At 71.1% G+C, this 50,315-nt stretch carries 40 protein-coding genes (1 of these 40 only partly in view); 20 read left to right on the plus strand and 20 right to left on the minus strand.

Annotation, left to right across the window (positions count from 1 at the left end; all coding sequences use genetic code 11):
* The 7 genes in view from C4T78_RS09480 to C4T78_RS09510 are tightly spaced (at most 44 nt apart) and all read right to left on the minus strand, a layout consistent with a single transcriptional unit that may run on beyond the window.
* Positions 1–502 carry the 5' portion of a 4-carboxy-4-hydroxy-2-oxoadipate aldolase/oxaloacetate decarboxylase gene (locus C4T78_RS09480; protein ID WP_093358612.1) on the minus strand. The gene continues 170 nt to the left of window position 1, outside the view, so the window shows 502 of its 672 coding nt (coding positions 1–502); it begins with the start codon at positions 500–502; its stop codon lies off the left edge, out of view.
* A 21-nt stretch (positions 503–523) separates the two neighbouring features.
* Positions 524–1,732 carry an aspartate transaminase gene (locus C4T78_RS09485; RefSeq protein ID WP_093358614.1) on the minus strand — a complete coding sequence of 403 codons (1,209 nt, stop codon included), beginning with the start codon at positions 1,730–1,732 and terminating at the stop codon, positions 524–526.
* A 15-nt stretch (positions 1,733–1,747) separates the two neighbouring features.
* A complete protein-coding gene (locus tag C4T78_RS09490; protein WP_093358616.1) occupies positions 1,748–2,491 on the minus strand; it encodes an SDR family oxidoreductase in 744 nt (247 codons plus the stop codon).
* 44 nt (positions 2,492–2,535) lie between these two features.
* Complete coding sequence (locus C4T78_RS09495) at positions 2,536–3,846, minus strand: MFS transporter (protein ID WP_093358618.1); 1,311 nt, start codon at positions 3,844–3,846, stop codon at positions 2,536–2,538.
* Positions 3,843–4,850, minus strand: coding sequence for a 5-oxoprolinase subunit C family protein (locus C4T78_RS09500; protein ID WP_093358680.1), 1,008 nt, complete (start codon positions 4,848–4,850; stop codon positions 3,843–3,845). The genes C4T78_RS09495 and C4T78_RS09500 overlap by 4 nt, the downstream gene beginning before the upstream one ends.
* Entirely contained in the window at positions 4,843–5,553 is a 711-nt protein-coding gene (locus C4T78_RS09505; RefSeq protein ID WP_093358621.1) for a 5-oxoprolinase subunit B family protein, read from the minus strand. Before C4T78_RS09505 ends, C4T78_RS09500 begins: the two co-directional genes overlap by 8 nt.
* A gap of 1 nt (position 5,554) precedes the next feature.
* On the minus strand, positions 5,555–6,340 hold the full coding sequence (locus C4T78_RS09510) for a LamB/YcsF family protein (RefSeq protein WP_093358623.1): 786 nt from the start codon (positions 6,338–6,340) through the stop codon (positions 5,555–5,557).
* A gap of 307 nt (positions 6,341–6,647) precedes the next feature.
* Between C4T78_RS09510 and nac the strand changes: the two genes are divergently transcribed.
* The 9 genes from nac (at position 6,648) to C4T78_RS09555 (ending at position 18,731) form a co-directional block, all read left to right on the plus strand.
* The gene (gene nac / locus C4T78_RS09515; protein WP_093358627.1) at positions 6,648–7,550 is read left to right on the plus strand and encodes a nitrogen assimilation transcriptional regulator NAC; all 903 of its coding nucleotides are present in this window, start codon (positions 6,648–6,650) and stop codon (positions 7,548–7,550) included.
* Between the two features lie 179 nt (positions 7,551–7,729).
* Positions 7,730–8,728, plus strand: a complete 999-nt coding sequence (locus C4T78_RS09520; RefSeq protein ID WP_093358683.1) for a 2-hydroxyacid dehydrogenase — start codon at positions 7,730–7,732, stop codon at positions 8,726–8,728.
* Positions 8,725–9,495 (plus strand): SDR family NAD(P)-dependent oxidoreductase, encoded by a 771-nt coding sequence (locus C4T78_RS09525; protein ID WP_093358630.1) that lies wholly within the window; start codon positions 8,725–8,727, stop codon positions 9,493–9,495. The genes C4T78_RS09520 and C4T78_RS09525 overlap by 4 nt, the downstream gene beginning before the upstream one ends.
* A 23-nt stretch (positions 9,496–9,518) precedes the next feature.
* Complete coding sequence (locus C4T78_RS09530; protein ID WP_093358632.1) at positions 9,519–10,568, plus strand: L-idonate 5-dehydrogenase; 1,050 nt, start codon at positions 9,519–9,521, stop codon at positions 10,566–10,568.
* Between the two features lie 117 nt (positions 10,569–10,685).
* On the plus strand, positions 10,686–12,125 hold the full coding sequence (gene gnd, locus C4T78_RS09535) for an NADP-dependent phosphogluconate dehydrogenase (protein ID WP_093358634.1): 1,440 nt from the start codon (positions 10,686–10,688) through the stop codon (positions 12,123–12,125).
* Between the two features lie 354 nt (positions 12,126–12,479).
* Entirely contained in the window at positions 12,480–15,119 is a 2,640-nt protein-coding gene (locus C4T78_RS09540; RefSeq protein ID WP_093358636.1) for a sugar-binding protein, read from the plus strand.
* Between the two features lie 4 nt (positions 15,120–15,123).
* Entirely contained in the window at positions 15,124–15,705 is a 582-nt protein-coding gene (locus C4T78_RS09545) for a hypothetical protein (protein ID WP_143186073.1), read from the plus strand.
* Between the two features lie 164 nt (positions 15,706–15,869).
* Positions 15,870–17,039: a Cmx/CmrA family chloramphenicol efflux MFS transporter gene (locus C4T78_RS09550; RefSeq protein ID WP_235863902.1), complete on the plus strand. Its 1,170-nt coding sequence runs from the start codon at positions 15,870–15,872 to the stop codon at positions 17,037–17,039.
* 123 nt (positions 17,040–17,162) lie between these two features.
* Entirely contained in the window at positions 17,163–18,731 is a 1,569-nt protein-coding gene (locus tag C4T78_RS09555) for a GMC family oxidoreductase (RefSeq protein WP_093358643.1), read from the plus strand.
* Between the two features lie 2 nt (positions 18,732–18,733).
* On the opposite strand, the gene C4T78_RS09560 is transcribed toward C4T78_RS09555, so the two are convergent.
* The 3 genes from C4T78_RS09560 to C4T78_RS09570 are packed head-to-tail and all read right to left on the minus strand — an operon-like array spanning position 18,734 to position 22,844.
* Positions 18,734–20,077, minus strand: coding sequence for an MFS transporter (locus C4T78_RS09560; protein ID WP_093358645.1), 1,344 nt, complete (start codon positions 20,075–20,077; stop codon positions 18,734–18,736).
* Between the two features lie 25 nt (positions 20,078–20,102).
* Positions 20,103–21,275: an acyl-CoA dehydrogenase family protein gene (locus C4T78_RS09565; RefSeq protein WP_093358647.1), complete on the minus strand. Its 1,173-nt coding sequence runs from the start codon at positions 21,273–21,275 to the stop codon at positions 20,103–20,105.
* A 12-nt stretch (positions 21,276–21,287) separates the two neighbouring features.
* Positions 21,288–22,844: an acyl-CoA synthetase gene (locus C4T78_RS09570; protein WP_235863899.1), complete on the minus strand. Its 1,557-nt coding sequence runs from the start codon at positions 22,842–22,844 to the stop codon at positions 21,288–21,290.
* Between the two features lie 96 nt (positions 22,845–22,940).
* Between C4T78_RS09570 and C4T78_RS09575 the strand changes: the two genes are divergently transcribed.
* Positions 22,941–23,573: a TetR/AcrR family transcriptional regulator gene (locus tag C4T78_RS09575; RefSeq protein WP_093358651.1), complete on the plus strand. Its 633-nt coding sequence runs from the start codon at positions 22,941–22,943 to the stop codon at positions 23,571–23,573.
* Between the two features lie 37 nt (positions 23,574–23,610).
* On the opposite strand, the gene C4T78_RS09580 is transcribed toward C4T78_RS09575, so the two are convergent.
* The 4 genes from C4T78_RS09580 to C4T78_RS09595 form a co-directional block, all read right to left on the minus strand.
* Positions 23,611–24,894, minus strand: coding sequence for a sigma-70 family RNA polymerase sigma factor (locus tag C4T78_RS09580; protein WP_093358686.1), 1,284 nt, complete (start codon positions 24,892–24,894; stop codon positions 23,611–23,613).
* A 123-nt stretch (positions 24,895–25,017) separates the two neighbouring features.
* Complete coding sequence (locus C4T78_RS09585; RefSeq protein WP_093358653.1) at positions 25,018–26,403, minus strand: nucleobase:cation symporter-2 family protein; 1,386 nt, start codon at positions 26,401–26,403, stop codon at positions 25,018–25,020.
* 457 nt (positions 26,404–26,860) lie between these two features.
* Positions 26,861–27,628, minus strand: coding sequence for a sulfite exporter TauE/SafE family protein (locus C4T78_RS09590; protein ID WP_093358655.1), 768 nt, complete (start codon positions 27,626–27,628; stop codon positions 26,861–26,863).
* A 43-nt stretch (positions 27,629–27,671) separates the two neighbouring features.
* Positions 27,672–28,469: a GntR family transcriptional regulator gene (locus C4T78_RS09595; RefSeq protein WP_235863900.1), complete on the minus strand. Its 798-nt coding sequence runs from the start codon at positions 28,467–28,469 to the stop codon at positions 27,672–27,674.
* Between the two features lie 216 nt (positions 28,470–28,685).
* On the opposite strand from C4T78_RS09595, the gene C4T78_RS09600 reads away from it, so the two are divergent.
* Positions 28,686–29,846, plus strand: a complete 1,161-nt coding sequence (locus C4T78_RS09600; RefSeq protein ID WP_093358659.1) for a L,D-transpeptidase — start codon at positions 28,686–28,688, stop codon at positions 29,844–29,846.
* A 71-nt stretch (positions 29,847–29,917) separates the two neighbouring features.
* Here C4T78_RS09600 and C4T78_RS09605 read toward each other — a convergent pair whose 3' ends face one another.
* The 3 genes from C4T78_RS09605 to C4T78_RS09615 all read right to left on the minus strand — a co-directional run bounded on the left by C4T78_RS09605 (position 29,918) and on the right by C4T78_RS09615 (position 34,992).
* Positions 29,918–33,448 carry an AAA family ATPase gene (locus C4T78_RS09605; RefSeq protein WP_093358662.1) on the minus strand — a complete coding sequence of 1,177 codons (3,531 nt, stop codon included), beginning with the start codon at positions 33,446–33,448 and terminating at the stop codon, positions 29,918–29,920.
* Positions 33,449–33,498: 50 nt separating this feature from the next.
* The gene (locus C4T78_RS09610) at positions 33,499–34,485 is read right to left on the minus strand and encodes a quinone oxidoreductase family protein (RefSeq protein WP_093358664.1); all 987 of its coding nucleotides are present in this window, start codon (positions 34,483–34,485) and stop codon (positions 33,499–33,501) included.
* A 72-nt stretch (positions 34,486–34,557) separates the two neighbouring features.
* The gene (locus tag C4T78_RS09615; protein ID WP_177247838.1) at positions 34,558–34,992 is read right to left on the minus strand and encodes a Fur family transcriptional regulator; all 435 of its coding nucleotides are present in this window, start codon (positions 34,990–34,992) and stop codon (positions 34,558–34,560) included.
* A gap of 393 nt (positions 34,993–35,385) precedes the next feature.
* On the opposite strand from C4T78_RS09615, the gene C4T78_RS09620 reads away from it, so the two are divergent.
* The 8 genes from C4T78_RS09620 (at position 35,386) to C4T78_RS09655 (ending at position 45,842) form a co-directional block, all read left to right on the plus strand.
* Positions 35,386–35,595, plus strand: a complete 210-nt coding sequence (locus C4T78_RS09620; RefSeq protein ID WP_093147111.1) for a heavy-metal-associated domain-containing protein — start codon at positions 35,386–35,388, stop codon at positions 35,593–35,595.
* A 53-nt stretch (positions 35,596–35,648) separates the two neighbouring features.
* Positions 35,649–36,581 carry a DUF8832 domain-containing protein gene (locus C4T78_RS09625; RefSeq protein ID WP_093358666.1) on the plus strand — a complete coding sequence of 311 codons (933 nt, stop codon included), beginning with the start codon at positions 35,649–35,651 and terminating at the stop codon, positions 36,579–36,581.
* A 237-nt stretch (positions 36,582–36,818) separates the two neighbouring features.
* Entirely contained in the window at positions 36,819–39,086 is a 2,268-nt protein-coding gene (locus C4T78_RS09630; protein WP_103908104.1) for a heavy metal translocating P-type ATPase, read from the plus strand.
* Positions 39,087–39,132: 46 nt separating this feature from the next.
* Positions 39,133–39,369, plus strand: coding sequence for a hypothetical protein (locus C4T78_RS09635; protein WP_235863553.1), 237 nt, complete (start codon positions 39,133–39,135; stop codon positions 39,367–39,369).
* Positions 39,370–39,466: 97 nt separating this feature from the next.
* Positions 39,467–40,600 (plus strand): N-methyl-L-tryptophan oxidase, encoded by a 1,134-nt coding sequence (solA, locus tag C4T78_RS09640; protein ID WP_107916134.1) that lies wholly within the window; start codon positions 39,467–39,469, stop codon positions 40,598–40,600.
* An 81-nt stretch (positions 40,601–40,681) separates the two neighbouring features.
* Positions 40,682–41,101, plus strand: a complete 420-nt coding sequence (locus C4T78_RS09645; protein WP_093352992.1) for a CBS domain-containing protein — start codon at positions 40,682–40,684, stop codon at positions 41,099–41,101.
* Positions 41,102–41,230: 129 nt separating this feature from the next.
* Positions 41,231–41,887, plus strand: a complete 657-nt coding sequence (locus C4T78_RS09650) for a response regulator (RefSeq protein ID WP_093352995.1) — start codon at positions 41,231–41,233, stop codon at positions 41,885–41,887.
* A 22-nt stretch (positions 41,888–41,909) separates the two neighbouring features.
* The gene (locus tag C4T78_RS09655; protein ID WP_093352997.1) at positions 41,910–45,842 is read left to right on the plus strand and encodes a HAMP domain-containing protein; all 3,933 of its coding nucleotides are present in this window, start codon (positions 41,910–41,912) and stop codon (positions 45,840–45,842) included.
* Here the strand turns inward: C4T78_RS09655 and C4T78_RS36960 are convergent, their stop codons facing one another.
* Positions 45,843–45,974: a hypothetical protein gene (locus C4T78_RS36960; protein WP_258958337.1), complete on the minus strand. Its 132-nt coding sequence runs from the start codon at positions 45,972–45,974 to the stop codon at positions 45,843–45,845.
* Between the two features lie 66 nt (positions 45,975–46,040).
* Positions 46,041–47,609: a BCCT family transporter gene (locus C4T78_RS09660; RefSeq protein ID WP_093353000.1), complete on the minus strand. Its 1,569-nt coding sequence runs from the start codon at positions 47,607–47,609 to the stop codon at positions 46,041–46,043.
* A gap of 421 nt (positions 47,610–48,030) precedes the next feature.
* Here C4T78_RS09660 and C4T78_RS09665 point away from each other — a divergent pair, with 421 nt between their 5' ends.
* Complete coding sequence (locus C4T78_RS09665; RefSeq protein WP_143185873.1) at positions 48,031–49,221, plus strand: four-carbon acid sugar kinase family protein; 1,191 nt, start codon at positions 48,031–48,033, stop codon at positions 49,219–49,221.
* Positions 49,222–49,857: 636 nt separating this feature from the next.
* On the opposite strand, the gene C4T78_RS35990 is transcribed toward C4T78_RS09665, so the two are convergent.
* A complete protein-coding gene (locus tag C4T78_RS35990; protein ID WP_258958343.1) occupies positions 49,858–50,277 on the minus strand; it encodes an HNH endonuclease signature motif containing protein in 420 nt (139 codons plus the stop codon).
* Between the last annotated feature and the right edge of the window lie 38 nt (positions 50,278–50,315).

Genomic DNA, 50,315 nt, shown 5'->3' on the forward strand with positions numbered 1-50,315 from the left:
CGTCGGCGTCACCGCGGACCACGTCACCGGGGCGGACGATCTCACCACCGATCAGCACCGGTTCGTTCAGCGGCCCGAGGGTCTCCTTGACGGTGCCCTTGATCGACACGCTGCGGGAGAACACCGGCAGGCCGAGCTTGCGCAGCTCCTGCGTGTCGCGCACGCCGGTGTCGGTGACCAGACCCGCGATCCCCCGCGCCCGGCAGGCGTTGGCCAGGACGTCGCCGAACTGCCCCGCCTCGGCGTACTCCCCCGCCGACACGACGAGGACGTCACCGGGCCGGGCGTGGGCGATGGCGACCTGGAGCATCAGGTTGTCCCGCGGCGCGCAGGACACCGTGAACGCCGGCCCGCACAACGACATGTCGCGGTCGACCGGCTTGATCGTCGAACTCAGCGCCCCGAGCCTGCCCTGCGCTTCGTGGATCGTGGCCGACGAGTACCGGCCCAGCTGCTCGACCAGCGCCGCGTCCGGCCGGTCGATCTTGGTGGTGACGCGCATGCTGGCGCTCCTCTTCTCTGGTCAGGAAAGTTCGGCGCAGGCGCGGGCGATCCGCGCCGCGGCTTCGGCGAGCACGGCGTTCGAGGTGGCGAAGGAGATCCGGAAGTAACCCGGTGACCCGTACGCCGCACCGTGGATCACCGCGACCTGCTGGGTTTCCAGCAGGTACCGGGCCAGTTCCTCGTCCGTGCCCAGCTCCGCGCCCTGCGGGGTGCGCCTGCCGAGCAGCCCGGTGCAGTTCGCGAAGAGGTAGAAGCCGCCCTGCGGGGTGGTGCAGGAGATCCCGGGGACGCCCTCCAGCGCGCGCACGAGCTCGTCCCGGCGGCCCCGGTAGGTCGCGACCATGCCGGCGATGAAGTCCTGCTCTCCGGTGAGCGCGGCGACCGCGGCCGCCTGGCTCACCGAGGACGGGCACGAGGAGATCTGCGACTGCAGCTTGTTGATCGCGGCGATCAGGTCCGCGGCGCCCGCGCCGTAGCCGATGCGCCAGCCGGTCATCGCGTAGGTCTTGGAGACGCCGTTGGTCACCAGCACGCGGTCCCGCAGCCCCGGCTCCACGCCGACCAGGGTCGGCGCCCGGCCCGTCCCGTACCAGATCTCGTCGTAGATCTCGTCGGTCAGCACCCGGACGTGCGGGTGGGCCAGCAGGACGTCGGCCAGCGCGCGGAGTTCCGCCGCGTTGTAGGCGGCCCCGGTCGGATTGCTCGGCGCGTTCAGGACCACCCACCGCGTTCGCGGGGTGATCGCCGCTTCCAGCTGCGGCGCGGTGAGCTTGAAACCGTCGTCCTCACCGCAGTCGACGACCACCGGTGTGCCGTCGTTGGCCAGCACCATGTCCGGGTAGGACACCCAGTACGGCGCCGGGATGATCACCTCGTCACCGGTGTCCACCGTGGCCATCAGCGCGAGGAAGATGACCTGCTTGGCGCCACCGCCGACCGCGATCTGCGCGTGCGAGTAGTGCGCGCCGTGGCGCTGGGCGAGCTTCGCCGAGATCGCCTCGCGCAGTTCGGGCGTGCCGTTGACCGGCGTGTACTTGGTCTCGCCGCGGTGGATCGCCTCGATCGCGGCGCGCTTGATGTGCTCGGGGGTGTCGAAGTCGGGTTCGCCCACGGTCAGGTCCAGGATCTGGTGCCCCTCGGCCTTGAGCTCGCGCACCCGCTGGGCGGCGGTGGTGCTCGGCGAGGGCTTGATCCGGTCGACCCGCCGGGAGATCGGTGTTGCGCTCATCGGTGCTCCCCCGGTTCAGCCGGCGCGGCGCTCGAAGTTGAGCCCGCCGGGCACCTGGAAGGTCGGCAGGATCTCCACGTGCCCGATGTTGACGTGCCGCGGCGAGCCGATGGCGAACTCGATGGCATCGGCGACGTCCTCGGGCTTGAGCGACTCGTAGCCGTCGTAGTAGCGGCGCTGCGCCTCCTCCATGTCGCCCAGCAGGCGGCCGAAGATCTCGGTCTCCACCCGGCCCGGGCAGATCTCGGTGACGCGGACCCGGCGGCCGTATGCGTCGACGCGCAGTTGGCGCGAGAGCGTGTGCACGGCCGCCTTCGTGGCGTGGTACATGGTGTTGCCGCCGAAGTTGTAGATCGCGGCGATCGAGGAGATGTTCACGATGTGCCCGAGGTCGCGCTCGACCATGCCCGGCATGAGCAGCCGCACCAGGTGCAGCACCGCCTGGATGTTCACCGCGATCTGCTCGTCGACGGCGAACTCGTCGGCGTCGAGGATGTTGCCGGAGCGGGAGACCCCCGCGTTGTTCACCAGGACGTCGATCTCCAGCCCGCCGAGCTCGCGGGTCAGCGCGGCGGTGTCGGTGATGTCGAGCGCGTGGGGCGTGCACCCGGTGCGGCCGGCCAGTTCGTCGAGCCGTTCGGCGTTGCGCGCCACCGCGTGGACCTGCAGTCCCCGCTTGGCCAGCCGTTCGACGACCACCGCGCCGATGCCGGTCGAAGCACCGGTCACCAGTGCGGTCTTGTAGTCGGAGAAGGGCATTTCAGTCAGCTCCTAGGGAGTTCGTGGTTCTGGGAGTGCGGGGCTCAGGCGTCCTGCAGCGGGAGGTGGGCCCGGTCGGTGACCCTGGAGACGGCGATGAGCGTGCACAGGGCGGTGATCACCGCGTAGAACGCGGGCATGTAGGTGTTGCCGGTCTGTCCGATGAGGAAGGTCATCAGCAGCGGCGCGGTGCCGCCGAAGACGGCCGAGGAGACGTTGTAGCCCAGGCCGTAGGCGGAGTAGCGGACGCGGGTGGGGAACAGCTCCACCAGCAGGATGTGCACGACACCGGTGTGGCCGGCGAACACCACGGCCATCACGCCGGCGCCCAGCGCGGCCAGTCCGACGTTGCCGGTGCTGATCAGCATGTAGCACGGGATTCCGGCCACCGCCATGGCCACCGCCGCGCCCGCGATGACCTTCTTGCGCCCGATGCGGTCGGAAAGCGCGCCCATGAACGGGATCGCCACGGAGATCGCCACCAGGCTGGCCGCGGTGACCAGCAGCCCGTCGACGGTGCTGAACCGCAGCTCGGTGGACATGAAGGTGGGCATGTAGGCGAAGAGCACGTAGTAACCGGAGCCGTTCATCAGCGGGATGAACAGCGCCAGCCACATCGCCCGCCGGTGCTCGGCGGAGGCGAACGCCTCCTTGAGCGGGTTCTTCGACAGCCCGCCCTCCTCCTTGAGGCGGGTGAAGTTCGGGGTGTCGGTGATCTTGCGGCGGATGTAGATGCCGGTGATGCCCAGCGGGATGGCCAGCAGGAACGGGATTCGCCAGCCGAAGGACTCCATCCGCTCCGGGCCGAGACCGCTGGTCATGGCCGCGGCGATCAGCGTGCCGGTCAGCAGCGAGAGGAACGAGGCGATCTGCGCGTAGCTGGTGTAGAGGCCGCGCTTGCCCTCCGGGGCGTGCTCGGCGAGGAAGGTCATCGCGCCGGCCGCCTCACCGCCGACCGAGAAGCCCTGCAGGATCCGCATCAGGATGAGCAGGCACGGGGCCGCGACGCCGATCGCCGCGTAGGTCGGCAGCATGCCGATGGCGGCGGTGGCGACGCTGATCAGCATGATGACGAAGACGAGCATCCGCTGCCTGCCGATGCGGTCGCCGAGGTGGCCGCAGATGATGCCGCCCAGCGGCCGGAAGAAGAACGAGATCGCGTAGCCCACGAAGACCAGCAGCACCGCGTTCTGCGAGTCCGGGAAGAAGACCACGGCCAGCGTGCCGGCCATGAATCCGAAGATGCCGTTGTCGTAGAGCTCGGCGAAGATCCCGACGCACCCGGCGAGCGTGACGCGCCGCGCGGTCCGGGCGTCGACTCGGTTGGGCACGGCGTTGGCGGCCACGGTTCTCATGGTGTCTCCGATGCTGGGGCGGACGTGGTGGGCATGGGCAGGCGGAGGGCGTCGAACAGCGTCGACGCGCGTTGTCGGAGTGCGCGCAGCACGTCGCGCTGGGCCCGGTGGGCGGTCACCGCCTCGGCGACGCTGCGCTTGCGGAACCGGACGCGCTGGCCGGGCCGGACCTGGCCGAGCGCGCAGAGCCCGGTCGCGGTGACCACGGCGAGCACCGGATAGCCGGCGGTGACCCCGCGGCCGCGGTGCAGCACCAGCAGTTCCTCGCCGGCGGGCACTTCGACGGCGCCGACCGGAACACCGCGCGAGAGCACCTCGCCGCGGGCTTCGCGCTGCGGAACGTCGCCGCGCATCCGCAGCCCGATGTGGTTGCTCTGCGGGCTCACGGTGTACTCGGCGTCGAACAGCCGGGTCGCCGACGCGCCGAACTCGGCGACGTCCGGGCCGTCGGTGACGTCGATGGTCCACGGTTCCCGGAAGCCCGGGACCGGTACGCCCAGCCGGAAGACCGGGTGGCGCAGGACCGGGTGGTCGATCGGCGGGACACCGCTGCCGATCGCGAGTTCGTCGTCGTCGCGCAGCGATCGGCCGAACCCGAGGATCGTGTCGGGGGCACAGCTGCCGAGCAGCGACGGCGCCGCCACCGAACCGCGCAACGCCAGGTAGACGCGCGCGCCGAGCCGGATCCCGCCGATGGTGACGGTTTCGCCGGCGCGGACCGCGGTCGGCTCCCACTGCGGGCGCCGGATGCCACCGACGGTGATCTCGGCGGGAGCCCCGGTCACGGCCAGGAGCACGTCGGTGCTCGGCGTGCAGCTGAAGTCCAGCATGGTGATCTCCACCAGCGGCGCGCTCTCGTCGTTTCCGACCAGCACGTTCGCCACGCGCGCCGAGAACTGGTCGAGCGCGCCGTTGACCGGGAGGCCGAATCGGGACCGGCCGAACCGGCCGAGGTCCTGCACCGCGGAGAGGCCCGCTCGGTGGATCACGAGGTGGTCAGCCATCGGCGGCCACCAGCGGGGCACCGGCGTGCTCGTCCCACTGCTCGGGGCGGATCGGCACGAAGCGGAAGCGGTCTCCCGGGCGGTACGGGGCGAGGCGCTCGGAGTCGAGGTCGAGCACCCGGAGCGGGGTGCGGCCCAGCAGCGGCCAGCCGCCCGGGGAGCGCATCGGGCAGATCACGGCCTGCGCGCCGGCCACCGCGACGGAACCGGGCGGCACGCTGGTGCGCGGCGAGGCCAGCCGCGCCACCGGGGCCGGGAACGGCGGGCCGTCCATCATCGGTGCGCCGACGGGTGCGCCGAGGCACCGGACGGTCAAGGTGGTGCCGGAGTGCAGCTCGATCACTCCCCGCTCGGTCAATCCGAGCTGGTCGGCCACTTCCGGCAGGTCGGGTCCGTGCTCACCACCGTAGACGACCGGGACCACGAAGAGCTTCGACGGCCGCTCGGCCGGGATCTCGCCCAGCTGGTCGAGCGCGTCTTCGAGCGCTCGGCGAACGGTTCGGTGGTCGGTGTCGGCGCAGTCGAACTCCACGAGCAGCGAGTCGTAGGTGGGCACGAGACCGTGCACGCCGCTCAGGCGGGCCTCCTCCAGCGCATCGGCCAGGGCGTGCACGGCTCGCCACCTGTGGTCGGCGTCGTCGTGCACTGCCTTGACGACCACGGCCGAGTCCCCGCAGTCGACGATCGCCACGTGCTGCCGCATGTCAGGCTCCCGCCTTGCGCCGGAGCACCTCGGGCAGCGGTGCGATCGCCACCCCGGCCGAGAGCAGCTCGTCGCGCACCCTGTGCGCCAATGCCACCGCGTCCGGTGTGTCGCCGTGCAGCAGCACGGTGTCGCATTCCACCGGGACGACCTTGCCGCCGACGCTGCGGATGACGCCCTCGGTCACCATGCGGACCGTGCGCTCGGCGATCTCGGCCGCGTCGTGGATCACCGCGCCCGGCTGCGTCCTGGGCACGAGGGTGCCGTCGTCGGCGTAGGCCCGGTCGGCGATCCCGACGATGCCGACCGCCAGGCCGCGGGCCCGGGCGGCCTCCGCGAGCTCGCCGTCCTGGGCCAGCACGATCAACGACGGGTCCACGCAGGCGACCGCATCGGCCACCGCACCCGCGTAGTCCGGCCGCGTGGCGACCAGGTTGCCCAGCTTTCCGTGCGGTGCCACGTGGTTGACGCGGATGCCGTGCGCGACGGCGAAGGCCTGGAGAGCACCGATCTGGTACAGCACATCGGTGCGGACTTCCCGCGGGGTCAGTTCCATCGCGCGCCGGCCGAAACCGGCCAGATCGGGAAAGCTCGGGTGCGCCCCCGCCGAGATGCCGCGCTGCGCGCACGACCGGATCGTGGCGTCCATGGTGCGCGGATCGCCGGCGTGGAAACCGCAGGCGATGTTCGCCGAAGTCACGACGTCCAGCAGCGCCTCGTCGTCGCCCATCGCGTAGGCGCCGAACCCCTCGCCGAGGTCGGCGACGAGATCGACCAGGTGCGTCATTACGACCTCCGGGGAGCGTGAATCGCATTTCTTCCGCCCGAATGGATCGACGAATTGCGGCGAATTGACTTCGCCGCTGAACATTCTTTCGCGGGATCGGGATATCCCGGATTCGCCGAAACCTTCTCGATGCGTTTCAGCGAACGTAATGCAGCCCACCGCGACCGACAAATACGCGTTGGGCGTGACGTGATCGCCGATGCTTATGGATGGTCGCCGATCCGCCGGGCGAGCGGCGTGCGCACAGCTCAGGGCGCCGCTGACCCGGACGTATGATGAGCGGCTCCCGGGGCTGGAAGGGCTGCAGATGGACACCAGGCGTCTCTACTCGTTCGTCAAGATCGTCGATGCCGGGAGCATCACCCGGGCCGCCGGCATCCTGCGCATCGCCCAGCCCGCGCTCAGCCAGCAGGTCTCCTCGCTGGAGGCGCAGTTCAAGCAGCAGCTGCTGATCCGCAGCAAGCGCGGGGTGGCCCCGACCGAAGCCGGCCGCGCGCTCTACCGGCACGCCCAGCTCATCCTGCGCCAGGTCGACCAGGCCCACGCCGCCGTGTCGGTGTCCGGGCACGCCCCCGCGGGCAGCGTCTCGGTCGGCCTCGCCCCCTACAGCGCGGGCGCGGCGCTGGCCCTGCCGCTGCTGCGCGCCGTGCGCGAGCGCTACCCGAACATCCTGCTGCACATCAACGAGAACTTCGGCGGCGTCATCAGCGAAGCGATCATGACCGGGCGGATGGACATGGCGTTCATCTACGACGCGGGGCGCCGGATCCGCGGGGTGCGGTTCGAGCCGATGCGCACCGAGGGCCTGTTCCTCATCGCCGCCCCGTCGATCGCACCGGGCACCGCGGGCGAGGAGGTCGCGGTGGCCGAGCTGCGCGACGTCGAGCTGCTGCTGCCGAGCGGCATCCACACCATCCGCCAGGTCGTCGACACCGCGTTCCAGCAGGCCGCCCTGGAACCGAAGGTCGTCGGCGAGATCGAATCGGCGCCCACGCTGGTCAGCGCGGTGCGCGCCGGTGTCGGCGCGACGGTGCTGCCGTGGTCGGCGGCCAGCGCGATCATCGACGTGCAGAACCTCGTGGTGCGGCGGATCGTCGAACCCGAGATCGAGGTCAAGCTCTCGCTGTGCACATCCGACCACCAGCCGCTGTCCGAACCCGCACTGGCCGTGCAGGATCTGTTCCACGAGCTGATCGCGGAATTCGCCTGAGCGAGGTTTCCCCCATCCGGTTCTGCGCGGTGGCGCGGTGCTGACCGGGAAGCATTCACACCGCCGATAGCGTCACGCGATTCCGGTATTTGTCGCCGCCCCACCGCGCTGCCTAGCGTTCTCGCCGGACGGTCCACCCGATCTGCTGGTGGACCGCGCGTCTCGACGAGGAGCGAATGATGACGCATCGCGTGCTCAGCACCAGAGGGGAGCTACCCGGCGGCGGCCTGGCCCGGCTGGGCTCCGAAGTGGAGCTCGTCTCCTGGGCCGGCACCGGCAGGCCGGAGGCCGAAGAGCTGGCCGAACTCGCCGCCGGGGTCGATGCGATCCTGGCCCTGGGGAACGATTCCGTCGACGCCGGACTGCTGGCCGCGGCCGGCCCGGCGCTGCGCGTGGTGGGCCTCGCGAGCATGGGCTACGACGCGGTCGACCAGCGGGCCGCCGCGGATCGGGGCGTCGTGGTCACCCACACCCCCGGCGTGCTGGCCGAGACCACCGCGGACCTGGCGTTCGCACTGGCGCTCATGGCGCGGCGCCGTCTCGGTTCGGCCCGCGACGCCCTGCACGCCGGGCAGTGGGACGCGTTCCGGATGCACGACCACCTCGGTCTGGACGTGTTCGGCGCGACGCTAGGCCTGGTCGGTTACGGCCAGATCGGCCGTGCGGTGGCGCGGCGCGCCGCCGGGTTCGGCATGCGCGTCCTGCACCACGACCCGTTCGCCCCGGAGGACGACGGCCTGTCCTGGGCGGCCGACTTCCCCACCCTGCTCGCCGAATCCGACATCGTTTCGCTGCACGTGCCGCTCACCGAGTCCACCCGCGGGCTCATCGGTGCGGAGGAGCTGCGCGCGATGAAGCCCACCGCGACGGTGGTCAACACCTCGCGCGGCGGGGTCGTCGACGAGGCGGCGCTGCTGGCCGCGCTGCGCGACGGGGTGATCCACTCCGCCGGGCTGGACGTCTTCGAACGCGAGCCGCGCGGCACCGACGTCGCCGATCTCGTCGAGCAGTCCCGCCTGGTCGCGCTGCCGCACGTCGGCTCGGCCACCGAGGCGACCCGCGCGGCCATGGTCGACCTCGCCGTGGACAACATCCTCGCCGTCCTCTCGGGCCGCCCGGCTCGCACACCGCTGCCGGGCACCGCTGCGGTTCCGGGAATCGCGGAGGGCGTGCGATGAGCCACCCGGTGTTCGACATCAGCGGGCGCGTCGCGCTCGTCACCGGCTCCAGCAAGGGAATCGGCAACGCACTGGCGCGAGGCCTGCTCGAAGCCGGCTGCACGGTCGTCCTCAATGGACGCGAGGAGTCCAGGCTGGCCGAGGCGCGCGAGGAGCTTTCCGGCCTGACCGGTGCGACCGCGCACGCGCTCGCGTTCGACGTGACCGATCCGGTCGCGGTCGCGGACGGCATCGCCCGCGCCGAGGAGCTGGCGGGCCCGATCGACGTCCTGGTCAACAACACCGGGGTGCAGCACCGCGCGCCGTTCACCGAGTTCGCCGACGCGGACTGGTACCGGCTGCTCGACACCAACCTCAGCAGCGCCTTCCTCGTCGGGCGCGAGGTCGCCCGGCGGATGGTGCCGCGCGGCAGCGGGAAGATCATCAACATCTGCTCGGTGCAGAGCGAGCTGGTGCGGCCCGGCATCGCCCCGTACTCCGCCACCAAGGGCGGCCTCAAGCAGCTGACCAAGGGCATGTGCGCCGACCTGGGTCCCTCCGGCATCCAGGTGAACGGGCTGGCTCCCGGCTACTTCGAGACCGAGCTGACCGCCGCCCTGGTCGCCGACGAGGAGTTCAGCGAGTGGGTCCGCGGTCGCACCCCGGCAGGCCGGTGGGGCCGGGTGTCCGATCTCGTCGGCGCCCTGCTGTTCCTGGCCTCCCCGGCCTCCGACTTCGTCAACGGCCAGCTGCTGCACGTCGACGGCGGCATGACTTCCGTTCTCTGACCACCGAACCCGCTGGAGGGGCGATGTCCACACGTGCGTGCGTCGTGCACGGAGCAGGCGATCTGCGCGTCGAAGAGCGGGAAGCGGCACCGCCCGGCGGTGGCGAGGTCGCGGTCTCGGTGGCGCTGGGCGGCATCTGCGGATCCGACCTGCACTACTACCACCGCGGTTCGGTCGGCGACTTCCAGGTGCGCGAACCCATGGTGCTCGGTCACGAGGTCGTCGGGCACGTGGCCGCCACCGGCGACGGGGTGAACGATCTCGCCGTCGGCGCGCCGGTCGCGATCCACCCGGCGACGCCGTGCGGCAGCTGCCCGGAATGCGCGCTCGACCACCGCAACGTCTGCGCCCACAGCCGCTACCTCGGCAGCGCGGCCCGCACTCCGCACGTGCAGGGCGGGTTCGCGCAGCACATCGTCGTGCCCGCCGACCAGGTCCGCCCGCTGCCCGACGGACTGGGCCTGCGCCGGGCCGTGCTCGCCGAACCGCTGTCGGTCGCCCTGCACGCCGTGCGACGCGCAGGCGATGTCGCGGGCCGGCGGGTCCTGGTCACCGGGGCGGGGCCGATCGGGTGCCTGGCGGTGGCGGCGTTGCGCGACGCCGGAGCGGCCGAGGTGATCGTCACCGACCTGCTCGACGCGCCGCTGGCCATCGCCGCGCAGGTCGGGGCGACCTCGACGATCCGGGCCGATCGCGGGATGCCCGACCAGGTCGACCTCGCCATCGAGGCCTCCGGCTCGGCGGCCGGTCTGAGCACCTGCGTGCAGGCCGTGCGGCGGCGCGGGACCGTCGTGCTGCTCGGCCTGCTCCCACCGGGAGAGACCGGTTTCCTCGGCAACGTCGTGGTGACCCGCGAGCTCCAGCTGACCGGCGCGTTCCGCTTCGACCACGAATTCGACGAGGCGCTGTCCCTGCTGGCAGGCGGCCTGCCGGTCGATCCGGTGCTGACCCACACCTTCCCGCTGTCCGAGGCCACCGCTGCCTTCGACATCGCCGGGAACCGCGCGGTGGCCTCCAAGGTCCTGCTGGACCTCACCGCGCCCGTTGGCTGCGCGGGGGCGTCCGCTGGTTGAGAATTGTCGCGGCCACCCACGCCGCGCGGGCATCCGCGACATACTTCGAAACGCCAATCCCGCAACCAGGCGGTGTCGGTGGATTCCGCCGTGCACAACGAGAACGGAAGACTTCCTATGAGCACGTCAGCGCAGATCGGCGTCACGGGGCTCGCGGTCATGGGCCGCAACCTGGCCCGCAACTTCGCGCGCAACGGCTACGCGGTCGCCGTGCACAACCGCACCGCGTCGCGGACCCGGGCGCTGCTGGAGGAGTTCGGCGACGAGGGCGAGTTCATCGGCGCCGAAACGGCCGCCGACTTCGTCGCCGCGCTGGAACGCCCGCGCCGGCTGGTGATCATGGTCAAGGCCGGGGATCCCACCGATGCGGTGATCGAGGAGTTCGCGCCGCTGCTGGAGGACGGCGATGTGATCATCGACGGCGGCAACGCGCACTTCGCCGACACCCGGCGCCGGGAGCGCGACCTGCGCGAGCGCGGCATCCACTTCGTCGGCACCGGCATCTCCGGCGGTGAGGAGGGCGCGCTGCACGGGCCCAGCATCATGCCCGGCGGGTCCGCGGAGTCCTACGCGTCGCTGGGCCCGATGCTGGAGAAGATCTCCGCCAAGGCCGCCGACGGCGCACCCTGCGTGACGCACGTGGGTCCCGACGGGGCGGGCCACTTCGTGAAGATGGTGCACAACGGCATCGAGTACGCCGACATGCAGCTCATCGCCGAGGCCTACCAGCTGCTGCGCGACGTCGCCGGGTACTCCCCCGCCCAGATCGCCGAGGTGTTCCGCACCTGGAACACCGGCAGGCTCGACTCCTACCTGATCGAGATCACCGCGGAGGTGCTCTCGCACGTGGACGCCGCCACCGGCAAGCCGTTCGTGGACGTGGTGGCCGACCAGGCCGAGCAGAAGGGCACCGGCCGCTGGACCGTGCAGCTCGCCCTCGAACTCGGCGTGCCGGTCTCCGGGATCGCCGAAGCGGTCTTCGCCAGGTCGCTGTCGGGCCACACCGCGCTGCGCGAGGCCTCCCGCGGCCTGGCCGGCCCGACCGCGCAACCGCTCAGCGGCGCCGCGGCCGACGCGTTCGCCGACCAGGTGGAACAGGCGCTGTACGCGTCGAAGATCGTGTCCTACACGCAGGGCTTCCACGAGATCGCCGCGGGCAGCGCCGAGTACGACTGGAACATCGACCTGGGTGCGGTGGCGGCGATCTGGCGCGGCGGCTGCATCATCCGCGCCGCGTTCCTGGACCGCATCCGCGCCGCCTACGACGCCCGCCCGGACCTGCCGAGCCTGCTGGCCGACGAGACCTTCGCCACCGAGATCGCCGAAGCCCAGCACGACTGGCGAGCGGTTCTCGGAGCGGCCACCAGCCAGGGCGTGCCGACCCCGGGCTTCGCCGCGGCGCTGGCCTACTACGACTCCCTGCGCGCCGACCGCCTCCCGGCGGCGCTGACCCAGGGCCAGCGGGACTACTTCGGCGCCCACACCTACCGCCGCACCGACCGCGAAGGCTCCTTCCACACCCTCTGGTCCGAAGACCGCTCCGAGGTCCAGGTGTAACCACTCCACTGTGGACGACGCCGGGTCGCAGCCGCCCGGCGTCGTGCACCGAACCTGCTGGTCGACCGTTTTCGTCACAGCAGGAGCGAGAGGATCACGTGAACTGGCCGCTGCGGTGCGCACCGCAGCGGCCGGTTCACGTCGCCGCTCCTTCCGCCACCGCGATTCCGACGCCGCGGCGTGCCCCAGCTCCTGGCCACACCATTTATTTCATTTGACACTGAAGTAATTGAGCGTGGTGAAGAACGTCCGGACGGTGGGACGTCCTGCACTGCGCGGTGTTGGTGCGTGCGTGGTGATCGCGGTCGTGCCAGGCTCGGGTTCGCGTGATCGTCTCTTCCGAGGAGTGGGTCGGTGGCAGCCGTTCGTCTTGCTTCGGTCGTCGCACTCGTGGCGCTGCTGGGCCCTCCCCTGGCACCGGCAGGCGCCGATCCGGGTCCCGATCCGGATCTGGACGTGCTGTTCGTCGGCGCGCATCCCGATGACGAGGCCTCGCTGCTGTCGACGTTCGGCCGGTGGCGGCAGGACCACCAGATCCGCACCGGCGTCGTGACCATCACCCGCGGCGAGGGCGGCGGGAACGCCGTCGGGCCGGAGGAAGGGCCCGCGCTCGGGCTGCTGCGCGAAGGCGAGGAGCGCCGCGCCGTCGGCGGCCCTGGCATCACCGACGTCTACAACCTCGACGAACCCGACCTCTACTACACGGTGAGCGCACCGCTGACCGAGCAGGCCTGGAACCACGACGAGGTGCTGGGCAAGCTCGTGCGGGTCGTGCGGCAGACCCGGCCCGAGGTCGTGATCACCATGGATCCCGCGCCCACGCCCGGGAACCACGGCAACCACCAGTACGCGGCGCGGCTGGCCATCGAGGCCCACCGCCGGGCCGCCGATCCCGCCGCGTTCCCGGAACAGCTCGACGAGGGCCTGACCACGTGGGCGGCGCGGCGGGTGCTGTCCAACGCGGCCGGGGCCGAGGAGGAGGTCAGCGGGCCGGAGTGCGAGCAGCGCAGCACTCCGGCGGATTCGCCCGGCCCGGAGTACTACGTGCACGGCATCAGCGGCGGGACCAACTGGGAGCAGCGGGAGCGCGTCGCCGAACGGGAGTACCGCAGCCAGGGCTGGGCGTCGCGGCCGGACATCCCGGACGATCCCGCGCGGGTCGGTTGCGACCACCTGACCGAGATCGCCAACCGAGCGCCGCACGTGCCCGGCGCGCAGGGCGCCGACGCGCCGCTGCTCGGCGCCCTGCTGCCGGTTCCCGGCGGTCTGCCGGTCGGCACCGGGCTCGTCGCGACGGCGGAGCCGCGCGTCGTCCCCGGGCAGCGAACGGAGGTTCGCGTCCAGGTGACCGCACCTCCGGACGCGGCGCTGCGGGCGGGCCGGATCGTGCTGGGCCTGCCGCCGGAATGGGAAGTTCGAGGCGATGGGTCGTTCGGCCCGCTGGAGCCGGGCGCCACCGCGCACGCCGATCTGTCGATCGCCGTCCCCGAGCGGCACCGGCCGGAGCGAGTCCGGATTCCGGTGCGCGCCGAATCGCACCAGGGCCGTGCGGAGGCCGAGCTGCGCTTGGACGTCGTACCGCCCGTCGTGGCCGAGCAGGTTCCGCTGCCGGGTGTCGCGGAGTTCCAGCGCTGGGCCGGGGGTTCCCTGCTCCGGAACCAGGTCCCGCTCGTGCAGACCGTCCCGGCACTCGGCGCGCAAGAGGTCCGAGCCGCTGTGCACAACTACAGCGGTCGAACCCGTTCTGGCGCAGTGGAGTTCGTGCCACCTCCGGGTTTCGAGGTGCTCGGCGCCGTGCAGCGATTCGGTGAACTCGGTCCCGGCGAGCAGGCCGTGCTCACCTTCACCGTCCGCAGCACCGATCCGGAGATGCCGACCGGGGTGCGGGGCGGCGATCACCCGTACACCCTGATCACGCGCACCGACGACGGCACGACCGCGCAGAGCAGCGCCGCGCTGGAACTGGTCCCGTCCACCACGATCCCGCAGACCGCGACGCCGCCCGTGGTGGACGGCGAAGCCGGTCCGCAGGAGTACCCGGGAGCGCCGCTGGACGCGTCGTCGCTGTGGGAGGGCGAGGAGTGCGCGGCAACCGACTGCGCTGCCAACGCCAGATTCTCCTGGCACGACGGGACATTGCACGCGCTCGTCGACGTCGTGGACGATCAGCCGGGCGCGCTCCTGGCCGCCGATGACTGCAAGCGGCACTGGCGCACCGACTCCGTGGAGATCACCATCGATCCGAAGGCGGATTCGGAGAACACCTCGAACACGTTCAAGGTCGCGGTGCTGCCGAGGACCAGCGGGCCCGGGGCGCCCTGCTACGCCAGGGACGCCGACAACCACCAGGGCCCGGGTGAGCAGACCGCGCCCGGTGTGGAGATCGCTTCGAAACCGCGCGACGGCGGGTACACCGTGGAGCTGGCGATCCCGATGCGGGTGCTGCCGGGCTCGGTCGATCCGCAGCGGCTGGGGCTCAACGTCCTGGTCTACGACTCCGACACCCAGGACCTGACCGGCCAGTCGCGGATCGGCTGGTCCACCTGGGCCGGTGTGCAGGGCGATCCGTACCGCTGGGGCCGCGCGGTCCTCCAGGACGCACCGGCGGACGAGCAGGCTCCGCCGCCCGCCCCGGTTCTCCCGCTGGACGCTTTGTCCTCAGTGGACTCATCGTGGAGCGTCGCGCAATCCTTCCGGCTGAAGACATCGCTCGGCGGCGCTCCCCCGGCTGGTGATTCGGCCACCCGGATCACCAGCGCCCGCGCGCAGCAGCGCGAGGTGCACGCACAACTGGACGTGAACGGGCCGGGCAGGGCCCACCTGTTCGTTCTGGACGCGAACGACGCGGTGCTGGCCGAGCACCGGCTCGACGTCGACGGCCACGGCGAGCGGGCCGTGCAGATCCCGGTCCTGGAAGGCATCCCGGCGAAGGTGCTCGTCGGATTCGCCACCCCGAGCGGAACCACAGCCGCCTCGGCCGCCGACGTCCGCTAGCGCTGTGACCGGAATGCTGGCAGCCCAACGCCGCGAACGAGCCCGCATCCGCGGCGAGAAAGGAATCCGCGCGATCGCACGCTGCCGCGCGATCGGCCTGTGCCTGATCACTTCGACGAGGCTCTGGCACGACCTCGCCGGTTTCCACTTCACCTACATCTCGAGGTTCGACCGGCCGGTGAAACCGTCCATCACCGACATCGTGGACTCGATCGACGACCGCCCCGAGAGCGCGGACGCGATCGAGAAGCCGAACGTGGGTATCGCCCCCGCCGAGCCCGCCGGCGGCCTGGGGAGCGCGGCAGCCGCTGTCCGGCAGAAGCCCGGCTGGCAGGTCGTTCATTACTCGATCTCGCGAAACGAGACGAAGCTGGTCGGCACCGCCGCAGCGTTGCAACAGCAGCAACGAGACGCCTGGCACCAACTGATCCGGCCTCCCACTTCGCCGGGAGCCACCAACCCGGCCGACGTTCGTGGTCACAGCACTAGCGAAAACCCGGTGCGACCGCCGCAGCCGGTGCGGTATGGTCTTCGGCGTGAACTCCCCCGAGGCGTCCAGACGGTAGCCGCTCAGCACTCGCGCTGAGCGGCGGAGCAGCATGCCACGGCGCAACGCCTTCTCGCGTTGATCGCCGGCGTTCGGCTTCGCCTGCGGATCGTCTTTTCGCTTCCACGCACGCCCCCGCGCGGCCGGTTCGCCGTGCCCGGCGGGTGTGCCTCGGTGTTCGGGAGAAGGTTCAGTTGCCTTTCGTGGTTTTCGTGCTCGCTGCCGCGGTGTTCGCGCAGGGCACGTCGGAGTTCATGCTGTCCGGGATGCTGGCGGACATCGCCGCGGACAGCGGTGTTTCGCTCGGCGAGGCCGGGCTGTTGACGTCGGTGTTCGCCGTGGGCATGGTGATCGGCGCACCGACGATGGCGATGGCCGCCAGTGCCGTCCCCCGCCGGGTGGCGCTGATGGGATTCCTCGCGCTGTTCGCCCTGTGCCACGTCGTCGGTGCGATGACGGCGAACTTCGCCGTGCTGCTGGGCACCCGGCTGGTGGCGGCGGTGGCCAACGCGGGATTCCTGGCCGTGGTGCTGGCGAGCCTGCCGGTGCTGGTGCGCCCGTCGCTGGTGGGCCGGGCGACCGCCGTGATCCTGTCCGGTGTGACGATCGCCTGCGTCGCCGGGGTGCCCGCGGGAACGGTCGTGGGCCAGCTGTGGGGCTGGCAGTCGGCGTTCTGGGCGATCGCCGCGCTCAGCGCGGTGGCGCTGGTCGTGCTGTGGCCCACGACGTCGGCGCTGGCCGGGCGCGGCGGAGGTTCCGCTCCGGTGTGGACGGAGTGGCGGGTGCTGGCGCAGCGACGCCTCCTCGTCGTGATCGGCCTCGGCGTCCTGGTCAACGCGGCGACGTTCGCCGGGTTCACCTATCTCGGCACGGTCGCCACGGCGGTGTCGGCTCCGGGGAGCACCTGGGTTGCGGCGGCGCTGGCGCTGTTCGGCATCGGCTCGTTCCTCGGTGTGACCGTCGCGGGCCGCTGCAGCGACCGGTACGCGCGCCGCATCATCACCGGTGGCGCGGTCGTGGTGACCGCTCTGTGGGTGCTCGCCGCGCTCTCCGCGCACACCCTGCCCGGAGTTCTCGTGCTGGCGCTCGTGTCCGGGGCCGGATCGTTCGGGATGGGCTCGACGGTGATCGCCTCGATCGTGTCCTCGGCCTCGGCGACCGCCCCGCGCATCGCCGGTGCGCTGGCCACCACGGCGTTCAACCTGGGCGCCATCGCCGGGCCCGCCGCGGCCGGGCTCGCGGTGGGCGATGCCGCCCAGGCCCACCGGGCTTTCTGGATCAGCGCTGCTTTCGGTGCAGCGGCGACGTTGGTGGCCGTCCTGGCAGCACGTCGCAGCTCGGCGGCGCGCGCCGAGGAAGCGGTTGCGGCGTAGGCCGTCGGCTTCAGCGGCGAACTTCTGCGGGCCGGGTGGTCACTTCTGCGGAGTCACCGCGGTGACCGCTGAACCCGACCACCCGGCCCCACCCCAACTGCTGCAACACGTCAGGAGTCGACGATGCCCAAACGCTGGGACTTGATCGTGGTGGGCGCCGGGTCGGCCGGCGCGGTGCTGGCCGCCCGATCCGCCGCGCGCGGTGAGCGGGTGCTGCTGCTGGAAGCCGGACCCGACTACCGATCCGCCGAACTGCCGGAGGTGTGGCGGTCCCGGAATCCGCTGCGCGCCCTGCTCGATCCGCGGGCGGCTGGGGATCTGCTGCAGCAGGGCCTGCGGACCCGCCGCACCGAACGGCAGGAGTGGGCGCCCTACGTGCAAGGGCGGGGCGTGGGCGGTAGTTCCTCGGTCAACGGGCACATCGCCATCCGGCCTCCCGTCGAGGACTTCGACGACTGGGTGCGCATGGGGTGCGAGGGCTGGTCGCACGCCGAGGTGCTGCCCTGCTTCGTCAAGTCCGAGGACGACGCCGACTTCGGGGACCAGTCCCACCACGGGCGCGGCGGACCGATCCCGGTTCGCCGGAACCCGCCGGAATCATGGGGTCCTGCGGATCGCGCGCTGCACGACGCCGCCTTGGCGGCCGGGTTCGGCTGGTCCCCCGACGTGAACGCGCCAGGCGCCACCGGCGTCTCGCCGTACCCGACCAACGCCCGCGCGGGGCGCAGGGTCTCGACCAACGACGGCTACCTCGAACCGGCGCGGAGCCTTCCCGCCCTGACCGTTCGAGGCCACGCCCTCGTGGATCGCGTGCTGTTCTCCGGAAACCGCGCGGTCGGGGTGCGGGTTCTCGTCGACGGCCGGGTGGTCGACGAGCACGCCGACCGCGTGGTGCTGAGCGCGGGCGCGATCCACTCACCGGCCATCCTCCTGCGGTCGGGAATCGGCCCGGCCCGCGAGCTGACCGAGCTGGGCGTGGAGGTGCGGCAGGACCTGCCGGTCGGCCGGGGCCTGCAGGACCACCCGCTGTTCTTCCTCGGGCTCCCGCTCAGCGCACGAGCATCGGCCGGGCGCTCGATCGACGACCGCTACACCAACATGTGCGTCCGCTACACCAGCGACGCCCCGGACCGCCTGCCCCACGACATGATGCTGGTCGCCTGCAACCAGAACGTGCTGTCGCTGGCGAGCGCCGAGGTGGCATCCGGAGCCGGTGCGCTGCTGGTGTGGGTCAACCGCGTCTTCTCCCGGGGAAGCGTGACGCTGGCTTCGGCCGATCCGACGGCTCAGCCGGTTCTACGCCACCGCATGCTCTCGGATCCGCGCGACCTGGCCCGCATGCGCTCGGGCGCGCGGTTGCTGCTGGAACTCGGCACGAGCGACCACGTCCAGGAGGTGGTCGACGGGTCCTTCGCCCAGGTCAACGAGCAGTTCACGGTGGCTGCCGAGTGCGACGCCGCGCTGGACGATCTCCTGCTCCGGACCGCCGTCGACGGCCAGCACGCGACCAGCACGTGCAGGATGGGAAGTCCGGACTCGGCGACGACGGTCGTCGACTCCCGCTGCCGGGTGCTCGGCGTGGAGGCGCTGCACGTGGTGGACGCGTCCATCTTCCCGACCTGCCCTCGCGCGAACCCGAACCTCGTCACGATCGCCGCGGCGGAGCTGATGGCCGACCGGCTGGTGCGCTGAGGTCACGAACCGGTCGGGCTCGGGTGCGCCTGCCGACCGACGTGGCGCCCGTGCGCGGCGATGCGTCGCGCGTCGCGTTCGGGGCGGACGAAGGCGAAGGCCAGCAGGCCACCGATGAGCATCAGGGTGCCCGGGATGGCGAACGCCATCGCGAAGCCCGTGGCCGGATCCGCTGCCGATTCGACGATCCGGCCCGTCACGTAGGGCGCGGCGAGACCTGCCAGCGTCACCAGCCCGACGGTCATCGACAGCACCGCGCCGCGCTGGGCGGGTGGGGTGATCTCGGCGTTGATCGTCTGGCCGATGGCGAACTTGACGGCGCCGATGCTGAAGGCCACGGTGATGAGCGCGATCTTGAGACCGGGGTGCGTCACGAGCGGAGCGATGAGCATCGCCGCGCCCGCCAGGAACACCGCGCAGCCACCGAGAATGCCGCGCGACACCCGGCTGGACACGCCGCGGTGCATCAGCCACTGCGTCAGGGCGCCCTGCGCGAAGGTCGCGACGGTCTTCAGCACCCAGGGGGCGGTCACGATGGCACCGGCGGCGACCGCGCTGTAGCCCAGCGAGGTCTCCAGGTAGGACGGCACCCACGCGAGCAGCAGTGCGGAGGTCCAGTAGGCGCCGAAGCCGCCGACGAACCCGGCCAACCAGGTTCCGCTGAGCAGGATGCGGTGGTAGGGCACGCGGAAGTCCTCCACCGGCTCCGGTTCCGCACCGGTCGGCGCGGCCGCGCGGTCGGCGGTGCCCTCGCGGCCGACCACCGCCCAGATGGCGCACCAGAGAACGCCGACGACGAACAGCGACAGGAAGGCCCAGCGCCAGCCGAAGTTGATGATGACCAGGGTGAGCAGCGGTGCGGCCAGAACACCGCCGAGCCCGCCGCCACCGGAGATCAGCGAACTCGGGATGCTGCGCTTCTCGTTCGGGAACCACTTGAAGGCGGCGTGCATCGCGATCGGCTGCGCGGGTCCTTCCGCCGCGCCCAGCACGATCCTGCTGACCAGCAGCGCGGCGAAACCGGCCCCGGCGACCACCGGCAGCTGGGTGAGTCCCCACACCAGCGCCATGCCGAACAGCAGCCACTTCGTCGGGAATCGGTTGGCCAGGAATCCGAAGGCCACCGCGGAGATGTTGAACAGGAAGAAGAACGAGCTCGCCAGCAGTCCGTACTCGGAATGGCTCAGCCCGAGCTCGCGCATGATGGGGTTGGCGGCGAGCCCGAGCACGGCCTTGTCCGCGTAGTTGATCAGCATGAAGACCAGCAGCATCGCCATGACGGCCCACGCGCGCAGGCCGGACTTCTGCGAGGGGTCGGCCGGGGTGTCGAGTTTCGAGGACTTCATCGTCGCTCCAGGTGAAGTGGCCCGGTCAGGTGGTGAGCAGCTCCTTGGCGATGCCGTTCTTCTGGATCTCCGAGGAACCGGTGAGGATGCGGAACATGCGCAGCCTGCGGAACAGCCACTCGACCTCGCTGCCGCGCACCAGCCCCGCCTTGCCGTGGATCTGCACCGCCTCGTCGGCGATGCGGAAGGCGTTCTCGGCGACGAAGAGCTTGCACATGAACGCCTCGGTGCGCGGCTTGGCGCCCGCGTCCAGCGCGGCCAGCGCGTCGTAGGTCATGCTCCGCGCGGCGTAGTAGGTGGTGGCCAGGTCCGCGATCTTGTGCTGGACGGACTGCAACGCCGCCAGCGGCGCGCCGAAAGCGTGCCGGTTCTTGGCGAAGTCGACGGTGAGCTGCAGTGCGCGCCGCGCGTTGCCGAGCACCGTGGGACAGTGCAGCAGCCGGTTGGCCGTGACCCGGCCCAGTCCCACGCGCAGGCCGTCGCCGACGCGGCCGAGCAGCTGTTCCGGGCCGACGTAGCAGTCCTCCAGGACGATGTCGCTCTCGATGTGCTGGCCCGACATCGGGGTCTGGCCGTCGAGTACCTCGCAGCCCGGCGAGTCCAGGTCGACCAGGAACGCGGAGTAGGACTCCTCGGCACCGGCCATCCGGGCCACCAGCACGGAGAAATCGGCGAACGGCCCGGCGGAGGAGAACACCTTGTGCCCGGTGATCCGCCAGCCTTCCCCGTCCGGGGTCGCGGTGGTGCGCATCGCGCGCACGTCCGAGCCCGCGTCCGCCTCGGTCAGCGAGAAGCAGCACGCCCGTTCGCCCCGGATCACCGGCAGCAGGTACCTCTCCAGCTGGTGCTCGGTGGCGAACTCGAAGATCGACCCGGCGCGCAGCGGCCCGCCCATGTCGCCGAGCACGGAGTGCGAGAGGACTCGCCCCGAAGCACCGATCTCCTCCTTGAGGGCGGCCAGTTCGGTGAACGAGAGCCCCTGCCCGCCGAACCGCGCCGGCAGGTGGACGCCGTAGAAGCCGAGCTCGCGGCTGCGCTTCCAGACCGGCTCCAGGACCTCGCGGCTCAGCCGCGTTTCCGGGGTGAGCCGGAGATCGGCCTCGTACTCCGCGAGCTCGCCGCCCAGGTAGTCGCGCAGCCGCCCGACGAGATCGGCCAGGCGCGGGTCGTCGTAGGACGGGGTGAGCGTGAACGACATGGTTGTCCCTCCTCAGTGGACCTTGCGGTCGCTGCCGGTCCAGTAGCGGTCGCGCACCGCGCGCCGGTCGATCTTGCCGTTGCGGTTCACCGGGAGAGCGGCGGCGAAGTCCACCGTCTTGGGCAGCTTGTGGCGGGCCAGCTTCGTCGCGCAGAACTCGATGAGGCCGGCTTCCGGCACCGCCTCGCGGGTCACGACGACGGCCTTCACCGCTTCGCCCCAGGTCTCGTCCGGGACGCCGACAACGCAGGCCTCCGAGACCGCCGGGTGTTCGTAGAGCGCGGCTTCGACCTCGCTGCAGTAGACGTTGAACCCGCCGGAGATGATCATGTCCTTCTTGCGGTCCACGATGAACAGGTAGCCGTCGGCGCGCAGGTACCCGATGTCTCCGGTGTGCACCCAGCCGTCGCGGAAGGTCTGGGCGCTGAGCTCGGGCTCGCCCCAGTACTCGCGGACGCAGTCCGGGCCGCGCACCACCACCTCGCCGAGCTCTCCGGCAGGCACCGGGTCGCCGCCGTCGTCCACCACGCGCACCTCGGTGTCGTAGACCGGTCGGCCGCAGGAGGACAGCAGTTCCGGGTCCTCCGCGATGCCGCGGGCGACGTCCTCGGCGGTGAGCACGGTGACCCCGCTGGTGGTCTCGACCTGCCCGTAGCCCTGCATGACGACCGGGCCGAACGCGGCGACGGCCTCGCGCAGCCGCTGCGGCGAAACCGGTGCGCCGCCGACCCGCAGACAGGTCATCGAGGACAGGTCGGCAGTGCTCAGGTCCGGGTGCGAGAGCACCAGGTTCAGCATCGTCGGCACGAGGAACGTGGAGGTGATCCGCTCGGCTTCGACGAGGCGCAGGAACTCCCCGGCGTCCCAGCGCGGTTGCACCACCACGCTGGTGCCGCGGGCGAACGCCGCCAGCAGTCCCATCCCGGTGGCGTGGGTGATCGGCCCGGCGGCCAGGTAGCGCTCCGCCGCCTCCGGTCGGCGCTCCGGGGTCATCAGCCGCTTGCGCATGTTCGCCAGCCGGTTGCCGGTCGTCTGCACCGCGGCCTTCAGCGTCCCGGTGGAGCCGGAGGTGAAGTTGAGGACCGCCGGGTCGTCCTCGGCGACCTCCACCGCGACCGGATCCTCCGCGCCGGCGGCCAGCAGGTCGGCGTAGTCGCCGCCGTAGTCGACCACCTCGCACGCCAGCCCGGCGCCGTCCACGATCTCGCGCGCCGCCCCGGCGTTGGCGGCGTCGGTGAACAGGACCCGGACCGATGCGTCGGCCAGCACGTGCTCGACTTCTCCGGCGGCGAGCCGGGTGTTGATCGGCACTCGCAGGAAACCGCCCTTGCAGAGGGCCATTTCGGTCTCCACCAGCTCGGCGCAGTTCCCGGCGAAGGTGGCCACCGCCTGTCCCGGGCGGATTCCGCGTGCGAGCAGCGCCGAAGCCAGCCGGTTGGTGCGCGCCTCCAGCTCCCGGTAGGTCCACCGCCGGCCGCCGCAGACCAACGCCTCCCGGTCCGGCCAGAAGCTGCTGCTGCGGGTGAGGTAGCTGCCCAGGTTCATGCCGCCTCCCAAGGTCTTCGTCACTCCGACCAATAGGAGACACGATGTCTACTAACTCACGGTATGTCAATGGGCCGGTAAGCTGACCAACCGGAAAGCCGAACCACGAAAGGCCTTGTCATGTCGACCGAGGACCGGCGCAGCCGCCGCAGCCGCCGCCTCCTGCGGGACGCCCTGGTGTCCCTGGCGCTGGAACGCGGCTATTCCAACGTCACGGTGGAGGACATCACCGAGCGCGCCGATCTCGGCCGGGCGACCTTCTACAAGCACTACGCGGACAAGGACGCGCTGCTCAGCCGCGTCACCTCCGACCTGCTGGAGGAGTTGCACGCGAGACTGCTGCCGCTGGTGCCGACCTCGTCGGTGGGCTTCACCGGGAAGCCGGTGCTGGAGCTGTTCCGGCACGCGCTCGACGAACGCGACGTCTACCGGGTCATCCTGCGCGGGGAGGGCGACGGGCGAGCGCTCCGGGAGTTCACCGACGCGCGCACCGCCGCGGCCGCGCACATCTTCCGGGCGCGCGCCGAGCACCACGGCGTGTCGCCGAGGATCGACGTCGAGGTGCTGGCCCGCGCTTGGGTGGGCGAGCAGATCGCGGTGATGCGCTGGTGGCTGGAAACCGATCCGCCGCAGCTCTCGCCCGAGGAGGTCACCGGCATGCTCCTCGACCTGTCGCTGCGCGGCCGCTACTGGGCCAACGGCTTCGACGGCGCGCCGCCCGACCGGGACGAGGGGATCCCGGCGGAGGACTAGGCGGGACCGGTGCGGGCCGCACCGGCCCCGGTGGCGACTAGCGCGGCCGCCCCGCGTTCAGCTCGGCCTCCAGCCGGGCCTGGTCGCGGTCGACGTCGAGCTCAACCACCGCGCCGACCTGCCGGAACAGCGGCAGGGACAGCTCCGCGCGCAGGTCGGCGACGTGCTGCCCGCCGGGCGGGACCAGCGGCAGCGGGAGCAGCGGGGCGTCCTCCTCCACCGGAGGTTCGGGAACCGGGTTCGGTGCCGGTTCCGGCTGAGCCGCGGGTGGCGGGGCGACCGGTGGCACCGCCACCACCGGTGGCGGCGGGCTCTGGACCGGGGCCTGCTGCTGATCCGGGGTCTCCGGTTCGACGGGCGCGGCGGCCAGCGGCGGATCGCTCTGGTTCGCGGCCAGCGCGATGCCCAGCGCGGCGAGCGCGGCCAGCACCGCGCCCCCGGCCGCCACGCTCTTGCGCGGGTTCGACCGCACCGCCCCGATCACGCCCGCGCCGACCAGGCCGCTGCCCGACGCGGCCAGGTAGCCGGTCGCCGTCGCGGTCCCGCCCAGCACGATCGGCGCGACGAAGACCTTCAGCGCGCCGTTGATCTCCATCAGCTCGGCCGCGATCGCCGCGCAGCGGTCGCAGTCGTCCAAGTGCTTGTTGACCTGCGTCGTCTCGCGCTTGGACAGGCCTTCGCGGGTCCACGCGCCGAGCCGGTCGATCGCCGAGCGGCAGGCGTCGGGCTCGGCGGCCATCTTCATCAGGTGCACCTGCAGGTACTGCTGCTTGAGCCCTTCGCGCGCCCGGTAGGCGAGCGCGGACACGCCGTTGGCCGTCATGCCCAGCATCGGCGCGACCCTCGACGGCGACTCGCCCTCGATCTCCACGTGCCAGAGCACCATCTGCCACCGCTCCGGCAGCCGGCGGAAGGCCTCGGCGATCAGCGACCGCTCCTCGTTCTCCACCGCCACGTCGCGGAACGGCTGGCTGATGTCGATGTTGGGCACCGTCTCGACGTCGTCGACGGTCTGCGTCCGCTTCGCCTTGTTCGCCCGGTCGTAGGCCCCGTGGCGCACCGCGGTCAGCAGGTAGGCGCGGAAGGCGTCGGTCGGCCCCCGGCCGTCCCGCAGCAGGCCCAGCACCTTCGCGAACGCCTCGGAGACCACGTCGTCGGCCTCGGCCTGCGATTTGGTGACCTGCCGGGCCATCGCGTGCGCCGCGCCCACGTGCCGCTCGTAGAGGATCCCGTACGCCGCGCTGTCGCCGCCGCGCACGGCCTCGATCAGCTCGGCATCGCCGACTCCCCGGACCTGCTCTTCCTGCGGTACCGCCGCCACCACTCATCACCCCAACGCCACGTCTCCCAGCGGGAGGAAGCGTATCCCGGCGGCTATCGACCGAACAGGCGTTCTGGATCACGACAACGGCTCAGAACCGATTCCTCCCGCAGGACCAGCGCTCTAGCCGCCGTTGGCGGGGGCGGCCGGTTGCGGCACCGGTTTCGCGGCCGGAGCCCGCAGCGGGCTGTTGAAGATCATGTTGAGCAGCACGGCCACCACCGCTCCGGCGACGATGCCGGTGCCGAACACCGTCTGGAACCACTGCGGGAACTGCTGGTAGATCGTCGGCGCGGCCAGCGGGATCAGGCCGACCGCCAGCGAGACCGACACGACGAACATGTTGTGGCCCTGCTCCAGGTGAGCGCGCGAGAGGGTGCGGATGCCGCTGGCGGCGATGCTGCCGAAGAGCATCAGCCCGGCCCCGCCCAGCACCGGGTACGGCACCAGCGAGACGACGCCGCCCAGCATCGGGAACAGGCCGAGCAGGGCCATCACGCCGCCTGCGAAGGCGACGACGAACCGGCTGCGCACCCCGGTCAGCGACACCACGCCGACGTTCTGGGCGAAGGCGCTGGTGGGCAGGCCGCCGAACAGCGAGCCGACCGTGGTGGCGATGCCGTCCACCCGCAGGCCGCGGGTGACCACCCGCTTCTCGACCTCGCGGTCGCAGATCTCGCCGATGGCCAGCATCCCGGCCGAGCTCTCGGTCATCGCCACCAGGATCACGATGCACACCGCGAGGATGGCGGCCGGGTGGAACTCGGGCGGGCCGAACTGCAGCGGCATCGGCAGCGCGAACAGCGACGTCTGCGCGAAGGTGCTGGTGTCGAGCATGCCGAAGGGCGCGGCGGCCAGGGTGCCCACGACCATCCCCAGGATCAGCGCGATCTGCTTGAGGAAGCCGCGCAGGACCCGCTGCAGCACGATGATGACCACCAGCGTGAACAGGGCGAGGCCGAGGTTGGCCGCCGACCCGAAGTCGGGCGCGCCTTCGCCGCCCTGCACCCAGGCGACGGGCACGGTCATCAGGGACACGCCGATCAAGGTGATCACCACACCGGTCACCAGGTGCGGGAAGAAGCGCATCAGCCGCCCGAAGAACGGGCCGACCGCCAGGCAGAACAGCCCGCCGACCAGGACCGCGCCGAGCACGGTCTGGATGCGGTGGCCCTCCGGCGCGGAGTGCGCCACCGTCAGCAGGGAGGCCAGCCCGGCCGAGGAACTGGCGTTGACGAACGGCAGCCGGTTGCCGGCGAACCGCCCGGCGCCCAGCGTCTGCAGCAGCGTCGCCAGCCCCGCCACCAGCAGGCTCACCGAGATCAGCACGATCTGGTCGCGCTGGTCCAGCCCGCAGGCCGGGCCGATGATCAGCGGCGGTGCCACCACGCCGGCGTACATCGCGCCGACGTGCTGGAAGGCGGCCGGGATCAGCTGCTTGGCCGGCAACTTCTCGTCAACCGGATGGCAGGCCGCCGGGGTCGGATTCCCCTGCGAATTGATTGCCATGCCCAGTTCCCCTTTGAAACGGATGCCCCGGTCCACCGCGGACGGGGGCCGGACTGTTAGCGTCGGTCGCGGGGACGGCGGCACCGATCGGTCCACCACCCCTCCCGCCATCGCGTGTCGTCCGACGCGGCGGGACGGCCGTTACCCGGCGTGAACCGGCCGCGTGGGCCGGTTCCGATGCCTCCTCCCCGGTGAAGAGCTCGGCGCCGCAGGCGTTTCTGCGCTGTCGGGCAGGAGCAAGCTACGTCCGGAATCCAACTCCCGTCAACATTTTGTTGAACTTCCGTTTCGCGGAATTACCGCGCCCGCCGGGCGGCATCGAAGCTTTCTCGACCGAGAAGAAATCGGCAGCTTCTTCTGCGCAACTCCTTGAACGAACACCGAAACACTGCTAAACGAACTTTTCGCGCCCGAATTGGACGGTTGCCGCCGCGCGCAGCCGCAGAAAGGATTCCGGTCACGCGCCGTGCAGCGCGAGGTAGGGAGCCAGCGCCAGCAGGGTGATGACGAGCCCGTACTTCAGCCCGCGGGCGGGCAGGGCCCGGGCGATCTTCCAGCCCAGCAGCACGCCCGCGAGCTCGGGAATCCCGACCAGCGCGGCCAGCGGCCAGTTGATCGATCCGGTTGCCAGGTAACCGATCGTGCCCGCACCGGCGATGACGATCGACTGCGCCTGGGCCGACGCCAGCGATTCCAGCACCGGCACGCCCAGGGCCACCAGCAGCGGGACGGTGAGCATCGGCCCGCCGATGCCGACGATGCCCGCCGCGACCGCCACCGCGAAACCCAGGCACGCGATCAGCGGCGCGGGCGGGTGCGCGCGGGTGCCCGCGGGGCGGCGCCATTCGCGGTAGCAGACCAGCGCGGCCACCAGCGCCACGAAGATCCCGAGCACCAGCCCGAAGATCCGCTCGGACACCCCAGTGTTGATCAGCACGCCGAGCGGGGTGCCCACCACGGCCGCGGCGGCGAGGATCAGCGCGGTGCGCCGGGTTTCCGGCTCGCGCAGGTGCCCCGAGCGGGTGTAGGCGGCGGTGGCCAGCGCACCGGTCGCGACGTGGGTGACGATGGCGGTGCCGGCGACCTCGGCCGGGGACAGGCCGGTCAGGGCGAACAGGCCGATCGTGGGCAGCACCCCGCCGGGCCCCACAGCGGTGATGCCCACCCCGCCGGCGAGCCCGAACAGCCCGAGCAGGATCAGCGTCGGTACCGTCAACTCCGCCATCACAGCTCACCGAAAAGCGTTGCAACCACGCGCCATTTGCGGTTCAAAGCGACCAATCCCCTTCTCCCGCAGGTGAAACCCTGCCTCGGTGCAGCGTGGCGGTCAGCGCCATGCGATCGGCGCGGATCCGGATCGACTCGACGTCCACCGGCCGCCCGTCCGCCGTGCGGGTCAGCCGCTCCAGCGCGAAAACCGCCGCGTGGTCCGGGATTCCGAGCAGCGCCGCGGTGTCCGGGTCGGCGTTGACCGCGTGCACCGCCACCTCCGCGGAGCCCAGCCGCTGCCCGGTGGTCTCCTCGATCAGGCTGAACACGTCGCGGCCGGCGAGGTCGCGGTCGAGCAGGCGGTGGCCGATGTCGGCGGTGAGGTAGGTGGTGTCCAGCGACAGCGGCAGACCGTCCAGCCACCGCAACCGCTCCAGGTGCACGCCGCCCGCCGACGGCGCCACCCCGAGCCGCTCGGCGATCGGCACCGGCAGCTCCGCGATGGCCCGGGCGGAGCGGACCTCGTTGGTGATCGTGCCGTAGCCGGTCATCGCCTCGGCCAGCCCGGCCAGCCGGTCGAGCCCGTGGCCGTACTTGGGCAGCACGACCCGGGTGCCCACTCCGCGCTGGCGCGTGATGACGCCTTCCCGCCGCAGCAGCGCCAGCGCCTCGCGCACCGCGTTGCGGGAGGCGCCGAACTGCTCGCCAAGCTGCCGCTCACCGGGCAGCACGCCGTCGGCGAAGCGACCCGCCGTGATCTGGTACCGCAGCACGTCGGCCACCTGCCGCGCCCGTTCGGCGCGCGGCCGCGCGGAGCTCCACCCGACCGGGATCCGCCTGCCCGCTGTCTCGTCCACGATCGGCACGCTACCCGGCCAACATTGCGCCAGAGTTACGCCACCCACATTGACCTGCGAAAACGCTCGACCAGGCACGATGGTGGGGCGCATCGGAGTTCCGCCGGGCCCACCTGGCCACAACGCCCCGGAAGGCATGATCGTGTTGAGATGTGCCGATCGGACACCGACAGTTGTCAGGACGTGGAGCCGCAGCGTCGAGGTTCGGGGGTCGGGATGCAGGTCGCAAAGGGGTGGCCGCTCATCGTCGGGACCGCGCTCGCCTGCGCCCTGACCTCGTGCACGGAACCGGCGCCGAAGGTCTCAGCCGCGTCGGTGACCACCTCGGTGCCCGACGGGGCCGCGCAGGTCGGACCCAGCGATCCGCTGGTCGTCACCGCCCACCGCGGTGTCCTCACCTCGGTGACCGTCACCGCGGACGGGGGCACCGCGGTCCCGGGCGAGCTGACCGACGGCGGACGGCGGTGGAGCACCACCGTGCCGCTGGAGTTCAGCAAGACCTACCGGGTGCAGGCCCACGCGCAGGACGCCGAGCGCATCCCGGCACCACCGGCCACCTCGACGTTCACCACCGCCACCCCGGTGGAGGAGATCACCGTGGAGCGGACCAGGCCCTCCGCCGGAGACGAGGTCGGCATCGCCATGCCGGTGTCGATCTACTTCAGCAAGCCGGTGACCGACCGCGCCGCCGTCGAGCGCCGCCTGTCGGTGGAACCGTCGGTGCCGACGGAGGGCTCGTTCCACTGGATGAGCGACGAGCAGGTCAACTGGCGGCCCAAGGACTACTGGTCGCCCGGCACCACCGTCCGGGTGCGGGCGCGGCTGTACGGGGTGAACACCGGTGGCGGCGTGATGGGCACCGCCGATCACGAGAGCGAGTTCCGCATCGGGCGGGACCAGCGCGCCGTCGGCGACGTCAACGCCCACACCCTCACCGTCTACCAGGACGGCCAGGAGATCAAGCGGCTGCCCGCCTCCTACGGCCGCAGCGTCTACCCCACCCAGTACGGCGTGCACGTGGCCTTCGAGAAGCACACCTCCACCCGGATGCGCTCGGACACCTGGGGCGGGCCGCAGAAGGGCGAACCCGGCTACTACGACGAGGTCCTGCCCTACGCGGTGCGCATCTCCAACAACGGCGAGTTCGTCCACGTCAACCCGGCCACCGTGTGGGCGCAGGGCGAGTCCAACGTCTCGCACGGCTGCGTGAACCTCTCCCCGGCCAACGGCAAGTGGTTCTTCGACTTCGTGCAGATCGGCGACCCGGTGGAGATCGTCGGCTCGGACCGCCCGCTGACCACCGCCGACGGCGACATCCCCGACTGGACCATCCCCTACGACGACTACATCAAGGGCAGCGCCCTCTACCAGCAATGAGGTTCCAGACGCCTGTCGCGCAGCGGGACCTCACCGGTGCCCGGCTGCGTGCGTGACCAGCTCCTCGCGGTTCACAGGTACTGGCCGAAGGGGTCGTCGCCGGTGGCCAGCTGGCTGATCCGCACACCCGCCAGGTCGGCCGGGCGCAGCAGGCGGACTTCCGCCGGATCGTGCTCGGTGGCGGTGATCCGCTCGCCCTGCAGCGCGATCGCCCGGTCCAGCAGGTTTCGCACCACGCGGCCGTTGCCGAAGGACTCATCGCGCTTGGCCGCGCGCAGGATGCCGCGGACCTCCGCGCCGACGCCGTCGGCCAGGGCGAACCCGGCGCTGCCCGCCATCCGCTCGAAGATCGCGACGAGCTCGGACTCGGCGTAGTCCGGGAAGTGGACCACGGACGGGAACCGGGAGGCCAGGCCCGGGTTGGTGCGCAGGAACTCCACCATCCGGCTCTCGTAGCCCGCCGCGATCACCACCAGGTCGTCGCGGTGCTCCTCCATCAGCCGCAGCAGTTCGGCGATCGCCTCCGGGCCGTAGGACTGCCTGCCGTCCGGCGGGGTCAGCGCGTAGGCCTCGTCGATGAACAGCACGCCGCCCAGCGCGCTGTCCACCGCGGCGCGGACCTTCGGCGCGGTCTGGCCGATGTACTGGGCGATCAGGTCGGCGTGCGAGACCTCCACCAGGTGCCCGGAGGACAGCAGGCCGAGCTTGGCGTACACCGCCGCGACCAGCCTGGCCACCGTCGTCTTGGCCGTGCCGGGGTTGCCGGTGAACACCAGGTGCCGCATGCGCGAGCCCAGCGCCAGCCCCGCGCCGCGGCGCAACCGGTCCGCTTCGGCCTCCGCCACCAGCAGCCGCACCTCGCGCTTGACCGACTCCAGGCCGACCAGGTCGTCGATCAGCGCCAGCGGGTCCTCCGGGAGATCGGTGCGCACCCGCTCCACCGAGGTGTCCGGGACGTCGGCGGCCACGATCCGGTTGACCGCGCGCGGTTTCCGGCCGGTCAGGATCCGCCGGGACTGCGCGGAGATCGTGCGCTCCAGCAGGTGCACGGCCAGCCGGCCGTTGGTCATCGCCGCAGTGCGGCGGGCGGCGCGGACCAGGCGGGCGACCTTGGCCCGCACGCCGGTCGCGACGGTGAAACCGGCTTCGGCGGCCTTGCGCTCGAACAGCTCCACGACCTGCTCGTCGGTCAGGTCCGGGAAGCGCACCACCTTCGGGAAGCGGGCCGCCAGCTCCGGGGTCGCCTTGAGCAGCCCGTTCACCGCCGCGTCCGGACCGCACAGCACCACCAGCAGGTCGTCCTGGCGCGCCTGCAGGCCGGCCAGCAGCGCATCGATCACACCGCGGTTGCGGGAGTGGTCGAGATCGATGCCGGGGCGGGCGAGCGTGCCCGCGTCCTCGATGCACAGCACCCCGCCCGAGGCCTGGTCGATCGCGCGCTGCACGCCGACGGCCGCCTCCGCCAGGTGCCGCCCGGCCAGATCCGCGCAGTCGACCACCACCAGGTGCCCCGAGGACAGCACGCCGAGATCGGCGCACATCCGGCCCAGGATCCCGGCCGCGGTCGTCTTCCCGGTTCCGGCCGAGCCGGTGAACACCAGGTGCCGCGGGCGGACCGCCTCCGGCATCCCGGCCTCCCGGCGCAGCTCCGCGGCCCGCACCTCGGCCAGCACCTGGTCCAGCTCGCGGCGGACCGACTCCAGGCCGACGCAGTCGGCGAAACCGGCACCGCGGACCGGGGATTCCGGCAAGTCCCGGCGCAGCACTTCCACTCGGCCGCCGCCGTTGCGGGCCCGTGCCGCTTCGACGCCGCGCTCGGCCAGGTGCTCGACCAGGCGCGCACCGCGCAGGTTCTGCTGCCCGGCCGCCGCCAGCCGCGCGCCCTCCCGGGCGGCGTCCTCGGAGATCACCGCTTCCCGCCGGGCCACCGCGCGCCGGAACAGCTCCACGCGCTCGTCCTCGGTGAACGCCCGGGTGGCGGCGACCCGGAACTGCTGCAGCAGCGCGGGATTCACCTCGCCCACCCGGTCCGCTCCCCCGGCCCGGCACACCGCGATGACGTGCAGGTCCGGCACGCGGTTCAGCAGCCGCCGCAGCTCTTCCAGCAACGCCGCCCCGGACCACTCCAGGCCCGCCAGCCGGTCGAGCCCGTGCAGCACCAGCAGATCACGCGAACCGAGGGCGTAGGTCTTCTGCTGCAGGTGCACCACGGCGTTGCTGACGTCCAGGCTGGCGAACTCCGCCTCGGAGACCCACATCTCCTGCCGCTGCGCACCGGCCTTGAGCAAAGCACCGCGCAGCAGCCGGAGCGCGGTGCCGCGGCCGGTGCTTTCAGGGCCCGTCAACAACATTCGCACCGCGCGGCCGTCCTGGGCGGCGGACAGCTCGGTGCGCAGCGCCGACACCAGCTCCGGCTGGCCCACCAGCTCGGCGGCCGGATCCTCCTGCGCCGCAGGCAGGTCCTCGCCGGTGGTCAGCTTCGCCGCCAGCGGGTTGCGGACCCGGCGCGGCTGGGCGAGCACCCTGAGCTGCTGCTGGAAATCGCGGACCAGGACACCGCAGTTCGGCGTCACCACGCCGTGCGGCAGTCCCTGCACCACTCCGCTGATCCGCATCGCCATGTCGAGCCAGGCGCGGCAGACGTCGACCTCACCGGCCAGCACCGCGCGCCCGAGCCAGGCCAGCACCTGGCCGTGCCACCGGTCGGCGTTGAACGTCGGCCGGTAGCCGGCGAACATGCTCTGCACGGTCTCGAACATCGGGCGCCCGGTGGTCAGCGCGAGCTCCACCGGCACTTCCACCAGGTCCGCGTGCAGCATCAGGTGCGCCAGCACGGCCTCGTGCTCCATGCCGGGGCCGACGTCGGGCACCGGGCCGGGGCTCACCGCGCTCGGCACCCGCTCCAGCAGCCGCTGGTGCGCGGCCAGGAATCCCGAGCACGCCCAGTCCAGGTAGGCGGCCGGGCCGGCGAGCTCGGGCAGCGCCGCCAGCACCGATTCGTCCGCCCGCTGCGCCCACGCCTCCCGCAGCGTCTCGACCGGGGCGAGGAGGTCCTGCTTGGCCAGCGCCGGATCGGCGGCCCGCAGGTCGTGCAGGGCGATCAGCGCCTGCCTGCGCGACTCGACGGGTTCGAGCCCGGCGAAGACGTCCAGGCAGCGGCGGGCCAGGTCGAAGGCCGCCTCCCGCAGCTCCGGATCGTCACCGGCACCGGTCAGCAGCCACTCGGCGGGCAGCCGGAACACCGCCGCGTGCGCGCTCCACGACCAGCTGCGCACCGGCGACCACGGCTGGGCCACGAACCCGCTCAGCGTCTCGCACTGCACGTCGGCGGCGTTGCCGCCGCGCACCGCCACCGTGCCGAGCAGGAACTCCAGCAGGCACCACAGCTCCGCACCGACGACCGTGGTGCCTTCGGCGTAGAACTCCGGCAGCTCCACGGCCAGCCGCTCGGCGGCCGGATCCCGGTTGAGCTCCTCCGCGCGCTCCCAGATCTCCTGGTACAGCCCGTCCGGAACCCGCCACGGGCCGTGGGCGTACACGTCCAGCACGGGTTCATCGGACAGCAGCAGTCGCAGGTGCTCGGGCAACGTCGGTCGGTCCACGATCGGCCAGACTACTGACGCGCGTCACCTGCTCGGGGGAGAACCCGCACTCAGGGCATGGCCAGCACGATCTTGCCGAGCGCCCCGCCGGTGCGCAGCCGGTCGAGGGCTTCGGCGGCGCTCGCCAGCGGGAAGACCTCGTCCACGACCGGCCTGATCCGGCCCTCGGCCACCGCGGGCAGCACCTCCGGCACGAGCCCGGCGAGCACCTCGCCCAGCTCGGCGGGCCGCCCGAAGCCGAACGAGACGCCGCGCAGGTGCAGGTGCCGGTAGGACAGGTGATCCAGGTCGATCGTGGACTCCGCCCGGTCCAGGCGACCGATGTTGACCAGGTGCCCGCCGACGCGGGTGGCCGGCAGGCTGGCCGCGAAGAGCCGCCCGCCGACGTGGTCGAGCACCACGTCCACGCCCTCACCGCCGGTGGCCGCCAGCACCTCCTCGGTCAGGTCCTCGCCAGGGCCGACGACGACCACGTCCGCTCCCGCGCTGGCCAGCAGCGCCTCCTTCGACGCCGTCCGGGTGGTGCCCACGACCGTCGAAGCGCCGAGCACCTTGGCGATCTGCACGCCGAGCAGCCCGATCGCCGAAGCGGCACCGGTGATGAGCACCGACTGCCCGGCCCGGAAGGCGCCCAGGACCAGCGCACCGTGCTCGGTGAGCAGACCGGTCGGCAGCGAGGCGGCCTCCTCGTACCCGGCTGCGCCGGGAACTGGCAGCACGTGCCGGTGATCCGCGCGGACGTACTGGGCGAAGCTGCGCGGCTGGGTGCCCATCACCCGCTCCCCCACCAGCACACCGGTGACGCCCGGGCCCACGGCGCAGACCTCACCGGCGAACTCGTACCCGGCCTGGTACGGCTCGCCCGTGCCACCGGTGGCCGGATCGGTGGCGGCCAGCACCGAGGCATCGGCGTTGTTCAGCGCCGCCGCTCGCACGCGCACCAGCACCTGACCCGGCCCGGCGTCGGGCACCGGGACCTCCCGGGCCTCCCACTCGGGGCCGGTGCCGCCGAAAAGCGCGATCATCGTCGCGGGCATGCCGATCTCCTCCGTGGAGCACCTGGCCGAAGAGGTCGCCCCAGGATGGCCGCAGGGCGAACCGCCCGCACCTCAGCCGGTGGCCGGATCGGCAGAGCAGTCCGGGCAGAGGCCCCAGTAGATGACCTCGGCTTCGTCGATCGTGAAGCCCCGGGCATCGGAAGCGGTCAGGCAGGGCGCGGCACCCACGGCGCAGTCGACGTCGGCGACCACTCCGCAGGACCGGCACGCCAGGTGGTGGTGGTTGTCCCCCACCCGCGCTTCGTAGCGGGCCAGCGAGCCCATCGGCTGGATGCGGCGCAGCAGCCCAGCGGCGGTCAGCGCCCGCAGCACGTCGTAGACGGCCTGGTGGGACACCTTCGGGAGCGCCTCGCGCACCACGCCGATAATCGACTCGGTGTCCGCGTGCGGGTGGGCGTGCACCGCTGACAACACGGCGACCCGCGGTCGGGTCACGCGCAGTTCACCCTCGCGCAGCAGGTGCTCGAGGTCGGCTGTCGTCGGCACGCGCCGAAGTCTCGTCCGGTTTCCGGAGCCGATCAAGAGCGTTTCGCACTCCCGCAATTGTTTTCGTTCAACACTGAAGCCATCGATGCCCCTGAAGGAATGCCGCCGACCACCGCACCGGCCGAACTGGATACACGTAGGGGGTATACGCCAGGGCGACCAGTGACTCCCGTCACCATTTACGCCTCCGACCCGGCCGCAGGGCACCCGAACGACACCCGAGAACCCTCGATCTCGCCGAGACACCAGCGAAAACATCCCACGGCCCATCCTCGCGGCCACCTTTCGCGGCAGATCTCCCGCAGGCTTGCCATCCATACCCCCAGGGGGTATAAATCTCGTACACGAGGAACACCTACCCCCTACGGGTACAGAGCCGAAGAGGAGCTCCCGATGACCGAGTCCACCTTCACCGTCGTCGGCATGACCTGCGGGCACTGCGTCCAGTCGGTGACCGAGGAGGTCAGCCAGATCTCCGGCGTCTCCGAGGTCGCCGTCGACCTGCCCACCGGAGCGGTGACCGTCTCCAGCACCGCAGCGATCAGCACCGACGAGGTGCGCGCCGCCGTCGAGGAGGCCGGCTACCAGCTGGCCGGCAGTTGACCTGGAACCGGCCGGGCCCACGGGCCCGGCCCCGCACGCAGTGAGGATTCGCCATGAACGCAGCAGGAAAGCTCTCCGCCTACGGTGCGGTGCTCGCTCTGGTCGCCGGTGGCGCCTGGGCGGTCGGCACCGCTGTCGGTCCCGTCTCCGCCGCCCCCGTCCCGAGCAGCCACGACGGCATGCCCAGCGGTGACGGGCACGGGAACGCCCACGGCGGCACCGTCGCGGAGACCGACCTGCCCGGTGGGCTCGCGTCGTCCCGGGGCGGCTACACCTTCGCGCCCACCGCGACCACCCGGAACGCCGGTGCCACCGAGCCCTTCTCCTTCCGCGTCCTCGGCCCGGACGGGCGCGCGGTCACCGCCTTCGACGTCGAGCACGACAAGCGCATGCACCTCATCGTGGTGCGCCGCGACACCGCGGGATTCCAGCACCTGCACCCGGAGATGGCCGCCGACGGCACCTGGAGCACTCCGCTGGACCTGCCCGAGGCCGGCAGCTACCGGGTCTTCGCCGACTTCACCCCGACCGGCGGGGCGGGGACCACCCTCGGCACCGACATCGCCGCCGCAGGCGAGTTCGAGCCGCGCGAGTTCGCCCCGTCGCGGGTCGCCGAGGTCGACGGCTACCAGGTCCGGCTCGACGGCGAGCTCGTCGCGGGCCAGTCGTCGCCGCTGCGGCTGACGGTCAGCAAGGACGGCGCGCCCGTCACCGACCTGCAGCCCTACCTGTCCGCCTACGGCCACCTGGTCGCGCTGCGCAGCGGGGACCTCGCCTACCTGCACGTGCACCCGGAAGGCGCACCCGGCGACGGACGCACCGCACCCGGCCCGCAGATCGACTTCGTCGCGGCGGTGCCGAGCGCGGACACCTACCGGCTGTTCCTGGACTTCCAGCACGACGGCGTCGTGCGCACCGCGGAGTTCACAGTGGACACCAGCGGCAGCGCGCCCGCGGCGGACCAGCCCGGTCACACCGGGCACTGACGCGAGAACAGTCCTGGTCGATCGACTTATTCCCTCATTCCGCAACAGCGAAACGAGTCGCCGCAAGCGCGAAGCGCCGCCCTAGCAACTCGCACAGCCGCGGGTCCTCAGACGCTTGCTGGCGAGGACCCCTCCGCCGCGCGTCCGACGTGCACCCGTCCGGGAAGCGTCTGAGATTCCGCCACCCGCACCGCCACGCAGAACGAGCGTGGGATCACTCATCTAGGAGAAACCGCAATGACCACCCAGGAACGAACACCGCAGAGCACCGGCGAGGTGGAACTCGCCATCTCCGGGATGACCTGCGCTTCGTGCGCGGCGCGGATCGAGCGGAAGCTGAACAAGCTCGACGGTGTCGTGGCGACGGTGAACTACGCGACCGAGAAGGCCCGCGTGAGCGTCCCGGACGGCCTCGACCCGCAACGGCTGCTGGAGACCGTCGAGGCAGCCGGCTACAGCGCGAGCCTGCCCGTCCCGGAAGAGCCCGAGGCCGTCGCCGAGGAGGCAGCCGACGATCCGACGCGTTCGCTGCGGCAGCGGCTGGTGGTCTCGGCGGTGCTGTCGGTGCCGGTGATCGTCATGGCGATGGTCCCGGCGCTGCAGTTCACCTACTGGCAGTGGATCTCGCTGGCACTGGCGGCGCCGGTGGTGCTGTGGGGTGCGCTGCCGTTCCACCGGGCCGCCTGGGCGAACCTGCGCCACGGTGCGGCGACCATGGACACCCTGGTGTCGATGGGCACCATCGCGGCGTTCCTGTGGTCGCTGTACGCGCTGCTGTTCGGAACCGCCGGTGTGCCCGGCATGACGCACCCCTTCGAGCTGACGATCCAGCGGATGAGCGGTGACGGCTCGATCTACCTCGAGGTCGCCGCCGGTGTCACGACCTTCATCCTCGCCGGGCGGTATTTCGAGGCGCGTTCCAAGCGGCGTGCCGGTGCGGCCCTGCGGGCGCTGCTGGACCTGGGTGCCAAGGACGTCGCCGTCCTGCGCGACGGCCGCGAGGTGCGCATCCCCACCGCCGAACTCGCCGTCGGCGACCGGTTCGTGGTGCGGCCCGGCGAGAAGATCGCCACCGACGGCGTCGTCGAGGAAGGTGTCTCGGCGGTCGACGCGAGCATGCTCACCGGCGAGTCCGTGCCGGTGGAGGTCGGCTCGGGAGACGGTGTCGTGGGCGCGACGGTGAACGCGGGCGGCCGCTTGGTGGTCCGCGCGACCCGGGTCGGCTCGGACACCCAGCTGGCGCAGATGGCCAAGCTGGTCGAGCAGGCCCAGACCGGCAAGGCCGCCGTGCAGCGCCTCGCGGACCGCATCTCGTCGGTGTTCGTACCCGTCGTCATCGCCCTGGCGGTCGCCACCCTGGCCTTCTGGCTGGCCTCGGGTGGCGGAGCCGCGGCGGCGTTCACCGCCGCGGTGGCGGTGCTGATCATCGCCTGCCCGTGCGCGCTGGGACTGGCCACGCCCACCGCGCTGCTGGTGGGCACCGGGCGCGGCGCCCAGCTGGGCATCCTGATCAAGGGACCCGAAGTCCTGGAATCCACCCGCCGCATCGACACCGTCGTGCTGGACAAGACCGGCACCGTCACCACCGGCCAGATGGAACTCATCGACGTCCACACCACCGACGACACCGACCACGACGAGGTCCTGCGCATCGCCGGCGCGCTGGAGAACGCCTCCGAGCACCCGATCGCCCAGGCCATCGCCCGCGGCGCCCAGCAGCGCATCGGCGAGCTGCCCGCCGTCGAAGGCTTCACCAACGTCGAAGGCCTCGGCGTTCAGGGCATCGTCGACGGCCACGCCGTGATCGCCGGCCGGACCGCCCTGCTGGAGCAGTGGAGCCAGCACCTCACCCCGGAACTGGCCGAAGCGAAGGCCGCGGCCGAGCAGCAGGGCAAGACCGCCATCGCGGTGGCGTGGGACGGGCAGGCGCGGGCGGTGCTGGTGGTGGCCGACACCATCAAACCCACCTCCGCCCAAGCCATCACCCAACTCCGCAACCTCGGACTCAACCCCATCCTGCTCACCGGCGACAACACCGCCGTCGCCCGCTCCGTAGCCGACGAAGTCGGCATCACCGACGTCATCGCCGAAGTCCTGCCCAAGGACAAAGCCGACACCATCACCCACCTGCAAAACCAAGGCCACACCGTCGCCATGATCGGCGACGGCATCAACGACGCCGCCGCCCTCGCCCAAGCCGACCTCGGCCTGGCCATGGGCACCGGCACCGACGTCGCCATCGAAGCCAGCGACATCACCCTCGTCCGCGGCGACCTGCGCACCGCAGCAGACGCCATCCGACTCTCCCGCCACACCCTCCGCACCATCAAAGGCAACCTCTTCTGGGCCTTCGCCTACAACATCGCCGCCCTCCCCCTCGCCGCCACCGGACTCCTCAACCCCATGATCGCCGGAGCCGCCATGGCCTTCAGCAGCATCTTCGTCGTCACCAACAGCCTCCGACTCCGCACCTTCCACACCACCGCGACCGCGCCGACGGAGTAGCGCCTCCGGCGGTGCCGCGGCGCGCGGATTGGGTTACAACAGGGACATGGCGGAGTTCAACGCAGCTGACCTGCGACCGGGACAGGTCGAGTCCAAGGACAACGGCGAGCGGCTGGGCCGTTCCGCGGGCGGGCACCTGGTGCAGCTGCGGCGCCGGATCTCCGAACCCGGGTTCGTGGTCACCGTCGACGCCGAGGCGAGCGCGGGCGTGCCCACCGAACTGCTGACCCAGGAGTGGGCGGCGGCCAACGCCGAATTCGACCGGTTCATGCACGACTTCTGACCCATCGGTCCACAGAGGACCGATCTGCTCCTTGCTCCGCGCCCGCCCCTCCGGTAACAGTTGGGGACCAGCTGTGATCGGGAACGGGGGCGGGGAGATGGCACCAGCGGGACTGGACGCCCAGGTCGGCATCGTCGGCACCGGCACGATGGGCAGCATGCTCGCCTGGCAGCTAGCCCGGCGCGGCGTGCGGGTGCTGGCCTTCGAGCAGTTCTCACCAGGCCACGACAGAGGCGCGGTCGGCGGTGAAACGCGGCTGTTCCGGCTGGCCTACGCCGAGGGGAACCAGTACGTGCCGCTGCTGCGGGATTCGCTGCGGCTGTGGCGCGAGCTGGAGGAGGAATCGGGCTCGGAGATCCTGACGCAGTGCGGAGGACTGTCGATCGGCGAATCCGGCGGCGATTACATCTCGGGCCTGCTCGCCAGCGCCCGCGACACCGATGTGCCCGTCAGCGTCCTGTCCGCGGCCGAAGTCGCCGAGCGCCACCCGCAGCACCGGCTCCGCGACGGCGAGATCGCCGTGCTCGACGAGCAGGCGGGTTTCCTGCGCTGCGAACAAGCGGTTCTCAGCGCCACCCGCGTCGCCGAGCAGGCCGGGGCCGAAGTGCTGCGCTACACCGAGGTGACCGAACTCGTCGAGGAGAGCGACGGCGTTCTGGTGCGCACCGCCAACGGAACCTCGCACCGGGTCGGCCAGGTGGTGGTGGCCGCCGGATCGTGGGCCGCCCGCTTCCTGCCCGCCAGGCTGGCCGCCGCGGTCCAGTCGCGGCGAGTGCTGCTGAGCTGGTTCGGCACCGACGACATCGACGCCTACCGGTCGGAGGTGTTCCCGATCTTCGTCCACCACCACGGCGACCAGCACCTCTACGGCATGCCGACGGTGGACGGCGTGATGGTCAAGGTGGCCGGCGCGGTCCTCTCGCACCCCGTGCCCGCCCCGGAATCCGTCGAGCGCAGGCACAGCATGGCCGAGATCCGCCGGGTTGCCGAGGCGGTGGGCGAGTTCCTGCCCGGACTGCACCCGGAGCCCATCCGCACCGACGCCTTCACCGACCTCTACACCACCGACGAGTGCCCGCTGGTCGGACGCGTCGGGGAGCGGATCGTGGTGACCACCGGGCACTCCGGGCGCGGCTTCAAGTACTCCCCGGGAATAGCCGCGGCGGTGGCCGGAGAGCTCTCCGGCGCCGGTGACCCGCGCTGCGCGTTCATGTCGCCGGAGCGGTTCTGACCGCCTCGCCGTCGCGGTTTCGTCGCGGTGCCGTGCTGGGTATTGCCAGGACGTCCAGCACCACCGTCGAAAGGACTGGTCATGACCACGGCGCGCGACGTCATGCACGCGGGGGCCAAGTGCATCGGCGAGGACGAGAGCTTGTACAAGGCCGCGCAGATGATGCGCGACCTGGAGGTCGGTTCGCTGCCGATCTGCGGCCGGGACAACCGGTTGCACGGCATCATCACCGACCGGGACATCGTGCTGCGCTGTTGCGCGGAAGGACGCGACCCGGCCGAGGTGAAGGCCGGTGAGCTCGCCCAGGGCAAGCCGCACTGGGTCGATGCGGGCTCCGACGTGAGCAAGGTGCTGACCATGATGGAACAGCACCAGATCCGCAGGCTGCCGGTGATCGCCGATCACAAGCTGGTCGGCATGATCAGCGAAGCCGATTTGGCCCGGCACCTCACCGATGAACAACTGGCGCACTTCGTGGAGAGCGTCTACGCGGCCAGCTGACGGCCGGCGCTCCGCGCACCCGGACCGGCGCCGGGTGCGCCGCGCTGCGCTCCGGGAAGCGGTCGTCCGGGCCGCTACTTATGCTGGTCAATGCCCTCCCTGCGGAGTCGGTGAAGGGGGCGGAGCCGGATGACGACACGGGTGTTCGTGGTCGACGACCACGATGTGATCCGCCGCGGCATCGCTGCGCTGGTGGCTGCCGAGGACGATCTGGAGCTGGTCGGGGAGGCCTCCAGCGTTGCCGAGGCGCTGGCCTGGGTGCCCAGAGCCGCGCCGCACGTCGCGGTGCTCGACGTGCGCCTGCCCGACGGCAACGGCGTCGAGCTGTGCCGGGAGCTGCAGTCCCAGCTGCCCGAGCTGCGCTGCCTGATGCTCACCTCCTTCGACGACCACGAGGCGCTGATGGACGCGATCATGGCCGGTGCCGCCGGTTTCGTGCTCAAGGGCGTGGTCAGCCAGGAACTCGTCAGCGCCATCCGCACGGCCGGGGCCGGCCGATCGCTGCTGAGCCCGCAGAAGACCGAGGCGATGCTGACCTGGCTGCGCAAGGAACAGGAGGAGGCCGACCCGCTGCGCGTGCTGACCGCGCGCGAACGGCAGGTGCTGGAGCTGATCGGTGAAGGCCTCACCAACCGCGAGGTCGCCAAGCGCATGTTCCTCGCCGAGAAGACCATCAAGAACTACGTGTCCCAGATGCTGGCCAAGCTGGCCATGCGGCACCGCAGCGAGGCAGCCGTGCTGGCCACCGAACTGCGCCTCGACCGGGATTCGCGAAACAAGCGCTGAGCTGGTGCGGCGGGAGGCCGTCATGTCGTCACGACCGCCGGACGCCGCGGCCGCGGAACTGGTGGCCGCACCGCGGATGAGCGAGGACGCGCTGCTGACCAGGCTGGCGATGGCGCTGCAGGAGCTGCGGGACGGCAACTTCCGGCGTCGCCTGGTGTCCTCCGGCGGCGGCCTGGTCGGCGAGATCGCCACCGCTTTCAACGAACTGGCCGAGCGCAACCAGCTGCTGGTCGGGGAACTCCAGCGGATCAGCGCCGCCTCCGACCGCGGCGAGTGGCCGATCACGCCCATCGACTTCGACGGCGTCGGCCAGGGTGGTTGGGCGCTCGCCGCGAACGCCGTCAACGGCATGGTGCGCAGCCTGCTGGCGCCGGTGGCCGAGCTCAACCGAGTGCTGGACGCGCTCACCCGCGGTGACCTCACGCAGCGGATGCCGCGCCGGGAGTCCGACGGGCAGCTGCCCGGCGAGATGGCCGGGCTGAGCGCGGCGGTCAACGAGATGCTCGACCAGCTCTCGCTGTTCGCCGAGGAGATCACCCGGGTGGCGCGGGAGATCGGCACCGAGGGCAAGCTCGGGGGCCAGGCCAAGGTGCCCGGCCTGCTGGGCACCTGGCGGGACCTGGCCGATGCCGTCAACGGCATGGCCGCCGACCTGACCGGGCAGGTGCGCGACATCTCCCACGTCGCGAAGGCCGTCGCGGCAGGCGACCTCAGCCGCAAGATCACCGTCGAGGTCTCCGGCGAGACCCGGGAGCTCAAGGAGACCATCAACACGATGGTCGACCAGCTCTCGGCCTTCGCCGACGAGGTCACCCGGCTGGCCCGCGAAGTGGCCAACGAAGGACGGCTCGGCGGTCAGGCGGAGGTGCCCGGTGCGGCCGGGACCTGGAAGGACCTCACCGACAACGTCAACTTCATGGCCCGCAACCTGACCAACCAGGTGCGCAGCATCGCGCAGGTGGCCACCGCGGTGGCCCGCGGCGATCTGACGAAGAAGATCGACGTGGACGCCCGCGGCGAGATCCTGGAGCTCAAGAACACGATCAACACGATGGTCGACCAGCTCTCGGCCTTCGCCGACGAGGTCACCAGGGTGGCCCGCGAAGTGGGCACCGAGGGCAAGCTCGGTGGTCAGGCTCGGGTGCACGGGGTGGCGGGGACCTGGAAGGACCTCACCGACAACGTCAACATCATGGCCGACAACCTGACCAACCAGGTGCGCAGCATCGCGCAGGTGGCCACCGCGGTGGCCGGGGGAGACCTGTCGAAGAAGATCACCGTGGAGGCCAAGGGCGAGGTCGCCGCGCTGGCCGGGACGATCAACGGGATGGTCGAGACGCTGCGCGCGTTCGCCGAGCAGGTGACCCTCGTGGCCCGCGAGGTCGGCACCGAGGGCATCCTCGGTGGTCAGGCTCGGGTGCACGGGGTGGCGGGGACCTGGAAGGACCTCACCGACAACGTCAACATCATGGCCCGCAACCTGACCAACCAGGTGCGCAACATCGCGCAGGTGACCACCGCGGTCGCCCGCGGCGACCTGTCGAAGAAGATCGACGTGGACGCCCGCGGCGAGATCCTGGAGCTCAAGGAGACCATCAACACGATGGTCGACCAGCTCTCGGCCTTCGCCTCCGAGGTCACCAGGGTGGCCCGCGAGGTCGGCACCGAGGGCAAGCTCGGCGGCCAGGCCGAGGTCGCCGACGTCTCCGGCACCTGGCAGCGGCTCACCGACAGCGTCAACCGGCTCGCCGGCAACCTGACCACCCAGGTCCGCGCCATCGCGCAGGTGGCCACCGCGGTCACCGAGGGCGACCTCACCAGGCAGATCACCGTCGACGCCTCGGGGGAGGTGGCCGAGCTCAAGGACAACATCAACGCCATGATCAACAACCTGAAGGAGACCACCCGGGACAACCAGGAGCAGGACTGGCTCAAGACCAACCTGGCCCGGATGTCGGCGTTGATGCAGGGCCAGCACGACCTGGACGCGCTCGCGCAGCTGATCATGAGCGAGCTGACGCCGCTGGTCGCGGCGCAGTACGCCGCCTTCTTCCTGCGCCGCACCGACCAGGACGGCCGCACCGTCCTGGAGCGCACCGCCGGCTACGGCCGCCCGCCGGGCAACGGCCGGACGCTGCGGTTCGAACCCGGCGAATCGCTCGTCGGGCAGGCCGCCGTCGACCGCAGGTCGATCGTGGTGAACAACGCGCCACCGGGCCACATCCGGATCGGCACCGGACTCGGAGAGATGACCCCGACGAACGTGGCGATCGTGCCGGTGCTGTTCGAAGGGGAGGTGCTGGCGGTCATCGAGCTCGCCTCCGTCACCGAGTTCACCCCGGTGCACCTGGACCTGCTGGAACGGCTCAAGGAGACCATCGGAGTCGACGTCAACACCATCGTGGCCAACTCGCGCACCGAAGCGCTGCTGGACGAGTCCCAGCACCTGGCCCAGGAGTTGCAGGCCCGCTCCGAGCAGTTGCAGCAGCAGCAGACCGAGCTCCAGCGCTCCAACACCGAACTGGAGGAGAAGGCCGCGCTGCTGGCCAGCCGCAACCGCGACATCGAGCTCAAGAACATCGAGATCGAACAGGCCCGGCAGGAACTGGAGGAGCGGGCCCGGCAGCTGTCCCAGGCCTCGGCCTACAAGTCGGAGTTCCTGGCGAACATGTCGCACGAGCTGCGCACGCCGCTCAACAGCGTGCTGATCCTGGCCAAGCTGCTCGCCGACAACATGGAGGGCAACCTCACCCCGCAGCAGATCGACCTGGCCAAGACCGTGCACCAGGCGGGCACCGACCTGCTGCAGCTGATCAACGACGTGCTCGACCTGTCCAAGGTGGAAGCCGGGCAGATGCACCTGCTGCCGGAGGACGTGGAGCTGGCCGACCTCGCCGCGCACGTCGAGTCGCTGTACCGGCCGCTGGCGGCGGACAAGGGGCTCGACTTCGAAGTGATCGTGGCGCCATCGGTGCCGCCCACGGTGCGCACCGACCGCAACCGGCTGGAGCAGATCGTGCGCAACCTGCTGTCCAACGCGGTGAAGTTCACCGACAAGGGACGCGTCGAACTGCGGGTCCGCCTGGCGCAGCCCACCGAGGTCACCGCGCAGAGCCTGCGGCGGGCCGGCCTGCGGGTGGCGTTCTCGGTCCGCGACACCGGCATCGGCATCCCGGCCGACAAGCTGACCCTGATCTTCGAGGCGTTCCAGCAGGTGGACGGCACCACCGTCCGCAAGTACGGCGGCACCGGCCTGGGCCTGTCGATCAGCCGCGAGCTGACCGCCCTGCTCGGCGGCGAGCTGCAGGTGCGCAGCGAACCCGGCCAGGGCAGCACCTTCACCCTCTACCTGCCGGTGGAGGCCCAGTCGACCGAGCCGGATCGCCCGGTCGCGCGGGCCCACCCGCCGTCCGAGGCGGAGAGCAGCCTGGACGTGTCGGCCGAGGGCATCGACCCGCCGCTGCGTTCCACCGAGCTGAGCAGGCAGGAAGGCCACCAGCACCTGCGGCGCGCCGCCGAGCCGGAAGAGCACACGTCGGTGCGGTTCAACGGCGAGAAGGTGCTGGTGGTCGACGACGACGACCGCAGCGTCCAGGCGATCAAGGCGCTCCTGGAGCAGCACGGCCTGCAGGTGGTGTCCGCGGACAACGCGGTGGCCGGGCTCAACGCGCTGCACAAGCACGGGGACGTCGCGATCGTGCTGATGGACGTGATGATGCCGGAGATGGACGGCAACGCCACCATCCGGATCATCCGGCAGATGCCGCGCTACCGGGACCTGGCGATCATCGCCGTCACCGCCAAGGCGATGAAGGGCGACCGGGAGCAGAGCCTCGCAGCCGGGGCCACCGAGTGCATGACCAAACCGGTCGACGTGAACAAGCTGCTGGACCTGCTCTCCGAGCACCTGCCGGCCGGTCTCGTCACCGACGAGGAACCGGCCGGGCCCAGGTGATCAGTCGACCTGCTCCGGCTCCTCGCAGGCGGTGGTCGGCAGGTCTGCGAGCTGTTCGCGCAACCGCTGCGCCCAGACGAGATCGCGGGCGAAGGTCGCGTCGAAGTGGTCGATGCCGTGCGGTTCAGCCATTGCGGCTCCCAACGTTCGATGGCTCGCAGGCCGTGCCCGAACACCATAACCGCAGGTGGAAGCCGATCAGTCGGTCGGGTCCTTCGCCCCTGTCGCGACCGGCTCCCGCTCGACCTCGGGCGAGAACAGCGGATCCTCCTGCAACTCCCGCCACAGCGATACCGCCAGCGCGATCATGACGAGCACGAACGGCGCGGCTGTGACGATCACCGTGTTCTGCAGGGCGTCCAGGCCGCCCGCGAGCAGCAGAACGATCGCGGTCAACCCGGTCAGCGCGCCCCACAGGGTCAGCACCGATGCTCGCGGCCGGGGCGTGCCGCCGGAGGAGAGCATGCTCAGCACGAAGGTGTTGGCGTCTGCCCCGGAGATGAAGAACAGCAGGACCAGCGCCATCGCGATCACCGACGTGATCCCGGGCCACGGCAGCGTTTCGAGCATGGCGAAGATCGCGTTGTTGGAGTCCTCCGCCGCGGCTTCGGCGATCCGGCCGCCGCGGAACGCGTCGTGGAAGATCGCCGATCCGCCGAAGGCGGTGAACCAGAGGAAGAACACCGCGCTGGGCACGCCGAGGACGGCCAGCACGAACTCGCGGATCGTGCGGCCCTTGGAGATGCGGGCCAGGAACACCCCGACGAAGGCGCCCCACGAGATCCACCAGGCGAGCATGAAGTAGGTCCAGCCCTGCATCCACTCCAGCTCGCCGAAGGTGCCGGTGCGCAGGCTCATCGGGATGAAGTCGCCGGCGTACTGGCCCAGCGACTCGACGAGCAGGTTGAACACGAACCCGGTCGGCCCGAGCACCAGCACGAAGCCGAACAGCACCACCGTGAGCCCCATGCTCGTCTCGCTGAGGAAGCGGATGCCCTTGTGCAGGCCGGTGATCGCGGAGATCGTGAACAGCAGGGTGACGACGGCGATGATCGCGATCTGCGTTCCGGTGCCGCCGGATGCGCCGAAAACGCGGGTCAGGCCGCCGTTGATCTGCAGTGCGCCCAGGCCCAGCGAGGTGGTCGTGCCGAACAGCGTCGCGAAGATCGCCAGCACGTCGATCGCCTTGCCGAGCGGGCCTTCGACGCGATCGCCCAGCAGCGGTCGCAGCATCGGGCTGATCAGGCCCTTGCGGCCCTTGCGGTGGGTCGAGTAGCCCAGCGCGATGCCGAACACAGCGAAGATCGCCCAGGCGTGCAGGCCCCAGTCGAAGAAGGAGTGCTGCATCGCGACCACGGCGGCGTGCTTGGTGCCCGGCTGGGCCAGGTCGTGCGGCGGGTCGGCGAAGTGGGCGATGGGTTCGGACACGCCGTAGGAGACCAGGCCGATGCCCATCACGGCGGCCAGGATCATCGCCAGCCAGCTGACCGTGCTGAACTCCGGCCGGTCGTCGTCCGCGCCGAGCCGGATGCGGCCGAAGCGGCTGAACGCCAGCAGCGCCAGGAAGCCGAGCATGGCCAGGCTCGCCGCCAGGTAGACCCAGCCGAAGGAGCCGGTGATCCAGTTCAGCGCGGTCTTGGTGACGGTGTCGAGGCTGTCGGTGAACAGCGTGGCCCACAGCACGAACAGGGCACAGAGCGCCACCGAGGTGTAGAAGACCGTGCCCAGCCGATCAGGAGGGGACGATGGTGAGTTGGCTTGCGCCATGAGCGGGACTCCAGTGGAAGCGGGCTCCCTGCTTCGACCACGCGCAGACGGCGCACAGCGTCCGTACAGGAAGGACAAGTGGAACGGCGCCACAGGACCGGACGGCGTCAGGAGCGTCGACGGCGGGCGCGGTGTGGGACTGGTGGAAGCTCTTCCTGTTGGCGATCGCGGCCGGAGGCTCGGCGGAACCTCGAACTGGGCAGCGGGAGCAGGTGCCGCGTGGAAAGCCCGCTGCCGAATTCAAGACCATACCGCAGCGGGTCGGGCGCGCTGCCGGCCCCTGACTCCGTTGCGTGTTCCGAACGCTGGAATGCGCAGCATTGCGCGGATCGCGCAGCCTTGTCTATGGTGATCGAGGCGCCGCGGCGGGGTAGTGGCGGAGGGCCGAATTGCGCTGTGGCGAACAGAAAAGCAGGTGACCATGGGATCGCGAGTGCTGGTTGTGGCGGACGACCTCAGTGGCGCAGGTGACTCGGGTGTTCCCTTCGCGTTGCGCGAAATGCGCACGTTGCTTGCTCTGGATGACACCGGGGACGCCGAGGTGTTCGTCGCGGACACGGACAGCAGGCACGCGACTCCGGAGTGCGCGGCGGAGCGGGTGACGGCGGCCCTGCGCGGTCACGCCGAGGGGCGAGTGGTGTTCAAGAAGATCGACTCGACCCTGCGCGGCAACCTGGCGGCGGAGATCGGTGCGATCGTGGCTCATGCCGATGGCGCTGGCGTGCTGCTCTGCCCGGCCTCGCCGGCGACCGGGCGAACGGTCCTCGGTGGTGTGGTCCACATCAACGGAATTCCCTTGCACCACACCGAGGCGTGGGCTGCGGAGCGGTCCGAGCCGCCGACCGACATCGCCTCGACCCTCAAGCCGCTCGCGGTGAAGCACGTGGCGCTGGCCTCGATCCGGGGGAACGCGGCAGCGCTGCGAACCCGCCTGGCCGAACTGCTGGCCGAGGTCGATGTGGTCGTCTGCGACGCGGTGTCGGAAAGCGACCTCCGAGCGGTGGTCACGGCGGGGATGGCAGCGCCGAACCAGCCCTGCTGGGTGGGCTCGGCAGGCTTGGCCGACGCGTTGGCCGAGCAGTTGCGGCCGGGACGCGAAGTGGATCCGCCACCGCCGGTGAACGGGAACGCACTCGCCGTGGTCGGCAGCGCCAACGGGGTGTCCCGGGAGCAGGCCGAGTTCTTGGCCGAGCACTTCCCGCACATCCGCCGGTTATCGGTGCGCAACCTCCTCGATGCCAACGCCGCAGCTCTCGCGCGGATGTCCGATCAGGTTCGTGACGCGCTCAAGACGGGCGACGTAGTAGTCACCCTGGACGGCCCGGTCGACGCCACCGTCGCCCGCAGGCTGAACACCGCGCTCGCCGAGGTGTGCGCTCCCGCGACCAGTGGTGCGGCACTGCTCGTCCTCACCGGTGGCGAGACCGCCCGTGCCGTGCTGAGCCGCCGAGGCGTCACCGGTTTGCGGTTGCTGAACGAGCTCGAACCTGGTGTGGTGCTGGCGCGCACTGAACCTCAGCCCGGTTACGTGATCACCAAGGCAGGTGGCTTTGGTACGCCGGAGACGTTGCACCGGGCCGTTACCGCCGCTCGTTCCGGTGGCGACTTCTGAGCGTCCGGCGTTGCCGATCGGGCGCTGGTCTTTAGCTACGTGGCATCGTTCGCCCGGACGTCGTGCTCGGGTTTCGTTGCGGGTGTTGTGGTTTCAAGGTGCGCGTTTCTGATGTTGTTGTGTTGTAGTGGGTTTCGTCGCCGTGGTTCGCGGGCTCGTGGGGACTGCGGCCCGGATGCCAGATCGGCCTGGTGGTCGTTCCTTCGCGGTTGGCGGGCTTGACATCCGTCCCGCAGCCCCGTTTTGGATTTAGATCACGGGGATGAGCCGGTATGGAACGGGCCCCGCTTCTCTCTGGTGGGTCGCGGAGGTTGGGCGGCAGGGACAGCTTCAGGTTGAGTGGTGATAGCTCCGCCACCACAAGGTTGGGTGCCGGGTTGCTGTGGTGTGCGGGCTGGCGCCTTGCGCGGGAGTGGCGGTGGTGCTGGCGGTTTCGGGCTGGGTGGCGGTGGGTTGGTTCGTCATCGATGGACTCCCTTTCTTCGTTGGGTTGAGGTTGGGGGTTGGTGGTGTGGGTGCTTGGGTGTTGGCGGTGGGTGTCGGTCGCCCTGGCGGCGGGTCGTGTGTTGCGGTTCTGGCGGTTGGCCGGAAGGTGGGCAGGGTGGGGCGCCTCACCCAAGACGTGGGGTGAGGTGATCAGGTGCTCGCCAATGGTGGGGTCGTTGGCGGGCGGCTTTCTGGTGGTGTGTTCAGGTGGTGGAGGGCGTGGTGGTGGGTGGCGGGTTGGGCTTTCCCACCCGACCTGGGCGTGCGTGCCGGGTCGAGGTTTGCTGGTGGTGTGAAGACCGGGCGGCCACGTTGTAGCTCGATGTGCCAGTGGTGGTTGTGGGTGGTGCGGTGGTGGTGGGCGCACAGTATGACCATGTTGTCGAGGCTGGTGGGGCCGCCGTCGATCCAGTGCACGATGTGATGGGCCTGCGGCGTCCCCGCCGGGTGATCACATCCAGGGAACGCGCAGGCGCCGTCCCTTGCCAGTAGTGCGGCCCGGATGTGGGTTGGCGCGGTCCGTTGCGAGGTTCCGACGTCCAAAGGGAGACTGTCTCCGCCGAGGACCATGGGTCGGACTTCGCAGTCGCAGGCGATCCTGCGCACCG

It is taken from the genome of Saccharopolyspora kobensis (genome assembly GCF_900108315.1).
Classification (GTDB): domain Bacteria; phylum Actinomycetota; class Actinomycetes; order Mycobacteriales; family Pseudonocardiaceae; genus Saccharopolyspora; species Saccharopolyspora kobensis.

Excerpts from the sequence above, each read along its gene's own strand:
- C4T78_RS09650 (WP_093352995.1), top strand. The coding sequence starts at position 41,231 with ATGACGACACGGGTGTTCGTGGTCGACGACCACGATGTGATCCGCCGC.
- solA (WP_107916134.1), top strand. The coding sequence starts at position 39,467 with ATGGCACCAGCGGGACTGGACGCCCAGGTCGGCATCGTCGGCACCGGC.
- C4T78_RS09665 (WP_143185873.1), top strand. The coding sequence starts at position 48,031 with ATGGGATCGCGAGTGCTGGTTGTGGCGGACGACCTCAGTGGCGCAGGT.
- gnd (WP_093358634.1), top strand. The coding sequence starts at position 10,686 with ATGAGCACGTCAGCGCAGATCGGCGTCACGGGGCTCGCGGTCATGGGC.
- C4T78_RS09530 (WP_093358632.1), top strand. The coding sequence starts at position 9,519 with ATGTCCACACGTGCGTGCGTCGTGCACGGAGCAGGCGATCTGCGCGTC.
- C4T78_RS09590 (WP_093358655.1), bottom strand. The coding sequence starts at position 27,628 with ATGGCGGAGTTGACGGTACCGACGCTGATCCTGCTCGGGCTGTTCGGG.
- C4T78_RS09490 (WP_093358616.1), bottom strand. The coding sequence starts at position 2,491 with ATGCCCTTCTCCGACTACAAGACCGCACTGGTGACCGGTGCTTCGACC.
- C4T78_RS09645 (WP_093352992.1), top strand. The coding sequence starts at position 40,682 with ATGACCACGGCGCGCGACGTCATGCACGCGGGGGCCAAGTGCATCGGC.
- C4T78_RS09630 (WP_103908104.1), top strand. The coding sequence starts at position 36,819 with ATGACCACCCAGGAACGAACACCGCAGAGCACCGGCGAGGTGGAACTC.
- C4T78_RS09610 (WP_093358664.1), bottom strand. The coding sequence starts at position 34,485 with ATGCCCGCGACGATGATCGCGCTTTTCGGCGGCACCGGCCCCGAGTGG.
- C4T78_RS09520 (WP_093358683.1), top strand. The coding sequence starts at position 7,730 with ATGACGCATCGCGTGCTCAGCACCAGAGGGGAGCTACCCGGCGGCGGC.
- C4T78_RS09510 (WP_093358623.1), bottom strand. The coding sequence starts at position 6,340 with ATGACGCACCTGGTCGATCTCGTCGCCGACCTCGGCGAGGGGTTCGGC.
- C4T78_RS09620 (WP_093147111.1), top strand. The coding sequence starts at position 35,386 with ATGACCGAGTCCACCTTCACCGTCGTCGGCATGACCTGCGGGCACTGC.
- C4T78_RS09505 (WP_093358621.1), bottom strand. The coding sequence starts at position 5,553 with ATGCGGCAGCACGTGGCGATCGTCGACTGCGGGGACTCGGCCGTGGTC.
- C4T78_RS09565 (WP_093358647.1), bottom strand. The coding sequence starts at position 21,275 with ATGTCGTTCACGCTCACCCCGTCCTACGACGACCCGCGCCTGGCCGAT.
- C4T78_RS09600 (WP_093358659.1), top strand. The coding sequence starts at position 28,686 with ATGCAGGTCGCAAAGGGGTGGCCGCTCATCGTCGGGACCGCGCTCGCC.
- C4T78_RS09625 (WP_093358666.1), top strand. The coding sequence starts at position 35,649 with ATGAACGCAGCAGGAAAGCTCTCCGCCTACGGTGCGGTGCTCGCTCTG.
- C4T78_RS09660 (WP_093353000.1), bottom strand. The coding sequence starts at position 47,609 with ATGGCGCAAGCCAACTCACCATCGTCCCCTCCTGATCGGCTGGGCACG.
- C4T78_RS09485 (WP_093358614.1), bottom strand. The coding sequence starts at position 1,732 with ATGAGCGCAACACCGATCTCCCGGCGGGTCGACCGGATCAAGCCCTCG.
- C4T78_RS09525 (WP_093358630.1), top strand. The coding sequence starts at position 8,725 with ATGAGCCACCCGGTGTTCGACATCAGCGGGCGCGTCGCGCTCGTCACC.
- C4T78_RS09635 (WP_235863553.1), top strand. The coding sequence starts at position 39,133 with ATGGCGGAGTTCAACGCAGCTGACCTGCGACCGGGACAGGTCGAGTCC.
- C4T78_RS09655 (WP_093352997.1), top strand. The coding sequence starts at position 41,910 with ATGTCGTCACGACCGCCGGACGCCGCGGCCGCGGAACTGGTGGCCGCA.
- C4T78_RS09575 (WP_093358651.1), top strand. The coding sequence starts at position 22,941 with ATGTCGACCGAGGACCGGCGCAGCCGCCGCAGCCGCCGCCTCCTGCGG.
- C4T78_RS09560 (WP_093358645.1), bottom strand. The coding sequence starts at position 20,077 with ATGAAGTCCTCGAAACTCGACACCCCGGCCGACCCCTCGCAGAAGTCC.
- C4T78_RS09555 (WP_093358643.1), top strand. The coding sequence starts at position 17,163 with ATGCCCAAACGCTGGGACTTGATCGTGGTGGGCGCCGGGTCGGCCGGC.
- C4T78_RS35990 (WP_258958343.1), bottom strand. The coding sequence starts at position 50,277 with ATGGTCCTCGGCGGAGACAGTCTCCCTTTGGACGTCGGAACCTCGCAA.
- C4T78_RS09495 (WP_093358618.1), bottom strand. The coding sequence starts at position 3,846 with ATGAGAACCGTGGCCGCCAACGCCGTGCCCAACCGAGTCGACGCCCGG.
- C4T78_RS09500 (WP_093358680.1), bottom strand. The coding sequence starts at position 4,850 with ATGGCTGACCACCTCGTGATCCACCGAGCGGGCCTCTCCGCGGTGCAG.
- C4T78_RS09585 (WP_093358653.1), bottom strand. The coding sequence starts at position 26,403 with ATGGCAATCAATTCGCAGGGGAATCCGACCCCGGCGGCCTGCCATCCG.
- nac (WP_093358627.1), top strand. The coding sequence starts at position 6,648 with ATGGACACCAGGCGTCTCTACTCGTTCGTCAAGATCGTCGATGCCGGG.
- C4T78_RS36960 (WP_258958337.1), bottom strand. The coding sequence starts at position 45,974 with ATGGCTGAACCGCACGGCATCGACCACTTCGACGCGACCTTCGCCCGC.